We start from the raw sequence: 56,073 nt of genomic DNA on the forward strand, positions 1-56,073 counted from the left end.
CGCTCAGCAGGAGGACCGGACCGGACCACAGGACGGCCGTGAGGAACCCGAAGGTGTCATACAGTCCGGCCAACGCCCACACGGTCAGCAGGGCCAGCCAGGCCGTGATCACCGCCGGCAGGATCCTGCAGGCTTCAACTGCGCTTCGGGCAACCAGCAGGCGTCGGGGAGGATCGTAGGTCCGTGCGGTGTCCCCCACCTGCACCGGCCGCGGAAGCTCAACCGCCGGACGCCCGAACCAGGACGTACCCGCCGGCATATTCCCGGGAGCCGAAGAAAGTACCGCGATCAGGGAGTTCCCCGGCACATGTGTGTCCGGCCCCACGATCGCCGAGTTCCCGACGAAGGATTGTTCCGCGACACTCGCGGGACCGAGGTGCAGCCATCCCTGCCGCACCCGCCGCGCCGACATCATGGAATGGTCCGCCAGGAAGGTCCGGTCCTCCAGCCGCGTCAGGTGCGGCACGGTTTCCATAGTGGAGATTTCCACGTGCCGGCCGACCTTCGCGCCCAGGAGCCGCATCCACACCGGCGTGAGCACGCTGGCATAGATCGGATACATCGTAATCAGCGACCGGCTAAGCATCAGGTTGCTCAACCAGGACGCCCAGCCTGTCATGCCGTCCGCCGGGTGCATGCCCGGCGGCATCAGGTGGGCGGTACCGCGGACCACGGCGGCGGTGAGCGCGAGGAACATCAGCATGGAAATCACCACGAAGACCGGTGCCCAGACGGCCAGGATCCACAACGCATCGGTGAAAGAGGAAACACCGTTCAGCAACCACAGCATCAGGGCGGATCCGGGTGCTATGGAAAGGAGATTCAACAACGCGATGCCGGCCAGGGACGCCGGGTAGAGCAGCCGCACGCTTCGGGATTCAGCGGCAGGCGCTGCTTCCTCGGGCCATCCCGCCCCGGCGCTGCCGGTCTTCCGCATCTGGGATCCTGCCCAGAGCTCATAGGCGGGGATTTCGCCGGAGACCAGGGTGCCCGGTTCCGTTTCGGCTCCGCGGCCCACTTTCGCCCCGCCCATCAGCGTGGACCGTGCACCGATCCGTACGTCTTCACCGATCTGGATCCTGCCGATGTGGAGCTGCCCGCCTTCGATCCAGTGGCCCGCCAGGTCTACTTCGTATTCGATCGAAGTCCGGTCGCCGATCGACGCAAAACCGGTAACGGGCGGCATGGCGTCAAGGTGCACGCCTTCGCCGATGTTGCAGCCCAGCTGGCGGGCATACCATGTGCCGAGCGGGGATCCCATGATGGGTTCGAGCTTGCAGTACGTCACTATCCGCTCCGCTGCCCACAGCCTCAGGTGGGTGCTGCCGCCGCGCCGATAAATGCCGGGGCCGATCCCCAGGAGCAGCAACCTGGACGACACCACCGCGGCGATCATCCGTGCCGGCAGGCTGTACAAGGCCAGCCAGGCCGCAAGGGTGGGAACCACGGGTGGATCCGGGGTCCAGGGGCTGCCCACGACATGGAACATCACCATGCATACGACGGCGATGCCGGTGACGTACCGCAGGCCCGTAATCCCGTAGAGCGCCACGATCAGCGGCGCCTGGACCAGCCCCAGCCACCAGGGCGATTCGGGGGTTTCGCGGACGTCCAGGGTTGAATCGCGCAGCGACGCCAAGTGCTCGGACATCGTGATCAGCGTCGGGTGCTCGTAGATATCGGCGACCGAGACCTTCGGGTAACGTTCCCGCAGTGCAGAGACCAATTGGGCGGCGGCCAGGCTGGCTCCGCCCAGGGCAAAGAAATCGCTTTCCTCGGTCAGCGGCAGCGGGCCCAGCAGATCGGTCCACCGCTGGCCCAGCCAACGCAGATCGGCGTTGAGCTCCACCCGGACGTCGGTGGGGGTTTCCATCACAGGCAGGGGCCAGGGCAGGGCCTTGCGGTCGACTTTCCCCGAGGCCTTCATCGGCAGCTCATCGACGATCCCCAGCGACGGGACGATGGATGCCGGCAGGTTCTGTGCCAGTTGGGCCCGCGCGGCGCCAAGGTCCAGGGTGGCGCCGGCCGCCGGGACCAGGTATCCAGCCAGCACCTGGTTTCCGGACTGGGTGGAATGGACGGCGGCTGAAGCCGCGGCCACGCCCGGCAGCCGGCTTAGGGCATCGTCAATCTCGCCGAGTTCAACCCGCCGGCCGCCCAGTTTGATCTGCTCATCCACTCGCCCCACGAAGACGAGGCCCTCTTGGTCTGCACGGACATGGTCTCCGCTGTAGTAGGCCCGCTCCCATCCGAGGGCGGGAAGCGGGGTGAATTTCTCGGCGTCCTTTTTCGGATCGAGGTACCGCGAAACCCCTACACCGCCGATGACCAGTTCGCCCACTTCCCCCCAGCGCACGGGGTTCCCGTCTTCGCCGATGACGGCGAGGCTCCAGCCGTTCAGCGGCAGGCCAATCCGGACGGTGGACTGTCCGTCTAAAAGCGCGCCGCAGGCTATCACCGTGGTTTCAGTGGGGCCGTAGGTGTTCCAGACCTCCCGCCCGGGGGCTGCCAGACGCCGGACCAGGTCCTCCGGGCAGGCTTCTCCGCCGAAAATCAGCAGCCGCACGCGGTCAAGGGTCTCGGTGGACCAGTGCGCGGCAAGGGTGGGCACTGTTGAAACGGCAGTGATCCTCCGTTCAACGAGCCAGGGGCCGAGGTCGGCTCCGGACCGCACCACGGATCGAGGCGCCGGAACCAGGCACGCACCGTGGGCCCACGCCAGCCACATCTCCTCGCATGAGGCGTCAAAGCTGACGGACAGCCCGGCCAGGACCCGGTCCCCTGGGGAAAGCGGCGCACCGGCGCAGTAGAGCGAAGATTCGGCATCCACCAGGGCAGCCGCGGAGCGGTGGGTGACGGCCACGCCCTTGGGCTTACCCGTGGAACCGGAAGTGAAGATGATCCACGCATCGTCTTCGGGGTGCGGTTGGGGGCTGTGTCCGCCGCTGGGGACGCCCTGGAGAAGGTTCAGCTCCAACCCTGCTTCAATTACCGCGCAGACTCCGCCTTCGGCCCACACCGTTTCGGCACGGCCGGCCGGTTCGTCCGTATCCACCGGGACGTAGGCGGCCCCGGAGTACAGCACCCCGAGAATAGCTATGTACAGGTCCACGGAACCGGAGGGGACATAGATTCCCACCCGGTCTCCTGCACCGATGCCGCCGGCCCACAGCCGTTTCGCGAGGTCCTGCACACGGAGCTCAAGTTCGGCGTAGGTCAAGGAGACGGTTCCGTCATCGATGGCGGGTGCGCCCGGATAGGCGGAGACCGTTTCGGTGATGATATCGACCAGTGTCCGCTGCTCCGGTGTGCGGCCCCCGTGAAGTACCGCCAATCCTGCGGGAACGTGACCGGGGCTTGCTACTGATGGTTCCCTTTGCGGAAGGGGTGGTGCGGTCTTGCTGCCGGAGGCGGCCGGGTGCCGGATGGCTAATGGTCCTGTCGCCACGGCTTGCGGGTTTTCGGGCGTGTTCATAGAAAGCAGTTCTCCCTGCTGGTACATCTCATATCCGTGGTCGAGGGACCACAACCTGAGCCCGGCGACGGCCGGGGCGATGCAGGGAAGACTAGGAAAATGACGGCGGGTTCACATGAGTACCGCGGGCACGCAGGAGTCCATTCGGTACGGGGTTAATTACTTCCCCACCTCCGCGGCTACTCGGACCACTACCCGAACTGAATTTCGTTCCATGGGCGTCCCGCGTCAGGACGGGCAACCAGGGCACAGGTAAAAACCGCTTCCGGTGCTTCACAGCCTGCGCTTAGGTTTCCGATAGGTTACGGACAGATGCCGTTGGTTGTGTGGTCCACCCCGGCACTCGACAGGGGCGCTGGACAACACCTGCCGATGGGATCCAAAGCATGTCTTCCGTAGCTACATCGAGGCCCAGGCTGTCAGGAGTGGACGCTGCGCGCGGGCTGGCGCTTTTCGGGATGATGGCGATCCATGTCCTGCCTGCCGCGGACGAAGACGTCGAGCCGACGCTGACGTGGCTGCTGTTCGCCGGCAAGGCGGCCGCGCTCTTTGCCCTTCTGGCCGGGGTGACCTTGGCCTTCACCACCCGAAAAGCCCGGACGGAAGGGGGACACTTCCTGGCTGCGGCCCGGTGGAGCCTGGCGGCAAGAGCGGGACTGGTCACCGCCCTTGGCCTGGCCATCGCCTATGTGGACATGGACGCCTTCATCATCCTGGCGTACTACGGCGCCATGTTCCTGCTGGCAGTTCCGCTGCTGGGGGTATCCACCCGGACGCTGTTCATCGCCGCGGCGGGGTTCGCGCTGCTGGGGCCGGCCCTGATGCAGGGCCTGCGGGATTACCTCCCTGCGCCCGGGTACGACCCCACGTTCTCCACTGTGGTCACTGAACCCGGCGTCTTGGCGAGCCAGCTTTTGCTGACAGGAACCTACCCTGCCATTCCATGGCTGGCCTACATTGCCGCCGGGCTCGCTATCGGCAGGATGAGCCTGGACCGGACCAGAGTGCAGCTGGTGCTGCTGGGGTCAGGCGCGGCACTTGCCGCGGCTGCCTGGTTCGGCTCCCGGCTCTTGCTCGCCGGTCCCGGGTTTGACCGGTTGCTGGCATCGGAACCGTATCTAGGTTCCGACGATCTCCAGGGCATCCTGGTGTGGGGCACCGACGGGTACCTTCCCACCAGCTCCTGGTGGTGGCTGTCCATCGCCGCACCGCACAGCACCACACCATTCGACCTGCTGCACACCATGGGAGTTGCCACGGGCGTGCTCGGCGCCATGCTGCTGGTCGCACGCTTTGCGGGCAAGGCGTTGCTTCTCCTGTCCGCGCCCGGCCGGATGACGCTTACCCTGTACTGCACCCATCTGCTTTTCCTCGGCACCGGGGCACTGGCCGACCTCCCGGAATTCTCTCTCTGGCTTCAGATCATCGCATTCGTAATCTTCGCGGTGATCTGGCAGCGTGCGGGGAAACAGGGGCCGTTGGAGAAACTCGTCTCCCGTGGCGCCGCTTCCGCGCGGGACTCCGTCCTTCGGCGGCACCCGGACACCCGTTCCGCCAAGCGGGGCCGCTAAGCCAACCCGTCCGCCTTACCCGCGTCCACGGCGTAGGACAGCGCAAAGGAGGCGGGCAGCCCCAACTCCTCCGGCTCGACGTCGTACGCGCGCAGCCCGGTGAACCCGACGCCGTTTCCGCGCCCCCGTTCGCCGAAATCCGTTTCCACACTGCGGGGATCAACTCGCAGCCCGTGCCCGGAGGCCTTCAGCAGGGCTTCCTTGCGTACCCAGATCTGCGCCCGCAGGCGGGGGCGGTTCGGAACCGGGACGGCGGCGATGGCCGCCTTTTCCGTATCGGTGGCCATGACGTCCTCGACCGCCGTATCCGCGAAAGCCCGTGCGGCTGCGTCTTCCAAATCCACTCCCACACGCGTCTCGGCGAGCGCCGCCGCGAGCCAGTTCCCGGAACGGCTGAAACTGACCTTGAACGGGATTGGCCCGCCCGCAATGAAATAGCGCGGCTCCCCGTGGCTTCCGTCATTGCCGTGCAGGCAGTCGGGACAGTGCGCCGCTGCGCTCACCGCATCCTCGGGTGCGTGCAGGTACGCTGCCACGAAGGACCGGGCGGCCAGCCGTCCGGCCAGGAAACGACGGCGGTCCTCCTCGTGATGGAACCCCTCCGCCCGTGCGCGTACGGCGGCGCCCAAGCTGTCCGCTGCCCGAAGGTCCACCGTGTCCAGCGGCCGTACGGCCAGCCGCAGCACTCCCGGTTCCTGCCGGGGTGGAAACGTGTGTGTTTCACTGTGCGGCAGGCCCACCGCGGTTACTGTCCGTCCGGCGTCGAAGTGCCTGGACAGCTCAGGGCACCCGGGCCCGCTGCCACGGCCTGTTCCGCCGGGAGAAGTTCCTGGAATCCGGAGCCGATCACCACGTCCACCGATGCGTCCGTCCGCTCGTCCATAACGTAGTCCGTGCCGGGAATGTGCTGCTGCAGCGTGTAGGCAGCGGCGGCCCCGGAGGGGCCGGAAAGCACCAGCGCGGTCATGCCGGAACGGTTCACGCTGCTGTTGCCTACCCGGTCCACCCGGAAGCCGCGCTCATTCAGGGCGTCTCCGACGGTTCCGCCCAGGCCCGGCGACGCCGTCGCGTTGTAGACATTGACCGTCACGGTGGCGGGGTCCAGATACGGAAAAGGCCCGGCCGGACATTCGTCCACCGGACCCGCAGAGGTACTGGGTGCTGCCACGGGCAGCCGTACCCACCCCGAAATCAATCCCTGCGCCAGGATCACCGCGGCCACCAGGAACAACGCCAGGATCCCGACCACTGAATTATGCAGCCGGCGGCGCCGTCTCGCGCGCCGGACCAGCTCCGGTTCGTCGGTCGGTGCAAATACCGCGCCGAGGTCGCCGCCGGTGATGATCCGGTGCCCGTGCCATTCCCTTGGATCGTTCCTCGCCGGGTTGCCGCGGTGCCGCCCCTCAAGGGGCTCCTTAGTCATCGAGGACCAGCACGCGTGCGTGCAGTATGGTCCGCTGGTGCAATGCCGTCCTTACGGCCCGGTGCAATCCGTCTTCAAGGTACATGGTGCCCTTCCATTGGACGACGTGCGGGAACAGGTCTCCGAAAAAGGTGGAATCCTCGGCCAGCAGCGCGCCAAGGTCCAGTGTGGCCTTCGTGGTCACCAGTTCATCCAGGCGAACCTGCCGGGGAGGTACCGCTGCCCAGTCCTTCGGTGTTACGTATCCATGGTCAGGGTAGGGGCGTACGTCGCCAACAGCTTTGAAGATCACTAGTACAGAGTAGATAACATCCGCACCCAAAGAAACAGCGGTGCTCGGGCGCGCCGTCCCCAAAAGCCCCGATTAGGCCGCTGTTTACCCCCCAGACACGAAAATGCGGTCCGGACAGTAGACACGGGATACTGGGAAGGTGAACACCTCTGCTCCCCGAATCGGTCTCCTGCTCGACGTCGACGGCCCCGTGGCCAGCCCTGTCTCCCGGAGCGTCCGTCCCGCCATCATCCGGGACCTGGTTACCCTGGCATCCGCAGGCTGGCCGGTCATCTTCAATACGGGCCGGTCCGACGCCTTCATCCGCGAGCAGGTCATGCAGCCGATGATGGCCGCCGGGCTGCCGGAAGGGGTGCGGCTGCACGCCGTGTGTGAAAAGGGCGCCGTCTGGTTCTCCTTCGACGGGACCGGATCAGACCAGCCCCAGGTGGACCCGGAATTGAAGGTCCCCGGCGACTACGCCGAGGCCATCCGCGACCTGGTGGCCGCCAAGTACTCCGAGACCATGTTCTTCGACGAAACCAAGCTGGCCATGGTCTCCGTGGAGCAGCACGTACAGGTGGACAACTCGGATTACCTCACGGACCAGCGCCGCTTCGACGCCGACGCCCTGGAACAGATGTCCCTGGCCGGACTGGGCGGCCGGCGATTGGAACATGCCATTCCGGACGCCCGCGGAGCCGTCGCTTTCCGGATTGATCCCACCATCATCTCCACCGACATTGAAGCCATGGGGGTGGGCAAGGACCTGGGTGCACGGCGCGCACTGTCCCTGCTCGAAGCGGACGGCACGCCGGTTCCGCACGTCTGGCGGACAGTCGGGGATTCCCGCACCGATTACGCCATGGCTGACGAACTGCACGCGCTGGGGTACGACGTCGCGCACGTGGACGTGCGGCCGGCGGACGGTGTCCCGTCCACGCCCTATCCGGTGCTGACGGCCGGGTCCCTGATTCACGACGACGCCGGCGCGGCCTACTTTGAACGCTGGGTGGCAATGGCTGCCGGGGAAGCGGGGGACGACGCCGTCGTCGCCTAGCACTCCCCCGGCGCCGAAGCCCTACTCCAGGCGCAGTACCGCTTCGACGGATTGCTGGATTTCGGGTGCCCCGGGGGCGACGGCGGACGCGAAGCGGCCCACAATCTCGCCGCTGTCTGTGATGAGGAACTTCTCGAAGTTCCAGCCGATGTCGTCGCCCAGCTCGCCGTCATGGAACCGGGTCAGGGCTGCGTAGAGCGGGTGCCGGTTCGGTCCGTTGACATCGGCCTTGGCGGTCAGCGGGAAGGTGACGCCGAAGTTCCGCGAGCAGAACTCGGCGATTTCTTCGTTGGTGCCCGGTTCCTGCCCGGCGAAGGAGTTGCTGGGCACGCCGAGGATGCTGAAGTTCCGGTGCTCATACGTTTCGTAGAGGGCCTGCAGTCCCTCGTACTGGGCGGTGAACCCGCAGCGCGAGGCAACGTTCACCACCAGCACGGCCTTACCGCGGAACAGTTCTCCGAAGGTGGTTTCGGTGCCGTCCAGCATGGTGAGGGGAATGTCGTACAAGTTGTCGTTCACGGCGTTGGTCTCCACGGAGCTCCCTTTCGATTGGCCTGCTTCCATTGCATCCCATTCCCGCCGCAATACCGAATTCCCGCCTCCGGTGCCTGCCGAACGAAACACCGGGACGTGATTCATAGCACTTCGTAATATTCGGTTCGAACTTGACATACCCGGTGATAGCTTGCCGCTATGAGTGTGATTCCCGAGTCAATTCCCGTCCTGGACCTGAGCACGGCACGCAATGCCGACGGCTCCTTCAATCCCCAATTCATCGATCAGCTGCGCGATGCCACGCACCGGATCGGGTTCTTCCAGCTGGTCGGCTACGGTGCCGCCCAGGCCCGGGTCGAGGAACTGTTCGATGTCACGAAGCGGTTCTTCAACCTGCCGCTTGAGGACCGGTTGGCCCTGGACAACCGTAATTCCCCGCACTTCCGCGGCTACACCCGGCTCGGCACCGAAATCACCAAGGGCCGCCCGGACGCCCGCGAGCAGGTGGACTTCGGCCCGGAACGCGCACCCGTGACGGACTATCCTGCGGACCAGCCGTACTGGCTGGTCCAGGGCCCCAACCAGTTCCCGGACGAGGTGCTGCCCGAACTGCGCTCCACCGCCATGGACTGGGCCGAGGCGATGAGCTGGGTGGGTGCGGAGCTGCTCAGCGCTATCGCGGTGTCCCTGGAACTGCCCGAGGACCACTTCACCGAACCCTTCGAGGACACTCCCGCCTGGATGGCCAAGCTCATCCACTACGTGGGCGGCGTCGTGAAGGAAGCCGGCACCCAGGGCGTCGGCGCGCATGCCGACTACGGCTTCATCACGCTGCTGCTGCAGGATTCGGTGGGCGGCCTGGAAGTAAAGCCGCACGAGTCCGACACCTGGCTTCCGGTGGAGCCCATCCCCGGCGCGCTGGTGGTGAACCTGGGCGAAATGCTCGAGGTGGCCACCCAGGGCTACCTCTCCGCGACCATCCACCGTGTCCTGGCGCCCGCTCCCGGCGTGGACCGGTACGCCATTCCGTTCTTCTGGTCGCCGCGGCTGGACACGGTGATCAACCCGGTGCAGCTTCCCGCCGAGCTGGCTGCGCAGTCCCGCGGCATTTCCGATGATCCGGACAACCCCATGCTGGCTTCCTACGGCGCGAACGTCCTGAAGGGCTGGCTGCGGGCGCACCCGCAGGTGGCCAAGCTGCACCATCCGGAGCTTGCGGGGAAGTAAGGGGCGGCTCAGCCCGACGGCAGCGGACGCGGGAACCATGTGGTTCCCGCGTCCGCTTTCAGTTCGGCAGGAGCGCTAGTCGACGGCGCCGGCCTTCACCTTGCCCGAAGGCTCCTCCTCCGGGCCCTCCACGACGTCCGGGTCCTGCACGTTGTCCGTGTACCACTCGGTGAGGGCGGGGTCGTCGCTCTCGAAGTCGGCGCCGGCGCCTTCGGCTTCCGGCACGTGCGCGGTGCCGAAGACGAAGTCGTCTCCGTGCTCGTCGATGCCGCGGCGCACGCCGCCGCTGATGGCCTCCAGCGCATACCGGCGCCGGATCATCAGCGGGTCGTTGCGCAGGTCCTTGGCCCAGGAGACCATCACGCCGACGAGGATGACGGTGAACGGCAGGGCGCAGGTCACCATGATGGCCTGGAGTCCCGAAAGGGCGTTCTGGCCCCCGGCCAGCAGCAGGAACAGGGCGATCAGCCCGAGTGCCGCCGACCAGATGATGGTCACCGATTTCGAGGGTACGGGCCGGCCCGACTGGGACATCGAGCCCATGACGTTGGCGGCCGAGTCCGCAGCGGTGACGAAGAAGACCACAATCGCGAGCATGCACACGATGGCCGTCACGGAACTGAACGGCAGGTTGGCCAGCAGATCGAACATAACGTTCTCTCCGGAGCCCTTCATGGTCAGCTCAAGCCCGTTCTGGTTCATCCAGATGGCGGTGCCGCCGAAGACCGTGTACCAGCAGACGGAGATGGTCATGGGAACGAAAACGACGACGGTGACGAACTGGCGCAGGGTGCGGCCCTTGGAGATCTTGGCGATGAACATTCCCACGAACGGCGACCAGGAGATCCACCAGGCCCAGTACAGGGTGGTCCAGCCGGTCAGGAAGGCCTCCTGCTCGGCGCCCTGGCCGGCGAAGACGGTCAGCATGTCCGGCATGTTGCCGACAAACGCGATGAGCGAGGCCGGCAGCAGATCGAGCAGGAAGAACGTCGGCCCGGCCAGCAGGACAAAGAGCGTCAGCAGAATGACCAGGGTCATGTTGAGGTTGGAGAGCAGCCGGATGCCCTTCTTGATGCCGGCGACCGCGGAGATGGTGAAGACAACCGTCAGGAGGCTGATCGCGACGACGACGAAGCCGTTGCCCAGCTCCTGGCCCGTGATGATCGAGACTCCGGTGCGGATCTGGAGCGCGCCGATGCCCAGCGAGGTCGCGGTGCCGAACAGTGTCACCAGCACGGCGGAAACGTCGATGATCTTTCCCAGCACCCGGTTGTTGCCGTCGGGGAAGACCGGTTCGAACAGCGACGAAATCAGCGGCAGCCGGCCGCGCCGGAACGAGGCGTAGGCCAGGGCGCCGCCCACCAGGGCGTAGATGACCCAGGCGAGACTGGCCTGGTGCAGGAAGGTGGTCGACATGGCCGGCAGGATGGCGGCGGAGGTGCCGGCCTCGGCATCAGTCGAGGGCGGTGGGGAGAGGAAATGGCTGAGCGGTTCCATCGGCCCGTAGAAGATCAGCGCGATGCCCAGACCAGCGGCGAACAGCATGGAGATCCAGGACGTCGTGGAGTACTCCGGCGTGCTGTCGTCGGCCCCCAGCCGGATCTTGCCGGTCGGCCCGAAGCCGACCACCAGCATGAAGATCGCGGCGGCAACCATGGTGGCGTTAAACAGCCAGCCGAAATGCACAACCACCCAGCCCTGTATGCCGGTGCCCACGGAACTGAGGTTGCTGGGCGCAAAAATCGCCCACGCCAGAACGGCGAGAGAGATGGCCATGGCAAGAATGAACACGCTTCGCCGGGTCGGATAGCTGACCCCGGTGTCCTCAACGCTGATGCCCGGAACCAGCCCGGGATGGAGGCTAAGCGCCGGGGCGGAAGCAGCAGTACGCAGCGCCTTTTTCACACGTTCAACTGGGCGGCCGGCGGGTTTGCGCATCGGCGACCCGGCCACGCTTGAACCGTCGGTGGTGCCTGCGACGTGCGCTGGGGGTGAAGATTCGGAATTCATAACGCTAAACTTTAGGGTATAAAACGCCAATTACAGTAAATCTTGGATTCCACCAGCGCCCTCCCAGTCGGTCGCAGAACCGCCCGCATAGCACTAATACCGCGGCAGGACCAATCGAGCGAAAGCGCTCGAACCATGCTCCGCGGAGAGCCCTGCGCCCCGGAAGTATTGCATTTTACTCACCGATGCAATTGATAGAAATAGCAAAAGTCCCGATAATTATATCCCTTTATAGTTTCTTCCGATAATTTGCGGAAAACAATTCCAACCGACCGAATATCGCCATCACTCACCTACCGTTGACTCGCTCCCGCCCCGTCCCTAGGCTGTCGGGCAAGCCGGAGCGGCACTGCCATTTCCATTCCAGGACGCTCCCTCGGTGATCGAAAGGCTTTCGACATGCCGCTCTACGCCTATCGCTGCGTTGCCGGCGGTTCAGCCGGGTTAATCTGCGCCGATTTCGAGGTCCAGCTCGCCATGGGCTCCGCCCCTTCTTCCCTCCCCTGCCCCGCCTGCGGGGCTCCCGCCCGGCGTCGCTTCACCGCGCCCAATCTCTCCCGCGCTTCCTCCACCGCTTACCGCCTGATCGAGTCCACGCAGCGCTCGGCGTCGGAGCCCGCCGTCGTCCGCTCCCCCGTCCCCGGCACCCGTCCGGCCGGCAATATGACCACCAATCCGCTCCACCGAAAGCTGCCCCGCCCCGACTAAAACTCCGCGCAAGAGACCGCCCCAGTTAGAGGAGAAGCCATGCCCAAGACCGTCTTTCCCCTTGATTCGTCCCGGAAGTTCGAGGACCAGGAAAAGCTGGGGCACAACCGGTGGCATCCCGAAATACCGCCCGTCGCGGTACTCAAGCCCGGTGAGGCCTTTCGGGTGGACTGCCGCGAGTGGTTCGACGGCGCCATCGTCAACGACGATTCCGCCGAGGACATCCTCAACGCTCCCCTGCTGACCGTGCATAAACTCAGCGGCCCGTTTGCCGTGGAAGGGGCGCGTCCCGGCGACCTGCTCGTGGTGGACATCCTCGACGTCGGCCCCATTCCGCAGGAAGATACCGGCCCGCTGGCGGGACAGGGCTGGGGTTACACCGGGATTTTCGCCCGCGAGAACGGCGGCGGGTTCCTCACCGAGCAGTTCCCCGACGCCTACAAGGCCGTCTGGGATTTCACGGGCCAGACCGCCACGTCGCGGCACGTTCCCGGCGTCTCCTTTACCGGCCTGATCCATCCCGGACTGATGGGGACCGCGCCGTCGTCGGACCTGCTCGCCAAGTGGAACCGGCGGGAAGGCGACCTGATTGCCACCGACCCGCACCGGGTGCCGCCGCTCGCGCTGCCGCCGGAGGCCGAACACGCCGTGCTCGGGGGCCTGCCCCGGGACCAGTGGGAGCGGGTGGGCGCGGAAGCTGCCCGCACGGCGCCGCCGCGGGAGAACGGTGGAAACCAGGACATCAAGAACCTGTCCAAGGGGAGCCGGATTTTCTATCCCGTGTTTGTGGACGGCGCGAACCTCTCGGTGGGTGACCTGCACTTCTCCCAGGGCGACGGCGAAATCACCTTCTGCGGCGCGATTGAAATGGGCGGGTTCATCGATCTGAAGGTGGACCTAATTAAGGGCGGCATGGAGACCTACGGCGTCTCCGAAAACGCGGTCTTTATGCCGGGCAACGTGGATCCTCAGTTCAGCGAGTGGATCGCGTTCTCCGGCACCTCGGTGACGCTCGACGGCGAGCAGCGTTACCTCGACTCGCACCTGTCCTACCAGCGGGCCTGCCTGCACGCGATCGACTACCTGACGAAGTTCGGTTACAGCCCGGAACAGGCCTACCTGCTGCTGGGCGCCGCACCGATCGAGGGCCGGCTGTCCGGAGTGGTGGACATCCCCAATTCGTGTTCCACCGTGTACATTCCGACGTCCATTTTCGACTTCGATGTCCGCCCGTCGGCGGCCGGACCGTTCCGGATTGACCCGGGGATCGGAGCGCCGCGGGCAAGCCGCACTTGAGCCGCGGGGCCGTGCGTTTACGGTGTACACAACCGGGCTAAAATACCCCTGTGAATACCAAAAACTTCCCGCACCTCATGGCCCCGGGGCGCATGGGCCCCATGGAAACGCACAACCGCATCGTCCTGCCGGCGATGGACATGAACGTCTCCGAGCACGGCGAGATTGAACAGCCTGAAATCGACCACTACGTGGCCCGTGCCGCGGGAGGCGCCGGACTGATCATCACCGGTGCCTGCGCCATCGCGTTCCCGCACGGAGCGGCGTCCATGAAGGAGCCGGGACTGTCGGATGACAAGTACATTCCCGGTCTCAAGGCGCTGGCCGATGCCGTCCACGCCGCCGGCAGCAAGCTCTGCATCCAGTCCACGCACCACGGCAAGGTTGCCCGCGTGGACGTCGCCAATGACCGTCCGGTGCTCGCGCCCAACCAACCGGACTACTCCTATGACATGTCCGCCCTGGCGGACAGCACCCGTGAAGAGCTCGGCAAGATGGGCGCCGCCACCGCCGGCAAGAAGACCGCCTACCGCGAGATGACCGCCGAGGACATTTCCTGGCTGGTCTCCACCTGGGCCGACGCCGCCGAACGCGTCGCCAAAGCCGACGCCGACGCCATCGAGATCCACGTGGCGCACGGCTACATCCTCGGCGTCTTCCTTAACCAGCGGGACAACCTGCGCACGGATGAATACGGCGGCTCCCTGGAAAACCGGGCCCGGCTGGCCTGCGAGGTCATCGGTGCGGTCAAGGAACGGGTGGGCGATCGCCTGGCCGTCCTGGTCCGTGTGGCCGGTGAAGAATACGGGCAGGAGGGTGGCCTGACCCTCGACGAGGCGATCGAGGCCTCCAAGCTGTTCGAAAAGGCCGGCGCTGACGCCATCCACGTCACCGGCTGGGGGCGTAACCCGTTCGACAACTTCACCGACGGCCCGCTGCCCAACAAGGTGGGTGCCTACCTGAAGAACGCCGCGGAGATCAAGAACCACGTCAGTGTTCCGGTGATCGCCGTCGGCCGGATGCTGCCGGAGGTGTCCGAGAAGGCGCTGGCCGCCGGACAGATCGACTTCGCCGCCATGGGACGCCAGCTGCTGGCCGACCCGGAACTGCCGAACAAGCTGCGCGACGGCAAGTTCGACCAGGTCCGCCCCTGCATCAACTGCTACCTCTGCGTCGCGGAGAACTTCTTCGACGACACCCCGTTCTGCGCGGTCAACCCCGCACTGGGCAACGAGGCGCTGCTGCCGCTGAAGCCTGCGTCCGCGACCAAGCACGTAGTGGTTGTCGGCGCCGGCCCCGCGGGCCTGGAAAGCGCCCGCGTCCTGACCGAGCGCGGCCACCGGGTCACCGTGGTGGACAAGTCGGACCGCCTCGGCGGGACCATGTGGTTCTCCACCATGACCACCCCGGACAACGAACGGCTGCTGAAGTGGTTCAAGTCCGAGATTCGGCGCCTGAACATTGCGGTGAAGCTGAACACCAAGGCCACGGTGGAATCCATCCGGGCCCTGCACCCCGACCACGTGATCGTGGCCACCGGCGCCGTCCGGCCCAAGCCGGACTTCCCCGGCGGCGACCTGCCGATCGTGCAGACCGGCGACACGCTGCGGGCCATGATGCTCGGCACCGCCACCGCTGAGGAAGCCGGCGCCGTGCTGAGCACCCTGGGCAAGCTCGGCCGCCTCTCCGGCGTGACCAAGAGCCCGGAGTTTGTCCGCCAGTTCACCAAGGTCTGGCTGCCGATGGGCAAGGACGTCGTGGTGATCGGCGGCTCCCTCGTGGGCCTGGAGCTGTCCGAGTTCCTTGCCGAGCGCGGCCGCCGCGTCACGCTGCTGCATGAAAAGCAGCAGCTCGGCCTGCCGCTGGCCATGCCGCGCCGCTGGACCGCCGTGAAGGAATCCGAAAAGCACGGCGTGAAGATCCACCGCAACGCCTCGATCACCCGCATCACCGAGAAGAGTGTCGAGTGGACCGTGGGCGGGGAGAGCTTCTCCGCCCCTGCGGACATGGTGGTCTACGCGGACGGCACGACGTCGGCCTCACCGCTGGCGGACGAACTGCGGGCCGCGGACATCAGCTGCGACGTCGTCGGCGACGCCGGGGAGGTCAACTACATCCACGGCGCCATCCACTCATCCTGGAAGGTGAGCACCGAACTCTAGGCCGGTATTGCCTTCTCCTTCGGAGGCGCGAGAAGCCGGCAGGCCGCTGTGATGGCGGCCTGCCGGCGTCGTTCGCGGGCGGCGTCGGAATCCTCGGCCCTGCCGGTGTAGAGCAGTTCCGGGGACTGCGCCCATGCGGTGGCCATCGAAAAAAGCAGGGTCATCAGGTCATCCGGATTCCAGGCAGGATCTATGATCCCCTGCGCCTGGGCGGCGGAAATATCGGCTGATGTCGGCCCCGGGCGGCTGCTGGGGGCCAGCACTTCCGGCGCCCCCTCGAGCCGGGCCCAGTCCAGCATGCGCAGATGCTCGGGGTGCTCCACCGAGTGGTCGTAAAGGGCGCCGACGAACCCGGGAAGATCCAGCGCATCCCGCGGAACCTGGTCCGTGGTCTCCTGCAGGTTCGTCGCCAGCACTGCGGCGAACAACGCATTCTTCCCGCCGAAATACGCATAAAGGCGTTCCTTGCTGGCGCGTGCCTCTTCCGCAATACGGTCAACACGGGCACCGGCCAGCCCATACTGTGCAAACTCTTTTCGTGCTGCAGCCAGGATCCTGGCCCGCGTGGCTTCGCCGTCGGTTCTCATACCTGTAGTCTAGCTAAGCCAACCAACCAGTTCGTTTGATTAGGATTTCCCCTTCATGGACCGCACCACCCCTTCCGGCCTGCCCCGGGCCGCCGCCGTCGACCACTCGGCACATCCGCACCGCTGGCTGCTGCTGGCCGTCCTGGCGCTGGCCCAGCTGATGGTGGTCCTGGACGGCACCATCGTGAACATCGCCCTGCCGGACGCGCAGCGCGAACTGGGCATGTCCGACGGCGACCGCACCTGGGTGGTCACGATCTACGCACTGGCCTTCGGCTCGCTGCTGCTGCTCGGCGGACGCATCGCCGATTACTGGGGCCGCAAGCGCACGTTCATGGTGGGAATGGCCGGCTTTGCCGTGGCCTCCGCTATCGGCGGTTTTGCGGAAAGCACCGAAATGCTCCTGGCTGCCCGCGGCCTGCAGGGCGCCTTCGCCGCACTGCTGGCACCGGCGTCGCTCGCCATCCTGACCATCACCTTCCCCTCGGGCAAGGACCGCATCAAGGCCTTCGCCGTGTACGGTGCCATCGGCGGCGGCGGCGCGGCCATCGGCCTGCTGCTTGGCGGCGTCCTGACGCAGTACGCCAGCTGGAACTGGTGCCTGCTGGTCAACGTGCCGATTGCGATTGTCGCCATGGCCGCCGCCCTGCCGCTGATCCGGGAGAGCAAGGCCCACGGCAACACCCGCTACGACCTGCCGGGCGCCGTTCTCGTGGTGGCCGGACTGGCTTCGCTCGTGTACGGATTCTCCCAGGCCGAAAACGGCTGGGCACGTGTTGAAACCATTGCCTTCCTTGCCGCCGGCGTGCTGATCCTGGCGCTGTTCGTGTTCGTGGAAAGCCGCGTTTCCAACCCGCTGCTGCCCCTGCGCGTGCTGACCAACAAGGTCCGCGGCGGCGCGTTCCTGACCTCCACGCTGACCGGCGCTGCCCTGCTGGGCGGCATCCTGTTCCTGATCTTCTACTTCCAGATTGTCCTGGGCTACTCGCCGCTGAAGTCCGGCCTTGCGTCGCTGCCCATGACCATCGCCATCACCGTCGGCGCCGGCGTCCTGTCCAAGTTCCTGCCGCGCACCGGCGTCCGCCTGCCCATGACCGTGGGGCCGATCGTCGGCGCTGCCGGCCTGATCTGGCTCTCCTTCATCACGGTCGAGGGGAACTACGCCCTGGAGGTCCTCCCCGGACTGGCGCTGCTGGGCTTCGGCCTCGCGATGATCTTCGTGCCGCTGCAGAACGTGGCCCTGGCCGGCATTGACGAGCACGACGCCGGCGTGGCCAGCGCCGCTGTATCGGCCACCCAGCAGATCGGCGGGTCCATCGGCACCGCACTGTTCACGGCCGTCTACACGGCCGGCATCACTTCCTACCTGAGCAGCAACGGCGGCCAGCCTGCCGCAGAACTCGAAGCGCTGGTGAACGGTTACTCCACCGCGTTCGTCTGGGCCGGCGTCGCACTCTTCCTTGCCGCCCCGATCGGCTACTTCATGATCCGCCCGTCCAAGGAGGACCTGCTGAAGGTTCCCGAGGTAGCCCCCGTCGGCTAAGGCGGTCCCACCTCTGATGACCGGAACCGGTCCCGCGAAAGCGGGACCGGTTCTTTTTTATACGCCCGGAGCACGTGCCGGGCAGGAAACCTCCGGAATTATTCGGCACCCCACCCAGTTAGCTTCCCCATGACTACTATCGCGATCATTGGTGCAGGACGCGGCCTGGGTGCCGCCGTGGCACGACGTTTCGGCGCAGAGGGATTCTCCGTTGCGCTGATCTCCCGAAGCCAGGCCAAGGTGGACGCCCTTGCCGAAGACCTCGGCAAGGCCGGAATTCCGGCCCGGGGCTTCGCCGCCGACGTCCGCAATCCGGAATCGATCGCCGCTGCCCTCGAGGCTGCGGCCGAAACCCTCGGCCCGGTCGAGGTGCTGCAGTACAGCCCCCTTCCGCAGAAAGACTTCATGCGGCCCGTCCTTGAGACGACCGTAGCGGACCTCCGGGGTCCTGTTGAGTTCTCCATCTACGGGCCGGTGGCCGCAGTCCACCAGGTGCTGCCCGGAATGCGGTTCCTTGGTGAAAACCGAGGCACCATCCTCTTCGTCAACGGCGGATCAGCAGTGAAGCCCGGACGCGGTGTCACCGGAACCTCGGTGGCGTTCGCCGGCCAGGCCGCTTACGCGCAGCTCCTCAACGAGGTCCTCGGCGAGGAGGGCATCCACGTATCGCAGCTCATCATCGGCGGCCGCATCATCGAGGGTGATCCGGAAAAGGATCCCGACGTTCTCGCCGGTGTCCTTTGGGACCTCCACACCCGTCGGGACACCTTCCGCCGCCAGATCAGCGCGGACTGATCAGCGTGAGTGATCAATCGAGTGAGCCGCCCCGCCGGCGAACTTGATCACGGCACTTCAGAAAGAGGCCCGGGCAACCGGGCCTCTTTCTCTGTCCGGAGCAGCGTTTTCGGTGTATTCAGTGTTGCCTGTACCGCGCAGGTGCGACAGTCTCGCGGAAACTCGAACCCTCACATCGCAGAACGGACCGGCTGCCATGAAATACGCGATCCTCGTTTATTCGAACCCTCAGCCATGGGGCCACCCAACGGGGAACTACTTGCCTGCGTTCCAATCCTTACCGAAGTCCGAGCGGCAGCGGATGGACACCGAATTCGATTCGTTCCTCACCGAGCTGCAGGAGAGCGGGGAGCTTCTCGGCGGTGAGGCACTGGGGGATCCGGCTGGCGCGCAACTGGTCCGCCGGGAAGAGGGGCCGGTCATCAGCAGCGGACCGTATGCTGCACCCGGGGAACATCTCGCCGGGATGTTCTTCATCCAGGCCGGTACCCCGCAGCGTGCGGAGGAAATCCTGGCCCGGTTCGCCTCCCCCGGCGAAACCGTCGAACTGCGCCCGATCGCGAATATGTGATTATTCCTTTATGGAGAACTTCGAGCGCCCAGTTGCCTTTCGCGCAACGGCATTCATCCGCCCGTCGAAGTGGCTGCACCGGCCGGTGCGCGCAATCCGCTACGACGCCTATTGGCGGGACGGACGCCTGGAGTTCGGTGTAGACCTGTTCAAGTTGCTCCGTGGCATGCACACCACGGACTCCTCGACCCTACAAACGAACCTGCGCGCCACCTGCCCGGAAGTCGGCCGCGGCAGGTGGGTGCACGAGTCCGGCAGCGTCATGACGGGACCCGTTCCACCGGAGCCAATGCAGGGCACGGAGCGTTAGCAGCCCCTACAGCCCGGTCCGCCGTAGATCTCGACAATTCGTCAACTCCTATTGACACGGACACTCCGTCAATCTAGGTTGACGCTTATGGAAGACCATTCCCCCTTGGCCGCCGCGGCGGCGAGTCCCGATCCGGCTACCGGGCTGCGCGCCGTCGTCGCCCTCGGTAGGCTGCGCGACCAGCTCGAGGCCGTGCAGGTTGCCAATGCCCGGGCGCAGGGCTGGTCCTGGCAGGCCATCGCCGACCAGCTCGGCATCAGCAAGCAGGCAGTGCACCAGAAGTACAACCGGAAAGCGAAGTAGCGCCATGTTTGAACGGTTCACTCAGCAAGCCCGCCAAAGTGTCGTCTCCACCCAGGAAGAAGCCCGCACCTTGGAGGCGACCCAGATCCTCCCGGTGCACGTGCTGATCGGCGCGGTGTCCACCGTGGAAACATCCACCCCTCGGCTGGCGTCCGTGCTGGCCGAGTGCGGCCTCACGTCAGCACAGCTGCGTGCGGACCTACGCGCCATGGGCCCGGACTCCGGGTACGACGACGCCGCCGCCTTGGAATCCGTCGGTATTGACCTGGACGAGGTGCGCCGCGCCGTCGATGCACAATTCGGGGAAGGCACCCTGGACGCCGCCGCCGGTCCCGCCCCGCGGCGTCGTCGCCTGTTCGACTCCCTCAAAGGCGGGCACCTGCCCTTCAGCAGCGGTGCGAAAGCCGTACTGACGAACAGCCTGCGCGAATCAACGGCCCGGAAGGACGGCTACATCGGGACGGAACATCTACTGCTGGGAGTCCTCCGCGGCGCCGATCCCGCAGCCATGTCCCTGATCAGCCGACACGTGGGGCCGGAAGACCTGAGGGTTCGAATTCTCGGCACCATGGACGCCGCGGCCTAGGTCCCGGCGCCCGCGCCGAGCCCGGTTCACCAGTCCGCCAGCTTCGTGTCCGGAGCCAGCGGCCCCCGGCCCGCCAGCCAGGCCATGAAGCTGCGCTGCTGGTTCGGGGGCCCGAGCCGTTCCGGAACCGTGGCGAGCAGGACAGGAAGGTCCCACGCGACGTACTCCTCGGGCCAGTCCGCGGGTGTATAGCCGAGCCCCAGGTCCACGTGGTGCATCTCGACTTCGCGGAGCCGATGCGCCGGGCAGGCAGCCACGCCGTAGGAATCGTCGCCCATGAGGTGGCCGTTGGGCCATCCTGCCGCCTCGGACAGGTTCAGGACCTCCTCGAGGTGCAGCATGCTGGAGCTGAGGTCGGCGATGATTTCTGCGGCGGCCCGGCTGGCACCCTCCTCGATCTCCCGGGTGCGCTGTTCGGATCCGCCGGGATATCTCGGAACATCGTGGCCTTCGAGGGCGCCGGACAGCCGGCGGGCGTGGGCATCGGCGTTCCGCGCCAGATGGGTCAGGACGTGCCCCACGGTCCAGCCAGGCAAGCGGCTTGGCGCCAGGACGTCCCTATCGGTTAGGTCTGCGACACGACGCATCAGACGCGCCTGGGCCGCAAAGCATAGTTGCGCCGCCCGCTGAGGATCCTCTTCCAGATTCACAATGCCCCGCCTTCCCGCCGGCTCCCGTTTGGACGTTATTGTCCATCGCCGGGGTCGGAACGGGTCTCAGGCGCGGCCCAGCACCGCCACCAGGAAGTCCGACTCGGGCGTAAACGGCCGCAGGTCCCACGTGGAGAACCGCTGCTGGACCTCAAGGCCGGCCGCGGCGGCGTCGTCGAAGAAGGCCTCGAAGGCATACCCGCGGTTTCCGCCGAACCCGATAACCACCCGGCCGTCGGCTGCAAGGTGCTCGCGCATCCGGGTCAGGACGTCGACGGCGGTTCCCGGTGCCAGGAAGGTCATCACGTTGCCGGCGCAGACAATCAGGTCGAACGGTTCGGGAACGCCTTCGGCGGGCAGGTCCAGTTCCGAGAGGTCCCCGACGAACCACTGCAGGTCCGGGAAGTCCTGCCGGGCGGCGTCGATAAGTTCCGGATCGACGTCGACGCCGACGACGGCGTGGCCGCGCCGCGCCAGTTCCCCGCCCACCCGGCCGGGACCGCAGCCGGCGTCGAGGATCCGGGCTCCCCGCGGCAGCATCGCGTCAATCAGCCGGGCTTCGCCGTCGAGGTCCTGGCCCTGCTCCCGCATGGCCTCGAACCGCGAGATGTACCAGGCGGAATGCCCGGGATTCTGCCGCTTTTTCGCTTCCCAGAGGGTTTCGTTTCGCATCTTCCAAGCCTACGTCGCGAAACCGGCGGCCGGTCAGCCAACAGGGCTGCCGGCCGCCGGGCGGAGACGCCTCGGCTAGGCCTGAACGGCCTTCTTGCCCTTGCGGTACTGCCCCATCGACTTGAAGTAGTGATTCGACGGGGTCAGGAACAGCAGCACCGTTGCGGCCAGCGTCAGGAGGACGGATATCAGCGTCACCCAGGCTGTTTCGTAGACCGGGATGACGCTTGCGAAGAACTGCACGCGCGCATTCAAGGCTGTAAGCACCGCAACAACAATGAGGACGATCCGGGGCCAGCCGAGGCCCATCCGGGACAGCAGGGCAATCGCTGCGAGGATGACGGCGGTGATGACTCCTGCCCAGACATAGTCGGAGATTTCGTTGCGGATCCAGATGGGGACGTTGTCCGGGCCCAGGAAGCTCTCAATTTCGGACTTATGGTCATCCTTATTCACGGCCATGATTCCCACCGGAATCCGGATCAGCACCAGGGCCGCTGCGGCCAGCAGCAGCCAGAAGGCCATCTCCACCGTCTTCGGACGTGCAGGTGCGTTTCCGGGTGCTACCGGCTGGGCTCCTGCGTAAGGATTCTGGTTGGCGTCCTGCGCTATTTTCTCGGTCATGCTTCCCCCATAAAACTGGCTGATTCCGCGGCAGATTTGCCGGGCCGGTAGGTAGCCTATCCGACCTCCGGAACGCTGTGCGCCCGGCGCTTAGCGGTGCAACGCCACCACCCCGCAATAAAAAACACCTGCACCCGGGGTTCCATCCCGCCATTGTGGGGCAGGATGGGTGTACCCAGCCGGGGCCGCATGAGCCCCGGACCGCACAGAGGGAAGGCATTATCCAATGGCAGATCTAGGCGGCATGGCAGACAAGGCGAAGGACGCAGCCAAGGACAACCCGGAGAAGGTTGACCAGGCTAAAGACAAGGCGAAGGACGCCGTCGACGGAAACAAGGACGACAAGAAGTAAGTAACCGTCGTCCAACAGAGCCGGACCGTCCCCGCGGGGGCGGTCCGGCTCTTCACGGGCGTCAAGGGAAATGGGGGGGGGAAGAGTGTCGCTGAGCACGTCGCGGGTGAGCATCGTTGCGGATCTGCGCTCATATGGTGAAGACGCCGCTGCGCAGTGGGCGTGGGAAGCGCCCCGGGAGGTGCTGGAGGAGGTTCTGACCGTCGCAAGCTGGGTGCTTTATAACGGTCCTGGCCTGGCCGATGGTTCCAGCATGCTGATCAGCAAGGCGGTCGCCCTGGCGGGGGTCTACGTTCACGAGTCACGTCCCCGGGACCTGCACCGCAAGCGGAGGGACTTGAGGGTCCACTCTGCCACCGTCGCCAATGACACCCCTTACGCACGGGAGCGCTTCCTCGGCAGCGATGACTACGATGCCGTCGGTCCGGATGCACGCAGTTATTGGGGCCAACAGCAGCTGCCGCAGGCGAGCACCTGACCCGGTTATTGTCCGCACCGGGGAATAGAACGCAGCCCGGGTTTCTTGTACCGCCCATGAAAGCAATCGTGTACTCCGCCACCGGTCCCTCATCCGTCCTCTCCCTCGTTGACCGCGACGCCGCCGCCCCCGGCCCCGGCGAAGTGCGGGTTCGGGTTACCGTTTCGGGCGTGAATCCCACCGACTGGAAGGCCCGCGCCGGCAGCAGCCTGGCGTTCCCCGAGGTGGTGCCGAACCAGGACGGCGCCGGGATTATCGACGCCGTCGGCGAGGGCGTGACCGACCTTCAGGTGGGCGACCGGGTGTGGATCTACCTCGCAGCCCACGGCCGTCCGACCGGGACCGCCCAGGAATTCACCGTCCTCCCCGCCGACCGGGCGGTGCGGCTTCCGGACGGCATCGGCTTCGACGTCGCCGGCAGCCTCGGTATCCCCGCGATGACCGCACACCGCGCCCTCACCGTCCACGAACAGGGTCCGTCCCGGCTCGCCCCCGGAGCCCTCGCAGGCCGCACCGTCCTGGTTCAGGGCGGCGCCGGAGCCGTAGGCCACGCCGCCATCCAGTTCGCCGCCTGGGCCGGCGCCACCGTGATCGCGACGGTCAGCAGCGACGCGAAGGCGGAGCTGGCCACCGCTGCCGGCGCCCACCACATCGTCCGCTACCCCGACGACGCCGAAGCCGACCGGATCCGCGAACTCGCCCCGGACGGCGTCGACCACATTGTCGAAGTGTCCCCCGCCCAGAACGCGGCCCTTGATGTGGACGTAATCGCCAACCACGGCAGCATCGCCTACTACGCGAACAACAACGGCGAGGAATTCACGGCGCCGATCGTTGCGAGCTTCGCGAAAAATGTCCGTTGGCAGGGCGTCCTTATATATACGGTGGGGACCCAGGCCCAGCACGCCGCGGCAGAGGACATTACCGCAGCACTGCAGGACGGCGCGCTGTCTGTCGGTGAGTCCGCGGGACTGCCCCTCACCTGGTTCCCCCTCGAGGAAACCGCCGCTGCGCACGACGCCGTCGAGAACGGAACCACCGGCAAGATCCTCATCCGCGTTGGTGACGAGAACGCCTAGACCCCGGATCTTTCGCGGAGGTGTACAACCCGTTCCTGAGGGATGAACCAAGGTTGAACAGGTAGCATGACGGTACTATTCTTCTTTGACCCCGAGATCGGGTTGGATGTCAAGGGTGCCCGGCGAAAACGCGGGCACCTGGAACGCGAGGTATCTTCATGTCTGGCCAGATTCTTGACGTGACCCGACGGGTCGGCGTCGTTATGGGACGTGTCTTGGTCTACGTCCTGATCTGGCTCGGGTTGGCGATGCTCATTGCGGCTGCGGGTATCCGGTTCTTCTGGGGGGAAATCTCCGTGGGCCAGATGCTCCTGAACCTCGTCTCGGTGGAGACCGACGGCGGCGGCGGGGGCATTGTCTGGCTCGGCATCCTGGGCGTCGGTGTCCTGCCCCTGCTCATCACCGGCGGGATCGCCCTGTGGCAGTACTTCCGCCGCCGCAAGCGCCGCGACGGGGAGGACACACCTAACCGCTCACCGTGGATGATGCGCACCGTCTCCACCCTCCTGGTGGTCGCAGTGGTCATTGGCGGCACCACGGCCTTCGCCAGCACGGTGGGCATGGCCGACTACATCAAGGCGGCGAACTCCAAATACAACATCGGCGACTACTACGTGGAGCCGACCGTCACCGGGGCGGAGCAGAAGCGCAACCTGGTGCTGGTTTACCTCGAGTCCGGGGAAGCCACCCTCGCGGATGACCAGCTGTTCGAAAAGGACGCCTTCGTTCCACTCAAGGACACCACGCAGCCTTCCAAGGGGTGGCAGAGCGTGGAGAATTTCCAGCAGTACGAGGGCGGCGGCTGGACCATGGCCGGCCTAGTCTCCACGCAGTGCGGCGTCCCCCTGAAGGGCGTGGGCTCCTCCGACCAGAGCAGCGACGCCAGCAAGCTAGACGACGACGGCGACACTTACCTGGGTGGGTCAACCTGTCTTGGGGACGTCCTGGAAGAGCAGGGGTACACCAACGTTTTCCTGGGCGGCGCCAACGCCTCCTTCGCCGCGAAGGACACGTTCCTGGGCACCCATGGCTACTCCGAAGTGAAGGACCTCTCCGACTGGCGCGACGCCGGCGAACCGGAAGAGAACTTCCGCAAGGACTGGGGCCTGAGCGACGAACGCCTCATGGCACATGCCAAGGAGGAGGTCGACAGGCTGCATGCCGAGGCGGAGGAAACCGGGAAGCCGTTCAACCTCTCCATGCTGACGCTGGACACCCACGAACCGGTGCACGTCTACGACTACTGCAACGTGGATACCGAGAACAATGTGACCTCCGTGTTCTCCTGCTCCATGACCGAGGTGGCCGGATTCGTGGAATACATGGAACAGCAGGGGTACCTCGAGGACACCGCCGTGGTAATCATGGGCGACCACCTCAAGCACATGAGTGCCGGCGACGCTTTCCACGAGCAGCTGGACCATCACACCAACCGCACTATCTTCAACCGGGTCTGGGTTCCGGGCCAGGCAGCAGGCACCACGCTGCGCCCCGGTGCGGACCAGCTGAGCATGTACCCGACCATCCTCGAAGCCGCAGGCCTGACCCTCAAGGACCGTCAGGCCGGGCTGGGTGTATCCGCCTTCACCTCGGAGATTCCGGTCGAATCGGCGCAGGCCATGGAGCGGGATGCCTACGTCGAACTGCTGGAATCGCTTTCCCCGCAGTTCTACGCGGAGGCCTGGGCCGGGCGGTAGGCACCAACAGGCCCTGTTCGCTCCGCCTCCAAGCGCCCGGCTGCGGTGCATGTATGGTTCAGAGTCAGGAACCGCCTCGGTTCCGCTACAGGAGCGAACATGTCTGACAAGTCCCCGCGCCAAGCAGCATCGAAAAAGTCCGGCAAGTCCATCAAGGAAAAGCGTGCCGAGAAGAAGGCCGCCGCGGCTCCGCCCGCCCTCGACAAGGCCTCCGGCACCAAACCCGCACCGCCCAAAAAGAAGTGAACCGCCCCGTGGAGCGTCTCACCCTCGGCGTCCTGTCCAGCACACGCAAGCCCGATGAGCGGCGTCTGGCCATCCACCCGCTTCACCTGGAACGCATCGCCCCGGAGGTCCGGCGGCAGCTGCTCCTGGAAGAAGGCTACGGAGACAAGTTCGGCGTTCCGGACATGGAGCTGAAGCCGCTCGTTGGTGCTGTGCTCCCGCGGGCGCAGATCCTGGCGGAGGCCGACGTCGTCCTCCTGCCCAAGCCGCAGCCCGAGGACCTCGCCGAGCTGCGGGACGGGCAGACCCTCTGGGGCTGGCCGCACTGCGTCCAGGACCGCGCCGTCACCCAGCTCGCCATCGACAAAAAGCTCACGCTGATCGCCTTCGAAGCGATGAACCATTGGGCTGCCGACGGCGGTTTCGGCCTGCACGTCTTCCACAAGAACAACGAGCTCGCCGGGTACTGCTCCGTCCTGCACGCCCTCAGCCTGACCGGGTCAACCGGCGACTACGGGCGCCGGCTCAGCGCCGTCGTCATCGGCTTCGGCGCAACGGCACGCGGCGCGGTCACTGCCCTGAATGCGCACGGCATCCATGACGTCCAGGTCCTGACCAACCGCGGCGTCGCGGCGGTCGGGTCGCCGATCCACTCCGCGCGGATTGTTCAGTTCGACCGTGACGACAACTCGCCGTTCCTCAGCGAGGTCATCACCGAAGACGGCCGGGTGCCGCTGGCCCCGTTCCTTGCCGAGAGCGACATCGTGGTCAACTGCACGTTGCAGGATCCCAACGCCCCGCTGACCTACCTGCGCACCGATGACCTGGAGGCGTTCCGGCCCGGCAGCCTGATCGTGGACGTGTCCTGCGACGAAGGCATGGGCTTCGAGTGGGCGAAAACCACCACGTTCACCGACCCGATGTTCGAGGTGGGCGAGCACATCAACTACTACGCCGTCGATCACAGTCCGTCCTACCTTTGGAACTCCGCCAGCTGGGAAATCAGCGAGGCGCTCCTGCCCTTCCTGGAAACGGTCATTGCCGGTCCTGCGGCGTGGACGGAGAACGAAACCATCCGGCGGGCAATTGAAATCCGCGACGGTGTGATCCTCAACGAGGACGTGCTGCAGTTCCAGCAGCGGGAGCCCGCCTACCCGCATCCGGCGCTGGGTTCCTAGCCCGGGCCAGGGGTCAGGCGCCGCGGGAGTCGTAGGCGGCGCGCTCGGCGAAGACGTCATCCATGTGCTGTTCCGCCCAGGCCTTGATGCCGCGGGTTAATCCGTGCAGGGAGCGCCCAAGATCGGTGAGCTCATAGCTGACGGTCACCGGCACCGTGGGGGTGACGGTGCGGGTGAGGAGACCGTCCCGCTCCAGTGAGCGAAGTGTCTGGGTGAGCATCTTCTGGCTTACGCCGGCCAGCACCCGGGACAGCTCGGAGAAACGCAGCGGGCGGGGATCGCCGTCGCAGTCCGGCCCGCTGCCGAGGGCGGCCAGGGCCAGCGTGACCCATTTATTGGAGATCCGGTCCAGCAGTTGCCGGCTGGGACAGGCATCCAGGAACGCGTTATACGCATCTTTCTCCTGCGCTCGTTTCTCTGCCGCTGTCATCGTGGCCATTGCTGCCCTGCCTTCCGGGTTACTTGGGCACTTTCAGGTGCCTACTTCCTGCGGGGAAGTTGCGTCTCCATAGTGGACTGCGGAAGTAAGGATCACCACCCCTGAAAGGCAGAACATGAGCACATTTACCACATCGCTTCCCGGCGGCACCTGGACCTTGGGCGACCTCGAGGTGTCCCGCTTTGGATACGGGGCCATGCAGCTCGCCGGACCGGGGGTGATGGGACCTCCGCCGGATTACGACGGCGCCCTCTCGGTCCTGCGCGAGGCCGTCACTCTCGGCATCACCCACGTCGACACCGCAGAGGCCTACGGGCCGCACATCACCAACTCGCTCATCCGCGAGGCGCTGCACCCCTACCCCCGGACCCTGCATGTGGTGACCAAGGTGGGGGCCGACCGCGACGACCAGGGCGGATGGACCCCGGCACGGAAGCCTGACCAGCTGCGCCGTGCCGTCGAGGAGAACCTGGAGACACTCGGTCTGGATGTTCTGGACCTGGTGAACCTCCGCATGGGAGACGCCCACGGAACCGTGGCCGGATCCCTTGCCGAAGCGCTGGAGACACTCGCGGAGCTCCAGCAGCAGGGGCTCATCCGGCACCTCGGCGTGAGCAACGTGCTGCCCGAGCAGGTAGCCGAAGCACGCAGCGTTGCCCCCATCGTCTCGGTGCAGAACATGTACAACCTTGCCTTCCGCCAGGACGACGGCCTGATCGATTCCCTCGCGCAGGACGGTATCGCCTACGTGCCGTTCTTCCCGCTGGGAGGTTTCAGTCCGCTCCAATCCGAGGAACTCTCCGCCATCGCCGCACGCCTGGGTTCAACCCCCATGTCCGTGGCCCTGGCGTGGCTGCTGCAGCGTTCCCCGAACATCCTGCTTATCCCCGGCACCTCCTCCGTAGCGCATCTGCGGGAAAACGTGACCGGCGCTGCGCTGATGCTGTCCACGGAGGATGTCGCGGAGCTGGACACCATCGGCGGGTAGCGCGGGTTCCTGCCGCGCATCTGGAACGATGGCCTCCATGAGTTCAACCGCGGCGCCCTCGAATGCCGATCAGGCAGACCGGGAGGCCCGCGTGGCCCCGAACAGCGGTTCGGCCGCGCGGGCCAGCGCTGTTATGGCAGCCGGCACCGTCGTGTCCCGGGTGCTCGGCCTGGTCCGGACGGCGCTCCTCGCCGCTGCTATCGGCGCCTCGGGTGGGGTGTCGGACCTGTTTTCCTACGCGAACGCCCTGCCGAACTTCATCTACCTGATGGTCGCCGGCGGGGTGTTCAACGCCGTTTTGGTGCCCCAGATTGTCCGGGCCAGCCGGCAGCCGGACCGGGGCGCAGATTACGTCAGCAGGATCCTGACCCTCGCCGTAGCGGCGCTGCTGGTCCTCACGGTGCTGGTGACGCTGGCGGCTCCGGTGATTATCGATGCGGCGACGCGTTTCACGGACGGCAACCTCGCCCTGGCCACGGCGTTCGCCTACTGGTGCCTGCCGCAGATCTTTTTCTACGGGTTGTACGCCGTGCTGGGCCAGATCCTGAACGCCAACGGCTCCTTCGGTCCGTACATGTGGGCTCCCGTGGTGAACAACCTGGTGTCCATCGGCGCACTGGTGGTGTTCCTGTCGCTGATGGGCGCCGAACAGGCAGAAGCGTATAAACCCGAAACGTGGACGCCGGAGCATACGTTCCTGCTGGCGGGAGGCATGACGCTCGGCGTCGCCCTTCAGGCGCTTCTGCTGTTTCTCCCGCTTCGACGCCTGAAACTGGGACTGAAGCCGAAGTTCGGCCTGCACGGCACGGGGCTTAGACGCACGGGCCGGCTGGCATCCGTCACGATCGTCACGATGCTGGTCGGCAACGGCCTGTACATCGTCAATCTCTACGTTGCCACCATCGCCTCCGACGCCCGGCACACACTCACCGACTCGGGCCGGCCGGACCGGATCGCGGGCCTGGCGAACCTGGACATCGGGGCCATGGTCTACCAACTGCCGCACGCCGTGATCGCCCTGTCCCTGGCCACGGTTATGTTCAACCAGCTTTCCGCTGCCTATGCCGGCGGGAACCTTCCGGAGGTACGCGCGGTGCTGTCCCGGGGGCTGCGCATCACCGGTGTTGCCACGGTGTTCGGCGCGGCGGCCCTGCTGGCATTCGCCGGGCCGCTCGGAATGCTCTTCAGCGAATCGCCCGAGGTGGCCACCCTCAACGGAATCATCATCGCCATCCTTGCCGTGGGAGCCCCGTTCCTGAGTGCCAACTTCCTTCTCGGCCGGGTGTTCTATGCCGGTGAGGATGTGAAGACGCCGTTGAAAATCCAGCTGATCCTGTCCGGAGTTGGAGTGGTTCTCGCCGTTATTGCGGGCGTACTTGATCCCCGGTTAATTGTGCCGACGCTCGCCGCCGCCTATTCCCTCGGCAACGTGATCGCCGTCGTCGTCAGTCACCTCTTCCTCACGCGGGCGATTGGTCCTTACGGTGCCGGACAGGTCTTTGACGCGCACGTCCGGTTCACGGTTGCCGGCATTGTCGCTGCCCTCGCCGGGACGGCCGTGTCCTGGGCGTTCGGAGGGTACGACGCCGGCGGGTACCTTTGGCAGTCGAAGTTCCATGCCCTTGTGGTGCTCTCCGTGGGTGGGGGCCTTATGGGCGCTGTGTACTTGGGCATGCTGAAACTGCTTCGGGTGGCCGAGTTGGGCCAGCTTGCCGGGTCGCTGCAGGCGTTGGTCCGGCGGGGCCGCAACTGACCGTCCACCGCATCCAGTTGTCAGCTGCCGAGCGAGCTGACTGGTAGGGTCATCCTCGACCTGCACAAGCACCATCGAATGGACCCTCATTGAGCACTAACGTGGACCCGCTCCTCCCCGACGCTGTAACCAAGATGAGCGCATACGACCAACAGGTGTGGGACAGTCTCAATGGCCATTGGGAGCGCCGCAGCAACCGCCGAGGGCTGCCGAACTGGGCAAACTCTGCAATCAGTCGGACGGGCGAGGTAGCGGGAACTGCCGGGCGACGGGTAGCGGATGCCGTGCCCGACAAGGTCATGGAACCCATCCAGCGCGCTGGCGGAGCGGTGGCCGATAAGGCCATGCGACCGGCCATTGAAAGTGCAATAGCGATGCTGGAGCTATTCAACGATTGGGCCCTTGAGCTCAATGACCCAAAGAGCGTCGAGAAGCTTGCTCGCAAACGTGGCCTTGATATCAACAACTTCGCTGACCTGCAGAAGCAGGATCTGAAGTCCTGCGATCGTTTGCTGACTCTGAACACCCTCAAATGGCGAAGCGCTGGTGCGCTCGAAGGCGGTGCCATGGGTGTGCTGGCCCTGGTTCCGGTCGCGGGGATTCCAGTCGCGATGACGGCGGACATGCTTGTCATTCAGGTTCTCAGCACCTCGATCGCAACGCGGATTGCATACTCCTACGGTTATGACGCGAAGGACCCCGAGGAGCAGCTGTTTATCCAGCGTCTGGTAAGCAGATCCTTCATGAAACAGGCAGCCAAGGCTAAGCCGATACGCGACGTCGCGCACGCTGCCGATGCCCTTAAGGGACGCGTAAAGTGGTCTGAAAAGCTCCGTGCGGATCATCGACTCGTGGCCGTACTTGAGAAATTAATGCAGCAGCTAGGGCCTGCCGGTTCCAGGGTACCCGTTCAAAACGTTGCCAAGGTTGTGCCATTCATTGGTGTCGTAATCGGCGCCGGCACCAATGCGGCGATACTCGGCGCTGTCGCAACGGACGCCCAAAGGTACTGCCAAACACGGTTCCTGTGCGAGAAGTATGACCTGCCGCTGCCGGCTGCGCTTGCCACCGATCCTGTTGACGAGGGCGCAGCTGCTGACCTCTGACTACTTGCCACACGGTCAGAACCTACTCGGTCTTGGCGACTAGGAACCCGGTCAAGGTTAGGTCGACCCGGGTCCACCTTTTAGAGATCCAGCGGTGCGGCCCTGGAGGAGACTACATGGCGCCGTTCTTTGCCCGAAACCGATGATTGTCCGGGCCCGTTAGGGCACACTGGTCGCGTGAACGCTATCCCCTGGGTGCTGCACGTCGACCTCGACCAGTTCATTGCCGCCGTCGAAGTGCTCCGGCGCCCGGAACTTGCCGGCAAGCCGATCATCGTCGGCGGCCGGGGCGACCCGACCGAACGTGCCGTGGTGTCCACGGCTTCCTACGAGGCCAGGGCGTTCGGCGTCGGGTCCGGCATGCCGCTGCGGATCGCGGCCCGGAAGGTGCCCGACGCCGTGATCCTGCCGGTCGATGCCGAGGCCTACCTCGAGGTTTCGGACACGGTGATGGCCACGCTGCGCGCCCAGCCCGGCGCCGTCGTGCAGGTTTTGGGCTGGGATGAGGCCTTTGTGGGTGTGGAGACTGAGGATCCGGAGGCCTACGCCCGCCAGCTTCAGGCCGACGTCCTGGACCGCACGCAGCTGCACTGCAGCGTGGGCATCGGCGACACCCTGATCCGCGCCAAGAACGCCACGGATTTCGGCAAGCCCGCCGGCGTTTTCCGCCTCACCACCGCAAACTGGCTCGACTTCATGGGCCAGCGGCCCACCAAGGAGCTGTGGGGCGTCGGGAACAAGATCTCGGGCCGGCTGGCGAAGCTGGGAATCAATACTGTTGCCGAGCTCGCCGCGGCCGATCCGCAGGCGCTGGTTCCGGAGTTCGGGCCGAAGATGGGCCCCTGGTACAACGAGCTGGGCCGCGGGGACGGCACCAGCGTTGTGGACGACACCCCGTGGGTCGCCCGGGGACACAGCCGGGAGACCACCTTCCAGCAGGACCTCATCGAGCCGGCCCAGGTGGACGACGCCGTGCGGGAGCTGACCGCGCAGGTCCTGGCCGATGTGGCAGCGGAAGGGCGGCCGGTGATCGGGCTGACCCTCAAGGTCCGGTACGCGCCGTTCACCACCAAGACGCATGCGCGGAAGATCCCCGAGACCTTCGACCGGGAGGACGTCCTCACCCGAGCCCTGGATCTCGCCGGCGCGATCGAACCCGGCCGACCGATCCGGCTGTTGGGCCTGCGGGCCGAAATGGCAATGCCCGACGACGCCCGGAAGGGTCACACGCCTACGCGCGGCGGGTGGTGAAGGGCCTGCACCCGTTTTGACGCTCCGGTGTGACTACTGCCATAGTCTTCGGGTGAACTTGTCAGGGATCCGAACAATCGGACAGCATGAGTTAGCTCCTGCGAGCGCCCCTCAACGCACTCTGCGGCGGTTTAGAGGCTGAGCAGGCGCCTGACAGAACACATCGAAGAACCCCGCCTTTCCCTGCCCTAGGGGCGCACGCCCTGATCCGGCGCAGGGAACCCGTACCCCGGACCGGGCCGCCCGCCGGCGAGCAGCCCACCGAACTCTTCAGCCCGCAGCACCCCGCGAGGCTGAGCAAGCAAAGGACCCCCATGACACAGCCATCACCGGTCACGCAGAGGCCGGCGATCCCGGACTCCGCGCGTGCGGCGAACGCCTCTGAACCCACCTTCCACCACGAGGAAGAGGGCTATCACAAGGGACTCAAGCCCCGCCAGGTCCAGATGATCGCCATCGGCGGCGCCATCGGCACCGGGCTGTTTATGGGTGCCGGCGGCCGCCTGGCCACGGCAGGGCCGTCGCTGGTCATCAGCTACGCCGTCTGCGGTTTCTTTGCTTTCATGATTCTGCGGGCCCTCGGCGAGCTGGTTATGCACCGGCCCTCCTCCGGCTCGTTCGTCTCCTACGCCCGCGAGTTCTTCGGCGAGAAGGCCGCCTTCGTCACCGGCTGGCTGTACTGGCTCAACTGGGCGATGACCGCGATCGTGGACATCACCGCCGTCGCGCTCTATATGAACTTCTTCCGGAAGTACTGGCCGCCCATCGCGGATGTACCGCAGTGGACCTGGGCCTTGGCCGCCCTGATCCTGGTGCTGGGCCTGAACCTGGTCAGCGTCAAGGTGTTCGGCGAACTCGAGTTCTGGTTCGCGCTGATCAAGGTGGTGGCCCTGGTTTCCTTCCTGATCGTGGGCATCTGCTTCGTCATCTTCGGCACCCCCGTGGACGGCCAGCAGGTCGGCTTCAGCCTGATCTCGGACAACGGCGGCATGTTCCCCAACGGCCTGCTGCCCGCCGTCGTCGTAATGCAGGGCGTGGTGTTCGCCTACGCCTCGATCGAGCTCATCGGCACCGCCGCGGGCGAGACCGAGCACCCGGAAAAGATCATGCCCAAGGCCATCAACACGGTGATCGTGCGCATCGCGGTGTTCTACGTCGGCACCCTGGTGCTGCTCTCGCTGCTGCTGCCCTACAGCTCCTACAAGGCCGGCGAAAGCCCGTTCGTCACGTTCTTCGGCTCCATCGGGGTGGACGGTGTGGACGCGATTATGAACCTGGTGGTCCTGACTGCCGCACTGTCTTCGCTCAATGCGGGCCTATATTCCACCGGCCGCATCATGCGCTCCATGTCTGTTGCCGGCTCCGCCCCGAAGTTCGCCGGGCGGATGAACAAGGCGGGCGTCCCCTACGGCGGTATCGCCCTGACCGCGGTCGTTGCCCTGCTCGGCGTCGTCCTCAACGCCGTTGTTCCCGCCCAGGCCTTCGAGATCGTCCTGAACGTCGCGTCCCTGGGCATCATCAGCACCTGGGCCATGATCGTCCTGTGCCAGATGGAGCTGACGAAGCGGGCGCGGCGCGGCCAACTGTCCCGCCCGTCCTTCCGGATGCCCGGCGCACCCGTGAGCGGCTGGATCACGCTCGCGTTCCTTCTCGCCGTGCTGATCCTGATGGCCTTCGACTCGCCCGTCGGCACCTGGACCATAGCCTCCCTGGCGGTCATCATCCCCGCGCTGATGCTCGGCTGGCGGCTCTGCCGCGACCGCGTCCTCGAACTGGCCGCGGTCCGCGACGGCGACGCCGGGTTGTAGCGCCCGTAGTTCCGGCGGCCCCTCCATTTCCGGGTCCAATCAGGTAATCTCACTGCATCCTCAATCCATCTCCCGGCTCCGCGTTTCCCCGGATGAGCATCATCCCTGCGGAAGGATCACCATGACGGATATCAGTGAGCACCCCGCCCAGCGCACCGGTGCCGTGCCGCGTCTTTCCGACTCGCAATGGGCAAGGCTCCTCGGCATGGCCGCACCCGCCGACGTGAACGCCGGCGACTATGTCTTTCGTGCAGGGGATTTGAACTATCCAATGATCCTCGTCGAATCGGGGTCCATTGAAATGGTTCGCGACCCGTTGTGGTGGGACGACGAAACAGTTCTCAGCACCCTGGGGCCACGCTCGTTCGGCGGTGAACTCGGGCTGCTCAACGGACAGTCCGCGCTCCTGTCGGCGCGGGTGAAGGATTCCGGGCGTATCCGGCGCCTGGCCCGCGAGGATCTGCGGCTGGTCATGAACCAGGACGACGACCTCGGCGGGATCGTTCTCCATACCCTGTGGGAACGCCGCGAAGCACTTCGTCGGGGCCCCGCCGCCATGACACTCAAGTTCATCGGGACGGAAGCGTCGAGTGAACTGCTGGCTCTTCGCCGCTTCGCTGAACGCCTGGATTTGATCCATACCGTCTTCGTCGTCCCGGTGGACGGCATGGGTGCCCTCGATGGCCACGGCATCGCACCCGATGACCTGCCGGCAGCGCTCATCCAGGGCAAGCTGATAAAGCGTGCGACGCCGGGGACTATCGCCGAGCGCCTCGGGTTGAGTTACCAGCCCCATCAGGAGGGCTCGACGGACCTGCTGGTCGTTGGCGGCGGACCTGCCGGGCTCGCGGCGGCCATCTATGCAGCCTCCGAAGGGCTGAGCACGGTGGTGCTCGACGCCGTCGCGCCCGGCGGCCAGGCGGCGTCGACATCCCGAATCGAAAACTTCCTTGGTTTTCCCTTCGGAGTGGCCGGTGGAGACCTCATCCGCCAAGCAACACTGCAGGCGATCAAGTTCGGGGTGAGGATCTGGGCGCCCTGCGATGCGGTGTCGCTCGAGACGATGAATGACGGTCTCAAGCTCACGCTGGGTGACGGCGCTATCCTCCATACCCGCACCGCATTGATTACATCCGGGGCCTCCTATCGAAGTCTCGGAGTTCAGGGGTGGGAGGACTTCGAGGGACACGGAATCTACTACGCCGCTACCAGCCTCGAGGCGCGCCAGGTCGCAGGGCACCCTGTGGTTGTGGTGGGCGGGGCAAACTCAGCCGGCCAGGCCGCGCTCTATCTCGCCTCCCATGGATGCCCGGTCCATCTGGTGGTGCGGGGAACAGAGGTTGGGGCGCGGATGTCCTCCTACCTCGTGGACCGCCTGCGGGAGAATTCCCGGATCTCTATCCATACCGAGTCGAACATCATCGGTCTGGTAGGTGGCTCCGCCCTGGATTCGGTCCGGATCGATACCGCCGGTGCGGTGGATGCGCGCGGATTGTTCTGCTTCATCGGAGCCGACCCGGCCAGCGCCTGGCTGCCCACCCTGGACAGGGACACTGCGGGCTTCATCCGCACCGGAACAGACATCGCCATCCAGTCCTTGGAACAGTGGCAGCCGCTGGGCCGCGAACCGATGCCCTTCGAAACCTCCACCCCACGCGTTTTTGCAGCGGGGGATGTCCGTCACGGGTCCATGAAGCGCGTCGCGGCAGCGGTCGGGGAAGGGTCAAGCGCCGTCGCGTCCGTGCACCGGGCCCTTAGCGACCCTGCCAGCCCGCTCGCCCGTCCACCGCGTTCTCCCGCCGGGCGAAGCACCTGACCGCGTCTCGGAACTCGCGGGCTGCACGCTACAGCCGGACGGTCCCCTCGATGCAGCTCATGACCTGTCCGCCGACCCAGATTTTCCCGTCGCGGAGACTGATGTGCACCCGGCCCCGGCGTCCGAGAACTGTTCCCTGCGATGCCGTGAAGGGCGGGGTGGCCAGCCCTGTGTCGATCAGCCAGCGTGCCAGACCCGCGTTCAGGCTGCCGGTCACGGGGTCTTCCCAGACGGGGTCGCCTCCGACGAAGGCACGCACCTCGAACTGGGTTTCCTCCGTAGGCTCGTGCGGTCCTACCACACCGATTTCCAAGTCGCCGGCCTTGGCCGGGTCGGGCTGCAGGCTCAAGACTTCCTGTGCCGAGGAAAGCCGAACGCCAATCCATCGAGGACCATTAATCAGCCACGACGCATCAAGGATGTTCTCCCGCGGGATCCCCAGGATTGCCGCTATCCGTTGGACGAGCGGCTCGTCCACGGGTTCGTAGCGGGTCAGGGGCGGCGCCTCGAAGGCCAGTTGATCCTCCGCTACACGGATCGGGATCAGCCCTGCCGCACATTCCTGGATGACAGTTCCGTCGAGCCGTGGCGATCCCCCGGCGTCCAGCCAGGCCTTGGCGGATCCAAGCGTTGGATGACCCGCGAAAGGCAGTTCTGCCATGGCGGTGAAAATCCTCACCCGGTAGTCGGCCTTCGGGCTGCTCGGTGGCAGGAGGAACGTCGTCTCCGAGAGGTTTGTCCAGGTGGCGAACCGCTGCATCTCTTCGGTACTCAGGCCGTCGGCATCGTGAACAACAGCCAAGGCATTGCCCCGATACGGCTCAGAGGAGAACACATCGACTTCGCTGTAGGGACGGACTTTCATGGCGCCACTGTAACAAGGTGCCTCCGGCGGGCCTGGCGCTGAGGCCCGCGCCAATCCACCCTGGGGTTCAACCTCCGGGAATTCAAAGTCTGCCGAGACGGTTATATAGGGGTAGAACATCTGCTTTTGGCGGCAGCCTAAACCCGGGACCGGAGTCCACAGCCGATGACCGGGGTGTAGTTGTAATCTGGCCGTAGGTGGCCTGCGGCTCCGCCACTATCCATTCACGAGAGGATCATGATGTCTCGCCTTACCGTGGGGAACATCTTCAAAGTCACCGTCGCGCTCCTCTTCTTTCCTTTTATGCCACTCCTGGTGCTGATGATCGGGGTGCGCAGGAGTAACTGGAAAGTGATCCTTGAGGGTGGCCTGTACGTTGCGCTCGTCCTGGCGGCCGTTGCCCTGCCCGGGACCGCAGCGCAGTTCATCCTCTCGTTCTTCGTGGTTCTCGGGCTCATAGCCGTAGCGGGCATGCGGTCCTACATGCTCCGGGACCTGTGGCTGCACCCCAGGACCCGGGGACCGCAGGTTATGACCCAGTCCCAGCCAGGGGCAGGAACCACGCCGCCGGAGGACTTGTCCTCCGCTTTGGCCTGGTCTGCCGCCCTCGCGAAACGAAACAGGAGCCGTCTTCCGTCCGAGGCGTACGCCAGCATTCTGGAAACCTGCCAGACGCTGGACGCGGTGATCGACGCCGAAACTCGCCAGCCGCTGGGCGATCCCCAATTTGAGTACGAACTGTCCGCCACGGTGCGCGACTACCTGCCGAGTGTCCTCCAGAATTACGTAGCCATCCCGCCGAAGATGCTGGAGACCAAACAGGCGAGCGGAAGGACCCCCAACGAGGAACTGGCCGAGCAGTTGCAGCTCCTTGCCGGACAGGCCGAGACGCTGCACTCAAGCCGTCACCGCCGCACCTCTGCGGAGCTGACCAATACGGGCAACTTCCTTCGGGAGCGGTTCGGGCACCGTCAGGGCGGCTTCGACTTCGGGATTAAGTAGCCAGGACGACGCCGCCTGCCGGGGTGTTGCTAACGCTGGGCGCGGCCGGGTGAGTCTACAGTGACGTAGGTCACATGATCCCCGGTCCCAGATCCATCTGCTTGGAGCGCCAATGACGACAGTCCACAGCACCCCGCCCACCCACGAGCTCGGCAGCAGCGAGCGCGACCGCGTATGCGTCATCGGCGCGGGCTGCTCCGGAATCACGGCGGCCAAAGTTCTCCATGAACGGGGACTTGCCTTCGATTGCTTTGAACTCTCGGACCGGGTCGGCGGCAACTGGGTATGGGGCAACAGCAACGGGGTGTCCGCGGCCTACAAGTCCCTGCACATCAACACCTCGCGCAGCCGGATGGAATTCAGCGACTTTCCCATGCCCGCGAACCTGCCCAATTTCGCACGCCACGACCAGGTCGCGGCGTACTTCGACGCCTACGTCGACCACTTTGGGTTCCGGGACAAGATCACCTTCAACACCGGTGTGGAGCACGTGCGTCCCCTGCCCGGCGGCGGCTTCGAGGTTCGGCTGAGCACCGCCGAGACCCGGCGCTACGGCTCGGTCATAGTGGCCAACGGCCACCACTGGGACCCCCGCATGCCGGAGCCGGCCTTCCCCGGCGCCGAAGGCTTCACCGGCGAGCAGATGCACTCCCACGACTACACGGACGAGCAACAGCTCACCGGCAAGCGGATCGTGGTGCTCGGCATGGGCAACTCGGCCATGGATATCTGTACCGATGCCAGCTACCACGCGGCCGAGACCTACCTCTCCCACCGACGGGGCGTGCACATCATTCCCAAGTACGTCTTCGGCAAGCCCTTCGACGAGATCGGAGCGCACGAGAAGATCCCGTCCCGGGTCCGCTGGGCCGTCGCCCGCGTGGTCATGCGCGCCGCCACCGGCCCGATGTCGCGTTACGGCCTTCAGGAACCCGACCACAAGTTCGCCCAGGCCCACCCGACCGTCTCCAGCCGGATACTCGACCGGCTGGCCCACGGCGACGTGGTCCCGAAGCCCAACATCCAGCGCTTCGACGGCGACAGCGTCGTCTTCACCGACGGCACCCGCGTCGCGGCCGACCTGGTGATCTACTGCACCGGCTACAAGATCTCGTTCCCGTTCTTTGACGCCGGCTTCCTCGACCCCTCCGGGGATAACGAGATCCGGCTCTACCAGCGGATGTTCCACCCGACGGTGCCGGGGTTGTACTTCATCGGACTGGTCCAGCCGCTCGGCGCGGTCATGCCGATCGCCGAGCGGCAGTCCGAGCTCGCCGCCGACCATCTCCAGGGCCGCTACGCCCTGCCCGAGCGGGCCGCGATGGACGCCGAGATCGACCGCCACCGCAAGGCGATCACCAAAAGGTACGTCGCCAGCAAGCGGCACACCATTCAGGTGGATTTCGTCGATTACATGCGTGCCCTGCGCAGCGAGCGCGATGCCGGAGCGCGGCGCGGAACCGCTGCGCAGGCCGCAACCGACCGCGTGGGGGCCTGACATGGCCGGGAACACTGAGCAGCACTCACGCCGCATCGCCGTCGTCACCGGCGCCGCCCGCGGCATCGGACATGCCACCGCGGCCCGGCTGCTGCGCAATGGTTGGAAAGTCGGCGCGTTCGACATCGAAAGTGAGGGCCTCGCCGAACTCAAGGACATTGCTGCCGCGCACGGCACGACGGTCGTCACGGGAGCCCTCGATGTCCGGGACGCCCAGCAGTGGCGCGAAGCCCTGGCCTCCGTTTGCGAGGACCGCTTGGACCTTCTGGTCAACAACGCCGGGCTGCTGGCCGCCGGGCCGTTCGTTGATACCGATCTTGAACGGCACCGCGCGCTCGTGGACGTCAACGTTCTCGGCACCATCAACGGTGCGCATACCGCGTTCCCGTACCTGAAAAATGCTGACAGGCCGGTGCTGCTCAACCTGGGATCAGCCTCAGCCATTTACGGGCAGCCTGACCTTGCCACCTACGGCGCCACGAAGTTCGCGGTCCGCGGCCTGACCGAGGCACTGGAACTGGAATGGGCGGAGCATGGCATTGCCGTGCTCGATCTGTGGCCGCTGTTCGTCAACACCGGGATGGTCAAGGGCGTCAGTATCGGGGCTATCCAGTCGCTCGGCGTGCGGCTGAATGAAACCGACGTTGCCGCAGCTGCTGTCGCCGCCGTGGAACGCATCATCAGGTCCCGTCGCGATCGGAAGTGGCCCCGCAACGTCCATCACGCCGTCGGACCGCAGGCACGCTTCCTGGTCATGCTCTCCCAGGTGACTCCGAACTGGGCCAACCGGCTCATCACCGACCGTCTCACCCGGCGGCCGGCTGCCTGACCCCCCAGTGTTCTGCGGAGTTACATGGCCATGCCACCCCGGATGCTGGAGAATAAAACAGGCAAGCGGAAGTGCCCAAAATGAGGGATTGCTCGGGCAGCTGCAGGTTCTCTCCGGGCAGGCCGACCTAACACCCAGCCCCGCCTAGCTGAGGAGAACCCGCATGTACCGAAGCCGCATCTCCGCGCCCGTGCTTACCGCCGTCGCCGGCCTGGCACTCATCACCGGATGCTCCGCTGATCCGGCGCCTACACCCGAGGAAACCGGAACCCCATCATCAACCAGCGTCGGAACACCGGAAAGCACCGCCACGGCCTCCGCGACAGACCCAAGCGCATCAACGGCATCAGGCTCCTCCGGTGCGACGATCACCCTTAGCCGCGGGCAAGAACATAAAATTACGGAAGCGAACACCAGCGTCAGCATTACCTGCTCCGACGGCGGGGACATCGACGTCGAGACAAATGGCTCAACCGTCCGGACCACTGGTCAATGTGAAGACATCGACATCCGGGGCAATAACAACACCGTCAGTGGCGAGGACGCGGAAAGCCTCGACATTGAGGGCAACAATAATGAAGCCACCCTCAGCAATGTGCCGGACATCGATGCGGACGGAACCGCGAACACCGTCGACGTCGAGGTGACCCGTGACATCGACGTCGAAGGAGAGAACAACACCGTTACCTACACCTCCGGGGACCCCTTGATCGAAACCGAGGGTACGAACTCCGTCTCGGCCCGATGAACACGAGCGTGGGCGGACGAGACGGCGGCGAGTCGAGCCGCGGGCTGAACCTTTAGCACTCTGGGCGCCTACCCCAGGCTCTCGAACACCATCGTCGCCTGGATGCGGTCGCCGCCGCCGAATCCCTTGCTCCCGCTGCTCGCGGTGGTGATGGTGTGGAGCCGGTAGCCCTTCGCCGCCTGGTCGTTGATGGCCTTTTCCAATGAGGTCAGGTTTCCCGAACCGGTTCCCAGCAGTTTCTCTTTGAGGATTTCCTGTAAGACGACGTAGTGCGGCATTTGCGTTGATCCTTCCGTTCCTGACCGATTAGGCGCAATTTTACTCGATACAGGCCGCTGGTCCTTCGGCCGAATTCCGCCGTTTTCAGACGCGAGCAACGATTTTTCACCTGCCCTTAAAGACGTTTCTGAATCCTGGTGGCCTGAGTTGTGGATATCGGCGGATAGACTGCAATTCAGCTTGATTCCAAGGAGTACTACATGTCGCGTCTCACCGTGGGGAACGTCCTCAAGGTCATATTTGCCGTCCTTTTCTTTATGTTTATGCCTCTGATTGTGCTCATGCTCGGCATACTCAAAAAGAACTTGAAGGTGATTCTCGAGGGCGCCCTTTACGTCGTCCTCTTTGTGGGCGCCTTCTCCGTCCCCGCGGAAAGCCCCTTCTACACCGCGGCGTCCTTTGTAGGTCTCGGCTCCATAGGTGTATCGTCCCTGCGGTTCTACATGCTTCGCGATCTTTGGTTGAGTAGGAGGGTTAAGAGCCCCGGGCGTAACGTCACCGGCCAGCCGAATGCACCGTGGCCGTCTGCCCCCACCCCCTCTCCGGCAGGGGCACCAACCGCTCCGTCTGCACAGGACCTGTCGCAGTCTTTGGCATGGGTTGCCGCGCACGCCAAGCAGAACAAGAACCGGCTTCCCGCAGACGCGTATGTCAGCATTCTGGAAACCTGCCAGACGTTGGACACAGTTATCGACGCGGAAGCACAGCAGCCGATGGGTGATCCCCAGTTTGAGTACGAGCTGACCGCCACCGTGCGGGAGTACCTGCCGGCCGTCATACGTGGATACTTGGCCGTTCCTCCCAGCGTGGTGGACAACCGCCAGGCGAACGGGAGGACCGCCAACGAGGAACTGGTGGAGCAACTTCAGCTCCTCGCCCGGCAAGCCGACACGCTGCACTCCAGCCGTCACCGCCAGACGTCGATGGACCTGGCCAACACCGGAAACTTCCTGCGTGAACGGTTTGGGCACCAGCAGGGCGGCGGGTTCGACTTCGGCATTAAGTAAAGGTTGAAGGCGGTTAGGTGCCGGCGGTACCGGAGCTAAACCACGCTCGTCAGCACACCCCCGTCCACCCGCACCGCGGCACCGTTCGTCGCGGACGCCACGGGGCTGGCTACACTCCCCCGTTAGCGTCCGCGAGCGGCTCTTGCCCGTGCCTTGATCGCCAGGATGACGTCGGTCTTGGCGTCGGCGTAGTCGTTCATGTCCTCCCACTGCCTGCTGAGCAGCGCTCTCTTGGTGCTCTCATAGAGGGCGCGGTCGTCCGCATTTGCCCGCAGGTGGTCACGCAGGATGAGGTATTCGTCCACGGCAGGATCGTCCCTCCCGTACAGGTGCACGTGCACGTCACGGGCCGGTGTGCGTACGAGGCGATGTCCCGGTTCGCGTACCCGCAGTTCGTATCCGGCGGCGATTAGCGGATCGAGGTAGTCCTCTTCTGCGGTGATGTCCTCTACCGCAACCACGATGTCGATGATCGGCTTTGCTGCCAGTCCCGGAACCGCCGTCGAACCGATGTGCTCGATCCCGGCGTGCGCTGTCCCGAGGGCAGCCTCAATGCGGTGACGGTGAGTGAGATAAATTGCCGGCCACCGGTCGTCGTAGCTGTGGAGGTGAAGTTCGAGTCTCTCCGGCCCCCCGATCAGCTCCAGCGTCGTCACGTCCGGTCGTCGCGGTTTTTGGCTTTTCATCACCAGAGCAGTCTTGCAGGGCGTCCGCTGACCCCGCGATCCGCCGTTACACGCGGTGCGTGCTGGCCAGCGGGCATGCCCACGTATCGACCCCGCCGCGGCCCACCCTGTTGATATAGGCGGTGACGTCCTTCAAGGATTGGCCAAACCCGGTTTCGGTGTACCGCACGCCCAGCTGATCACAGTACTGGCGGACCAGCGGGGCAACTTTCCGCAGATTCGGGCGGGACATGGAGGGAAACAGGTGGTGCTCCACCTGGAAGTTCAGTCCGCCCATAAAGGTATCCACCCACCGGCCGCCGGTGATGTTACGGCTCATCAATACCTGGCGGCGCAGGAAATCGATGCCCGCTTCCCGGGGCGCAATCGGCATGCCGATGTGGTTCGGGGCGAAGGAAATACCCATGTACAGCCCGAAAACGGCGAGCTGGACGCCGATGAACGCTGCACCCTTGCCCGGTGAAAGCACGAGGAAAACCAGCGCCACGTAACTGACCAGGCGCACAGTGATGAAGCTGAGCTCCACCCACCGCCGCTTGATCCGGCCCTTTCCCAGTACCCGCTTGATGCCCTGCACATGCAGGTTGACGCCCTCGAGCAGGAGCAGCGGGAAGAAAAAGTAACCCTGTTTGGTGGCAAGCCAGCGCGTGAAGCGGTTCTTGCGCGCTTCGGCTGCCTCGGGGGTGAAGGCCAGGACGCCGGGAGCGATGTCCGGATCCGTGCCGACCTTGTTCGGTGCAGCATGATGCTTGCTGTGTTTTGCATTCCACCAGCCAAGGCCCATGCCGGCGAAGAGATTAACCACGATCAGCGAGACCCACTCATTCCACTTCGGCGACACGAAGATCTGCCGGTGCGCGGCGTCGTGCCCCAGGAACGCGATCTGCGTCATCAGCAACGCCAGCACCACCGCGGTCACCATCTGCCACCAGGTGTCCCCCAGCAGGATGAACGCCAGGGCCAGCACCAGGCCAATCAGGGTTACCCCAATCAGCTTGGCCCAGTAGTAGCCGTAGTTCCGGCGCATATAGCCGGCTTCCTGGATCTGCCGGGTCAACGCCGTGAAGTCGCTGGTGTGCCGCTGGCGGGCCGGGCCAGCCGGCCGGCGTTTGCCTTCTCCACTCGCATCCACACTGGTACCCGTCATAACGGCGTCGTCCATAATTCACTTTCATATCGGCGGACAAAGTCCATGTCATATTAGCGAACAGCACCCGATTCGCTCCTCGGCCTTCGCCTGGGGTGCAGATCTGGTGCTGTGTGCATTTCCGGCTGGGGGCCGGTCGATCCTAAGTGTGCTTATCGTATATGCAAGACGTCTTTTTCGTTTCATTTCCGTGGCGGAACGCTGAGCCGTGTTGGTGCATAAGCCGATCCGTCTCCGGATACTCGACACCCGCTTTCAGGAGGCTCTCAGCAACCAGGAAGCGAACGGCAAGCGGCGTTTTCTACCGTGTTGACTATGAGATCTTCCGGAACCACCGTTACCCTGCCCGCGGCGTCGTTGGTACGACGGCGCGCCCTGCGGGTCGTCTCACTCCTCCTGGCAGGCGGCCTCGCCCTCACCAGCTGCGCGGCCGACGTCGCTTCCACCGCCGGCACCGCGTCCCCTTCGGCTGCGAGTGATTCGAGCAGCAGCACGGCCGCGGAAACAGGCACGGAAACGACGTCGCCGACGACAACCGAAGAGACGATTTCCTCGACGGCAGCTGCCGCTGAGGCATTCCTGGCGACGCTGAGCGATGAGCAACGCGAGACAGTCCTGTATGACTACGGCGACGCGACGAAGACAACCTCCTGGTCAAACTTTCCCGTGACGTTCGTCCAGCGTGCCGGCCTGAATCTGGCCGACCTGAGCGATGAGCAGGAGACCGCAGCATTGGCGGTGCTGCAGGCGCTGCTTAGCGACGAAGCGTACGACACGGTGTCCGGCATTATGGGTGGCGACGAGTACCTGCAGCAGAACAGCAGCAGCACCGAGCAGTCCCTCGGCCAGTACTACATCGCCTTCTTCGGCGAGCCGTCTGACACCGGCGCCTTCGAAGTGCAGTTCGGCGGCCACCACCTCGGTATCAACGCGACCCTCGACGGCGCGAGTGACGCGATCACGTTCGCTCCCACCCACCTCGGTGTGCAGCCTGCCGTTTACACCGACGCCGACGGCAACGAAGTGCAGCCGTTCGACGGCATCTACACCGACGCGTTCGCATTCTTTGACAGCTTGACGGGGGAACAGCAGGCTGCGCTCACGTCGGGCGACGTCAGCATGTGTGCCCCTGGCGATACCTGTGATTTCGACGCCGGAGCCGGCTTCACCGGCGCCGATCTGACCGACGCTCAGAAGCAGTTGCTCCTCGATCTCATCGCGAACTGGTCCGGCATGGCTGACGAGCAGACCACTGCCGATTCCCGGGCGAAGATCGAGGCCACCCTCGATGACACCGTCATCGCGTGGTCCGGGGAGACCACGTACGACATGAGCACTGGGGACGGTATCTCGTTCTCCATCTCGGGGCCGAACGTTTATGTCGCCTTCCAGGCGCAGCAGGGCTCGGCAGGCGCGGATGTCGACGGAGTGTCCACCTCCGGCTGGGGACACGTCCACACCATTTACCGCGACCCTACAAACGACTATGCCAACAGTGTGGTGCAGGAAGCGGCCTCCGGCATGGGCGGCGGCAACGGTCCCGTCGGCGGACCACCCGGGGACGACGTTCCCGGCGGCGGTACCCCGCCCAACGGTGGCCCGCCTCGTTAGCTACTAGCGTTCACGCGTTCCTGGCGTTTGCGTCCGGCCCTGGCAGCGAGGAACAACAAGGATCCGACCACTGCGTAGGCGGCGGCGCCGAGCCAGACGATCCCGGTTTGTTGTGTGAGGAGTGCGATGCTCGCAATGATCGCGAGGATCGGCAGAATTCGGGGGGCTGAGAAGTGGTCGTGGTCCACTTTGTCCTTTTTGAGGACGAGGACGCTGACGTTGGCAGAAAGGAACACCAGGAGTAGGAGCAGCACGGTGGTTTCGGCCAATGTGGCGACATTCCCGAGGAGGGTAAGGACGATCGTCAATCCGGCAACCACAATAATGGAGACCCAGGGAGTGCGACGGCCTGGCAGCACGCGGGCGAAGGCGTGAGGGAGCAGTTCTGCTTCTGCCAATCCGTAGCCGACACGACTGGCCATGACCATGAACAGCAGTGCTCCGTTGGCAATGGCGATCAGGGCGATGATGCTGAATAGTCCGGGCGGGATTCCTACGCCGCTGGCGGCGACGACGTCGAGCAGAGGACCGGTGGAGTCGGCCAGTTCGGCCGGGGGCATGACAATGACCGCACCGAGAGCGATGAGGAGGTAGACCACTCCAGCGGTGCAGATGGCACCGAAAAGTGCGCGGGGGTAGGCCTTGGATGGGTTACGTACTTCCTCGGCCATGTTTGCTGCGGCCTCGAAGCCCAGGAAAGAGAAAAACGCGACGATCGATGCGGCGAAGGCACCTTGGAAGGGCGGTACGTCCGGCGCGAACTCGAGGAGCCGGGAGGGGTCCCCGTTGCCGGAGGCGAGGACGATGGCGGCGACGACGATGACGATGACGAGGCCGGTTACCTCGATGACAGAAGCTACGAGGTTCGCGGCGAGGGACTCCTTGACGCCGCGAAGGTTGATCAGCGTCAGCAAGATAATAAATACGATCGCCGCGGGGGCAGCTGGCACGTCGATGAGCGCGGTGAGGTAATCGCCCGCGAAGGCGTTCGCGAGGGCAGCGGCTGTGGTGATTCCTGAGGCCATCATCAGGAAGCCGACGATGAATGACACGTAGGGGATACCAAAAGCCCGGTCTGCGTAGCGCGCGGCTCCTCCAGCGTGCGGGTACTTGGTGATCAGTTCCGCGTAGGTCGCGGCAGTAAGTAGCGCGACGACCAGTGCGATCAGCAGGGGTATCCAGATCGCGCCGCCGACGTCGGCGGCCATGGTACCCACGAGGGTGTAGATGCCGGCCCCGAGGGTGTCGCCCACGATAAATGCGAACAGCAGCGGCACACCGATTGCCCGCTTCAGCCCGGGCTGTGCGTTTGATGTGGTCGTGCCGGGATCCTTCGTCATGGGGCTATTGGATTCTGTTTGTCGTCCCTGCGCAACTACTTTGGCGAAATCCAGTGCACCAAAAGCGTTGAGGCAGGTAGTCGAGCATTATTTTCCGGCTCGCAGGCCTATCGTCATTCACCCAGCGCCATAAGCTTCGCTCATGAGAGACGACGAGGCGCCGCGATCCAAGAAGTCCTGGGCCTTGATCTGTGGGCTGATCGTCCTGTTGAATACCCTGAACTTCGGGCTTCAATCCGGGCAATGTGTCGACTACATATCCGAATCCGGAGCGGTTTCCACTTGCTCCTTGGAGCCAGCGGTTGGCTGGCCAGGAAGTGTCCTCTTAGGAATCGTCAGCCTCGTTACGCTCGGGTACTGCATCAACCACTTACTCCGAGCGTCCCGCTGACCCATCCCTCAGCGGACGTCAGCGGCTGGCCTCGGGGGTTGCGCAGAAGACGTATTCCGTCGAAGAGCGGTGACAACCTGTTGGACTGCGGTCCGGTGGAGGGCTTCTGGACGGCAGAGGACGTCAACGCGCCTGGCCAGCGGCAGATCGCGGATTGGCTTAAGAACAATTCCGCTGCCAGACGGCGGGGAAGCGGTGTGGCGGGGCATCAGTGCGATGGCGGGTCCGGCGGATACGATCGCGGCCGCGATGAAGAACTCGTTGATCCGGTGCGTGACGTTGAGGGGTTGGCCGGCGTGAACGGCAATCGCCTGCAGAGCAGGCATGAGCGGAAATCCGTCCTGAACAGACACCCATTCTTCATCGATCAGGTCGGCGATGCTGACGCTTGGCGCGTTGGCGAGCCGGTGCCGGTCTGACATGGCGACGTCCAGGGGCTCGCGCACCAGCGGCAGGACGGTGATTGATTCGGGCCACGGCGTGCTGTGCTCGAGGCGGTGCGCAATGACTAGGTCGTAATCCGCGGTCAGGGATGGGAACTCATCCTGCCCCACATCCCGGTCGGAGCAGATCAGCCGCGGGCCGCCCTCACCGGATAGGGCCTGGAGCAGGGGGCCGAAGTAGGTCAGGCCCGCGCTGTTGAACGCGCAGAGGCTCACCGTCGCGCAGGGGTCTTGGAGATAGTGGCTGACGGCCTGCTCGGCGGAGCGCATCGCAACGCTGATATCGACAGCAGCTCGGGCCAAGGCCTGACCGGCACCGGTCAGGACAAGATTCCGTCCCCGTCGTTCCGTCAGAGGAACCTCGACTCGACGCTGCAACGCCGAGAGTTGCTGCGACACAGCTGACGCAGAGACATGGAGCGCGCGGGCGACGGCGGCAAGGCTTCCCCGCTCGCCCAACTCCCTAAGCAACCGCAACTGGTGGAGATCCATAAGGGAAATCTAAACCATTAGTTCACCAAATGCCCTCTCGTCTTACGGGTACACTGCCATAAGACTTGTCGGGTGCCCTCCCCGTACCTCACTCCCGCCCCTCGCATACGCGATGCGCGACGTCGCCCGCAATCCTCACGTGTCGCTGCGCGCAGGGTGGACCTGTTCCTGCTCCTGGTCGCTATCGCGTGGGGCAGCAGCTACCTTGCAGCCAAAACCCTCACCGACACGGTCGGCGTCACCGTCATCCTCTCGCTGCGTTTTCTCATCACCGCGCTGGCGCTGGCACTGATCTGGCTGATCTGGAGCCGCCGCCGGGCCGTGCGCCGCGAACTCATAGTCGGCGTCGTCCTGGGTCTCACCCAGGCCGCGGTGCTCATCCTCGAAACCCACGGGATCGCCGGCACCAGCGCCACGAACGCAGGGCTGATCATCAGTCTCGTCGTTGTTTTCACCCCTCTCACCGAAAGCGTTGCCTTCCGGGTACGGGTGCCGCGTACGGTATTCATCGCGGGCGTCATCTCTGTCGTGGGCGTGTGCCTTCTTGTCTCCGGCGACGGATTCGGTGCACCGACTCTTGGGGACATGCTCGTGCTGGCCGCAGCGGTCGTACGTTCCATCCACATCACCGCGGTCTCCGCCCTTACCCGGGGCCGCGGTTACAGCGCGCTGAATTTGACCCTGACCCAAAGCGTGGTCTGCGCCCTCGTCTACACCTGCGCCGATTACCAAGGTGTGCTTCAAGCAGTGCACAGCTTCGATGCGGGCGAATGGATGGGGGTGCTCTACCTTGGGCTGGCGTGCAGCGTGTTCGCTTTCCTCATCCAGACCTGGGCCATTCAACAAACGTCCGCATCCCGGGTTAGCCTCCTGATGGGAACCGAACCCATCTGGGCCGTTCTCATCGGAATCACTATTGGCCGGGAAACCCTCACGCTTCTGGGCATCGGCGGCGCCGCACTCATCATCACCGGCACCTACCTGGGACTACGATCCGAAACACGCCACCGGGCAACACCGATGCCGGCGGCTTGATGCGGTGTGGCGAAAGGCTGGCTAGGGAACCTTGATGATCGTTAGTCTCGACCCATGAGCGTATTCCCTCAGGTGCTTCACACGGTTCTCGACACTACTGACGTGCGAGGACTGGCGGAGTTCTACCGTCATCTGCTCGGACTCCAGTACCGGCCAGGAGATGAGCCTGTAGGTGAGGGCCTGCCTGACGACGTCGATTGGCTCGTTCTCACTGATGGACATGGCGACCGCAAGCTTGCTTTTCAGCACGTTGATCATTTGAAGAGAACAACATGGCCGCTGCCTGATGTGCCGATGCAGATGCACCTCGACCTAACAGTTCCGGACCGAGAGACACTCGAGCATCACCACTCCAGGGCGTTGGCGTTGGGGGCAGAGCTCCGCTTCGATCGTACGGACGACCCGAACGAGCCGTTGTACGTTTACGCCGATCCGGCCGGTCATCCGTTCTGCATCTTCGTAGCCTGAAGCGAGCACGACGTCTGCTGTCCGCTGTCCGCTGTCCGTAGAAGGGTCCCTCACGGCGACAGAAACGAGTCAGGCCGAGGCAACGGACGCTTCCCGGCCGACGATCATGTTCAGGAGGTCGTCCAGAGTTCCGTGGCACTTCTCCACCTCGGGCAGGTGGTAGAACGTGCTGGTGGTCTCGGGGTTATTGATGTCCTCGTCCGCCGCATGCAGGATTATTCGTCTGCCTTGAGCGATGGCGATGCCAAGCTCAACATGCGTGCCCTTCCCGCCCGGAAGCACGATAACGACGACGTCGGCCCGCATCACTGCATCTCTCTCCTGCTGCCCGATAGAGCGCAGATCATCGAGGGTGACTGTGCCCGCATCGCGTGCTGTCGCGTTCTGGGTCCAGTCGTACGCGTTGACGTAGCCCTTGCTTTCCAGGGTTTGCGCGACGTAATGGACGTTGACGATGTTTCTGAAGCTCGACGCAACATAGAACGTTTTCAAAGCTTCTTCCTCCTGATTGGAACTGTGGCCATTGTTCCTTACTGAGCTGGCCCGGTGCTCCTAGGGAGCACAACCCCACGCCGTTCACCTTTGCGCCCGGACGTCGCCGACGTGACTACTCTGGGGAGATGGCAACAGTAATCCTCGTGCGGCACGGCCGCACCACAGCGAACGCCACAGGTGTGCTGGCCGGCCGGACCCCCGGCGTCGAACTCGACCAGGCGGGCCGCGACCAGGCCGCAGCGACCGGCGACCGGCTCGCCGTCGTGCCCGTCGTCGGCGTGGTGTCGAGCCCGCTTGAGCGCTGCCGGCAGACCTCCCAGTTCATCCTGGACCGCCAGCCCGGCACCCCGCACACGCCGGTCGACGACGGCCTCACCGAGTGTGATTACGGCTCCTGGCAGGGCCGCACGCTCGAGGAGCTCGCGAAGGAGAAGCTGTGGGCGGCGGTGCAGTCGCAGCCCTCCGCCGTCACCTTTCCCGGCGGCGAGTCGATGGCTGCGATGCAGGCCCGCTCGGTGGCCGCCATCCGGCGCCACGATGCAGCCTTCGAGGCCGAGCACGGGCCGGGGGCCGTGTGGGTGGCGGTGAGCCACGGGGACATCATCAAGTCGGTCCTCGCCGACGCGCTCGGCATGCACCTGGACATGTTCCAGCGCCTCAATGTGGGTCCGGCCTCCGTGTCGATCGTGCACTACGGCACGGGGCGCCCCACCGTTCTCGCCACCAACACCGACGCCGGGGACCTGTCCTGGCTGGCGGCCCGGCCGACGTCGGACGACGCCCCGGTGGGCGGTGGTGCAGGTCACGCGGCACCGCCGGCCCGATGAGCCTAGAGTAGTTCTATGCCTACAACCGTTCACGATTTCGACTGGCCGGACCGCGTCGTCGTCGGCACTGTCGGCGTTCCGGGCAAGCGCACGTTCTACCTGCAGGTCCGCACCGGGAAGCAGATTGTCAGTATCGCCCTGGAGAAGCTGCAGTCGGCCCAGCTCGCCGAGAAGATCGACGAGATCCTCGACCAGCTCATGACCGTCGACGGCAACCCCTTCCACGTTCCCGCGAGCACTCCCCTGGAGCTCGTGGACAATGACGATCTCGACGAGGTCCAGGAACAGTTCCGCGCCGGCGTCATGAGCCTCGGCTGGGACCCGACGACGGCGCAGGTCGTCATCGAGGCCTACCCCCTTGAAGAGGTGGATGAGGACGACGACGGCTTCCTCGAGGATGACGACGACGAGACGGACGACGCCGAAGAGGTGCTGCGGGTACGGATGCCGGTCGGCACGGCCCGGGCCTTCGCGAAGCGAACGCGGGAAGTGGTGGGCGCCGGGCGTCCGATCTGCGTGATCTGCGGCCAGCCGATCGACGCCGACGGGCACACCTGCACCTTCCCCGAGGCCTGATGCCCGCGCCTGACCTGGTGACCGCCGAGCTGACGCTCACCGGACGGTTGACGACGGCGTCCAACGCCACCTTCCTGGGCAGCATCGGCGACGCCGCCGTCGTCTACAAACCGATAGCCGGCGAGAAGCCGCTGTGGGATTTCCCCGACGGGTGCCTGGCGCACCGGGAGGTGGCCGCGTATCTGGTGTCGGAGGTGCTGGGCTGGAATATCGTGCCGCGCACCTGGCTGCGGGACGGTCGGTTCGGCGAGGGCATGGTCCAGCTCTGGCAGGATACCGACCCGGAGCAGACCGCGGTTGATCTGGTGCCGGAAGAGGACGTTCCGGAGACCGGATGGAAAGAGGTCCTTCAGGGGCAGGATGAAAACGGGCGGATCGTTTCCCTCATTCATGAGGACACTCCGGCGCTGCGGCGGATGGCCGTGTTCGATGTCCTGGTGAACAATGCAGACCGTAAGGGCGACCACATCCTCGCCATGGCCGGCGGGCACCGGTACGGGGTGGACCACGGGCTCACCTTCCACAGCGAGCACAAGCTGCGGACCGTGCTGTGGGGCTGGATCGGCGACGAGTTGAATGCCGAGGAACTGGCGGGCATTGACCGGGTGCTCTTGGGGCTCGAGGGTGAGTTGGGCTCGCAGCTGGCGAAGCTGCTCACTGCCGAGGAGATTGCTGCGTTTGCCGCGCGCTGCGTCCGGTTGCACTCGACGACGCGGTTCCCGGAGCCGAGCGGCGACATGCCCGCGGTGCCCTGGCCGCTGTTTTAAGGATTCAAAGTCATCTCACGTTGAGGCCCCGGTTCATTAGGTAAGCCCATGCCTCATGCTGGATCCAGCTCTTCCACGATGCGATTCCCACCGGAATATTCGGGCGGCAGGCCGAGTTACTCCCGAGGTTGCCCAACAGCCACTATGCGCTGCGCTAACGTAGCCGCAGCTGTAAGTAGCGGCTACGCGGGTGTACCTACAACTACTTATGAGAGTCATCCAAAGACGCCAAAATCTCGTGCACAATGTTATCTCTCACGATCTTGTTGAATTCCTCCTCATCGTTGCGGACTTGTCGTGAAACGATTGAGTGTATATCGCTAGCAAGTATCCATGCTCGGTGAGCCTGCTTGTTGGTAGGTTTTATATCCACGTTGACTATGAAATTTGGATCATGCTGCATCTCAAAGTTATATGCAGCCTTGCGGGCGGTTTTGGATTCACTTGAAATAACCTTGAATGACAAATATAGGCAGCAAGATCCATCCTCGGTGGAGTCCCCAACGAACGCAGAAAAGAACTCCTCGGCGTCGTCGTCAGGCTCGGAAAAAGTCCAAGCGATTGATCCAGCGGCAGTCAGGTCCCTTACACGAGCGAGGATCTTCTCATCTTCCGAATAGGTGAACCAGCCGAAATCCATAACGTTTAAATGTTCGGACCGTTCCAGATAATTTTCCGGAAAGACTACTTCTTCAGTCTCGGGATTCAACACCGTGGGGTTGTCAAGAAAATCTATTACTGCATCAAAAGCGCGCTCACGTACAATAGACATAGACTGAGCCTGAGCGGCTTGGAATAGGCCTCTGAAGTCGATTTCCTCCGCAGTGCTCTTTGCTGTGACCCTTTTACGTTCTTCGAAGGGTTCGCCCGCGGTTGACCTGGTCAGGTGTAGCTCGTATGAATAGTTCTTTTCGTAGCCCCAAATATTGAGCGTTGTGTTGTCATCGATTGATGCTCTGAAACTTCGGGTTCCAATCGGTCCCATGTTGCTCTTTGACCACAAAAGATCACGAGATGTCGTGTTACGAATAGCCTTATCAACAATTTGCTTCCAGAGAGTTGCGTCCACGCGGAGATCCTTTTGACGGTAGAAATAAGAGCCATCATAGTGGCTGGCTGGCACTGATCGCGGCTGGCGTTCAGCGAGTTCAGGAACATACTCGCCCATTCGTTGCTTGTTCGTGGGCCAGAGCCTATTAACCTCATCCAGTGGCTCCTCACGAGGAACGGACAGGTATGTGCGCATGCATCCCCTGGACAGCCGCAAATGCGCCACAGACACAACTTATTGCGTGCTACTCGTCTACGGAAAGAATGGCGTTGGGGTGGACGTGCCGGAAAGCGGCCAGAAAGCGGTCCTGCAGGGCCAGAAGAAAACTGGCGCTTTGTCTCCGCAGCAATAAAGACACCCCGGCGCTGCACGTCCTCATCAACAATCCCGGCCACGAGGGCGACTATGTCTTGTCCATGGCCGGCGGGCGCCGGCACGGCGTGGACCATGGGCCCACCTTCCACAGCGAGCACACCTGCCCCAACCTATCCCCACTTGCTGTGGTCTCCGTCCAATGAAGGCCCCTCAGCAATCTAACTCCGTGGGGACCTCAGAGCAGCTGGCGCGCGTTGGCCTTGGCGAGGTCGATGAGCTCGCGGCCGTTCCCGGCGAGCACCGTGCGCATCGCGTAGACCGCAAAGCCGGTGGCCTGCTTCGCGTCGATCTTCGGCGGCATGGAAAGTTCCTGCCGCTCCACCGCGACGGAAACGAGCGCGGGGCCGTCGTACGCGAACGCCCGGCGCAGGGCACCCTCGAGGTCTTCCGGGCGCTTCACGCTCTCGCCGTGCATCCCCACCGCCTGCGCGACAGCGCCGAAGTCCGGGTTCTCGAGTCCGGTGCCGAAGTTGACGATGCCCGCCGCCTTCATCTCCACCTCGACGAAGCTGAGCGCCGCGTTGTCGAACACCACGATCTTGATCGGCAGCCGATGCTGCACCGCCGTCAGCAGTTCACCGAGCATCATCGCGAGGCCGCCGTCGCCGGCGAGGACCACGATCTGCCGGTTCCGGTCCACAGCCTGGGCGCCGAGGCCCAGCGGGGTGGCCGCCGCCATGGTGCCGTGCCAGAAGGAGCCGATCAGCCGCCGTCGCGCGCCGATGTGCAGGTGCCGGGACGCCCAGATGACCGGAGTGCCGACGTCGGGCAGGAAGACCGCGTTGTCGGCGGCGAGCTGGTCGATCAGGTGGGCGAGGTGTTGCGGATGGATGGTGCCCGGGCCCTGCTTCTCGAGGTCGTCGAGCTGCGCGCGGGTGCGGCGGTAGTGGTCAAGCGACTTCTCGAGGTGGGTGCGGTTCGTCTTGCGCTCGAGCAGCGGTAGCAGCGCCGACGCCGTCTCCCGCACCCCGCCGACCATGCCCTGGGTGAGCGGCACGCGGCGGCCGAGCTGCTCGCCCCGGATGTCGACCTGCAGGATCTTTGCCTTCTTCGGGTAGAACTGCTGGTACGGGAAGTCGGTGCCGAGCATCAGCAGCGCGTCGCAGTCCTCCATCGCCCGGTATCCCGACGCGAAGCCCAGGAGCCCGGTCATGCCGACGTCGAACGGGTTGTCGTGTTCGATGATCTCCTTGCCGCGGAGGGCATGCACGATCGGTGCTCCCAGTGCGTCGGCGAGGGCGAGGACCTCCTCGCGCGCCCCCTCCACGCCGGCGCCCGCGAGGATCGTCACGTTCCCGCAGGAGTTCAGCGTGGCGGCTGCCTCCTGCAGCTCCGCCGGGGAGGGCACGATGACCGGGTCGGTGCGGCGGACCGTGAAGACGCGCTCGTCCGCGGCGTCTTCAAGCGCGGTGTCGCCCGCCATCACGAGTACGGCGACGCCCCTTTTTTCGATGGCCGTCCGCATGGCGATCTCCAGCAGCCGCGGCATCTGCTCGGGGCTCAGGACCATCTCGCAGAAGACCGTGCAGTCACGGAAAAGCTCGGTGGCCCGGGTCTCCTGGAAGTACTGGCTGCCGATCTCGTCGCTCGGGATGTGCGATGCGATCGCGAGCACGGGAACCCGGCTTCGGT

55 protein-coding genes (2 of these 55 running past the window's edge) are annotated in these 56,073 nt (G+C 64.9%); 35 read left to right on the forward strand and 20 right to left on the reverse strand.

Annotated elements, in window-relative coordinates; translation table 11 throughout:
* On the reverse strand, window positions 1-3,334 hold the 5' portion of the coding sequence (locus tag NNX35_RS15585; RefSeq protein WP_255868264.1) for a Pls/PosA family non-ribosomal peptide synthetase. 581 nt of this gene lie to the left of the window's left edge; the window shows 3,334 of its 3,915 coding nt (coding positions 1-3,334); its start codon is at window positions 3,332-3,334; its stop codon lies off the left edge, out of view.
* A gap of 566 nt (window positions 3,335-3,900) precedes the next feature.
* On the opposite strand from NNX35_RS15585, the gene NNX35_RS15590 reads away from it, so the two are divergent.
* Window positions 3,901-5,046, forward strand: coding sequence for a heparan-alpha-glucosaminide N-acetyltransferase domain-containing protein (locus NNX35_RS15590; RefSeq protein ID WP_255868265.1), 1,146 nt, complete (start codon window positions 3,901-3,903; stop codon window positions 5,044-5,046).
* On the opposite strand, the gene NNX35_RS15595 is transcribed toward NNX35_RS15590, so the two are convergent.
* The 3 genes from NNX35_RS15595 to NNX35_RS15605 are packed head-to-tail and all read right to left on the reverse strand — an operon-like array spanning window position 5,043 to window position 6,761.
* A complete protein-coding gene (locus NNX35_RS15595; RefSeq protein ID WP_255868266.1) occupies window positions 5,043-5,732 on the reverse strand; it encodes a 4'-phosphopantetheinyl transferase superfamily protein in 690 nt (229 codons plus the stop codon). The two genes, NNX35_RS15590 and NNX35_RS15595, sit on opposite strands and share 4 nt — an antisense overlap.
* 59 nt (window positions 5,733-5,791) lie before the next feature.
* Window positions 5,792-6,469: a LytR C-terminal domain-containing protein gene (locus tag NNX35_RS15600; RefSeq protein ID WP_255767359.1), complete on the reverse strand. Its 678-nt coding sequence runs from the start codon at window positions 6,467-6,469 to the stop codon at window positions 5,792-5,794.
* Window positions 6,462-6,761, reverse strand: coding sequence for a type II toxin-antitoxin system VapB family antitoxin (locus NNX35_RS15605; RefSeq protein ID WP_227904874.1), 300 nt, complete (start codon window positions 6,759-6,761; stop codon window positions 6,462-6,464). Before NNX35_RS15605 ends, NNX35_RS15600 begins: the two co-directional genes overlap by 8 nt.
* Window positions 6,762-6,900: 139 nt before the next feature.
* Here NNX35_RS15605 and NNX35_RS15610 point away from each other — a divergent pair, with 139 nt between their 5' ends.
* The gene (locus tag NNX35_RS15610) at window positions 6,901-7,800 is read left to right on the forward strand and encodes a hypothetical protein (protein ID WP_255767358.1); all 900 of its coding nucleotides are present in this window, start codon (window positions 6,901-6,903) and stop codon (window positions 7,798-7,800) included.
* Between the two features lie 21 nt (window positions 7,801-7,821).
* On the opposite strand, the gene NNX35_RS15615 is transcribed toward NNX35_RS15610, so the two are convergent.
* On the reverse strand, window positions 7,822-8,334 hold the full coding sequence (locus NNX35_RS15615; RefSeq protein WP_308219754.1) for a glutathione peroxidase: 513 nt from the start codon (window positions 8,332-8,334) through the stop codon (window positions 7,822-7,824).
* A gap of 159 nt (window positions 8,335-8,493) precedes the next feature.
* Between NNX35_RS15615 and NNX35_RS15620 the strand changes: the two genes are divergently transcribed.
* Window positions 8,494-9,522, forward strand: coding sequence for an isopenicillin N synthase family oxygenase (locus tag NNX35_RS15620; protein WP_255868267.1), 1,029 nt, complete (start codon window positions 8,494-8,496; stop codon window positions 9,520-9,522).
* A gap of 75 nt (window positions 9,523-9,597) precedes the next feature.
* Here NNX35_RS15620 and NNX35_RS15625 read toward each other — a convergent pair whose 3' ends face one another.
* Complete coding sequence (locus tag NNX35_RS15625) at window positions 9,598-11,532, reverse strand: BCCT family transporter (RefSeq protein ID WP_255868268.1); 1,935 nt, start codon at window positions 11,530-11,532, stop codon at window positions 9,598-9,600.
* 399 nt (window positions 11,533-11,931) lie between these two features.
* Between NNX35_RS15625 and NNX35_RS15630 the strand changes: the two genes are divergently transcribed.
* The 3 genes from NNX35_RS15630 to NNX35_RS15640 are packed head-to-tail and all read left to right on the forward strand — an operon-like array spanning window position 11,932 to window position 15,698.
* Window positions 11,932-12,240, forward strand: coding sequence for a zinc ribbon domain-containing protein (locus tag NNX35_RS15630; RefSeq protein ID WP_255868269.1), 309 nt, complete (start codon window positions 11,932-11,934; stop codon window positions 12,238-12,240).
* A 39-nt stretch (window positions 12,241-12,279) separates the two neighbouring features.
* Window positions 12,280-13,536 carry a formamidase gene (gene fmdA, locus NNX35_RS15635; protein WP_255868270.1) on the forward strand — a complete coding sequence of 419 codons (1,257 nt, stop codon included), beginning with the start codon at window positions 12,280-12,282 and terminating at the stop codon, window positions 13,534-13,536.
* A 50-nt stretch (window positions 13,537-13,586) separates the two neighbouring features.
* Window positions 13,587-15,698, forward strand: a complete 2,112-nt coding sequence (locus NNX35_RS15640) for an NAD(P)/FAD-dependent oxidoreductase (protein WP_255868271.1) — start codon at window positions 13,587-13,589, stop codon at window positions 15,696-15,698.
* Here the strand turns inward: NNX35_RS15640 and NNX35_RS15645 are convergent.
* Window positions 15,695-16,285 (reverse strand): TetR/AcrR family transcriptional regulator, encoded by a 591-nt coding sequence (locus NNX35_RS15645; protein WP_255868272.1) that lies wholly within the window; start codon window positions 16,283-16,285, stop codon window positions 15,695-15,697. The genes NNX35_RS15640 and NNX35_RS15645 overlap by 4 nt on opposite strands.
* Before the next feature lie 55 nt (window positions 16,286-16,340).
* Between NNX35_RS15645 and NNX35_RS15650 the strand changes: the two genes are divergently transcribed.
* From NNX35_RS15650 to NNX35_RS15675, 6 genes are all read left to right on the forward strand, one after another.
* Entirely contained in the window at window positions 16,341-17,828 is a 1,488-nt protein-coding gene (locus NNX35_RS15650; RefSeq protein WP_255863639.1) for an MFS transporter, read from the forward strand.
* Between the two features lie 129 nt (window positions 17,829-17,957).
* Window positions 17,958-18,623 carry an SDR family NAD(P)-dependent oxidoreductase gene (locus NNX35_RS15655; protein ID WP_255863638.1) on the forward strand — a complete coding sequence of 222 codons (666 nt, stop codon included), beginning with the start codon at window positions 17,958-17,960 and terminating at the stop codon, window positions 18,621-18,623.
* 301 nt (window positions 18,624-18,924) lie between these two features.
* Window positions 18,925-19,194: a YciI family protein gene (locus tag NNX35_RS15660; protein WP_255868273.1), complete on the forward strand. Its 270-nt coding sequence runs from the start codon at window positions 18,925-18,927 to the stop codon at window positions 19,192-19,194.
* Between the two features lie 10 nt (window positions 19,195-19,204).
* Complete coding sequence (locus NNX35_RS15665) at window positions 19,205-19,504, forward strand: hypothetical protein (RefSeq protein WP_255767348.1); 300 nt, start codon at window positions 19,205-19,207, stop codon at window positions 19,502-19,504.
* 87 nt (window positions 19,505-19,591) lie between these two features.
* Window positions 19,592-19,807 carry a helix-turn-helix domain-containing protein gene (locus tag NNX35_RS15670; RefSeq protein WP_146363983.1) on the forward strand — a complete coding sequence of 72 codons (216 nt, stop codon included), beginning with the start codon at window positions 19,592-19,594 and terminating at the stop codon, window positions 19,805-19,807.
* Window positions 19,808-19,811: 4 nt separating this feature from the next.
* Window positions 19,812-20,393 (forward strand): Clp protease N-terminal domain-containing protein, encoded by a 582-nt coding sequence (locus NNX35_RS15675; RefSeq protein WP_255863634.1) that lies wholly within the window; start codon window positions 19,812-19,814, stop codon window positions 20,391-20,393.
* Between the two features lie 26 nt (window positions 20,394-20,419).
* Here the strand turns inward: NNX35_RS15675 and NNX35_RS15680 are convergent, their stop codons facing one another.
* The 3 genes from NNX35_RS15680 to NNX35_RS15690 all read right to left on the reverse strand — a co-directional run bounded on the left by NNX35_RS15680 (window position 20,420) and on the right by NNX35_RS15690 (window position 22,339).
* Window positions 20,420-21,043: a maleylpyruvate isomerase family mycothiol-dependent enzyme gene (locus tag NNX35_RS15680; RefSeq protein WP_255868274.1), complete on the reverse strand. Its 624-nt coding sequence runs from the start codon at window positions 21,041-21,043 to the stop codon at window positions 20,420-20,422.
* A gap of 66 nt (window positions 21,044-21,109) precedes the next feature.
* Window positions 21,110-21,715, reverse strand: a complete 606-nt coding sequence (locus NNX35_RS15685; protein ID WP_255868276.1) for a bifunctional 2-polyprenyl-6-hydroxyphenol methylase/3-demethylubiquinol 3-O-methyltransferase UbiG — start codon at window positions 21,713-21,715, stop codon at window positions 21,110-21,112.
* 75 nt (window positions 21,716-21,790) lie between these two features.
* Window positions 21,791-22,339 carry a hypothetical protein gene (locus NNX35_RS15690; RefSeq protein WP_255868277.1) on the reverse strand — a complete coding sequence of 183 codons (549 nt, stop codon included), beginning with the start codon at window positions 22,337-22,339 and terminating at the stop codon, window positions 21,791-21,793.
* Window positions 22,340-22,565: 226 nt separating this feature from the next.
* On the opposite strand from NNX35_RS15690, the gene NNX35_RS15695 reads away from it, so the two are divergent.
* The 6 genes from NNX35_RS15695 (at window position 22,566) to NNX35_RS15720 (ending at window position 27,348) form a co-directional block, all read left to right on the forward strand.
* On the forward strand, window positions 22,566-22,691 hold the full coding sequence (locus NNX35_RS15695; protein WP_255767342.1) for a hypothetical protein: 126 nt from the start codon (window positions 22,566-22,568) through the stop codon (window positions 22,689-22,691).
* An 85-nt stretch (window positions 22,692-22,776) separates the two neighbouring features.
* A complete protein-coding gene (locus tag NNX35_RS15700; protein WP_255863630.1) occupies window positions 22,777-23,169 on the forward strand; it encodes a hypothetical protein in 393 nt (130 codons plus the stop codon).
* Between the two features lie 56 nt (window positions 23,170-23,225).
* Window positions 23,226-24,248, forward strand: coding sequence for an NADPH:quinone reductase (locus NNX35_RS15705; RefSeq protein WP_255868278.1), 1,023 nt, complete (start codon window positions 23,226-23,228; stop codon window positions 24,246-24,248).
* Between the two features lie 158 nt (window positions 24,249-24,406).
* Window positions 24,407-25,945, forward strand: coding sequence for a sulfatase-like hydrolase/transferase (locus NNX35_RS15710; RefSeq protein ID WP_255868279.1), 1,539 nt, complete (start codon window positions 24,407-24,409; stop codon window positions 25,943-25,945).
* Window positions 25,946-26,044: 99 nt separating this feature from the next.
* Complete coding sequence (locus NNX35_RS15715; RefSeq protein WP_255868280.1) at window positions 26,045-26,191, forward strand: hypothetical protein; 147 nt, start codon at window positions 26,045-26,047, stop codon at window positions 26,189-26,191.
* A gap of 8 nt (window positions 26,192-26,199) precedes the next feature.
* Window positions 26,200-27,348: a N(5)-(carboxyethyl)ornithine synthase gene (locus NNX35_RS15720; protein ID WP_255868281.1), complete on the forward strand. Its 1,149-nt coding sequence runs from the start codon at window positions 26,200-26,202 to the stop codon at window positions 27,346-27,348.
* A 13-nt stretch (window positions 27,349-27,361) separates the two neighbouring features.
* On the opposite strand, the gene NNX35_RS15725 is transcribed toward NNX35_RS15720, so the two are convergent.
* On the reverse strand, window positions 27,362-27,787 hold the full coding sequence (locus NNX35_RS15725; RefSeq protein ID WP_255868282.1) for a helix-turn-helix domain-containing protein: 426 nt from the start codon (window positions 27,785-27,787) through the stop codon (window positions 27,362-27,364).
* A gap of 115 nt (window positions 27,788-27,902) precedes the next feature.
* Between NNX35_RS15725 and NNX35_RS15730 the strand changes: the two genes are divergently transcribed.
* The 6 genes from NNX35_RS15730 (at window position 27,903) to NNX35_RS15755 (ending at window position 36,509) form a co-directional block, all read left to right on the forward strand.
* Window positions 27,903-28,775: an aldo/keto reductase family oxidoreductase gene (locus tag NNX35_RS15730; RefSeq protein ID WP_255868283.1), complete on the forward strand. Its 873-nt coding sequence runs from the start codon at window positions 27,903-27,905 to the stop codon at window positions 28,773-28,775.
* Window positions 28,776-28,812: 37 nt separating this feature from the next.
* Window positions 28,813-30,528, forward strand: a complete 1,716-nt coding sequence (murJ, locus tag NNX35_RS15735; protein WP_255868284.1) for a murein biosynthesis integral membrane protein MurJ — start codon at window positions 28,813-28,815, stop codon at window positions 30,526-30,528.
* A gap of 89 nt (window positions 30,529-30,617) precedes the next feature.
* Window positions 30,618-31,634: an EcsC family protein gene (locus NNX35_RS15740; RefSeq protein WP_255868285.1), complete on the forward strand. Its 1,017-nt coding sequence runs from the start codon at window positions 30,618-30,620 to the stop codon at window positions 31,632-31,634.
* A 195-nt stretch (window positions 31,635-31,829) separates the two neighbouring features.
* Window positions 31,830-32,885, forward strand: a complete 1,056-nt coding sequence (locus NNX35_RS15745; RefSeq protein ID WP_255868329.1) for a DNA polymerase IV — start codon at window positions 31,830-31,832, stop codon at window positions 32,883-32,885.
* Window positions 32,886-33,199: 314 nt separating this feature from the next.
* Window positions 33,200-34,693, forward strand: coding sequence for an amino acid permease (locus NNX35_RS15750; protein WP_255868286.1), 1,494 nt, complete (start codon window positions 33,200-33,202; stop codon window positions 34,691-34,693).
* A 121-nt stretch (window positions 34,694-34,814) separates the two neighbouring features.
* Window positions 34,815-36,509: a cyclic nucleotide-binding domain-containing thioredoxin-disulfide reductase gene (locus tag NNX35_RS15755; RefSeq protein ID WP_255868287.1), complete on the forward strand. Its 1,695-nt coding sequence runs from the start codon at window positions 34,815-34,817 to the stop codon at window positions 36,507-36,509.
* Between the two features lie 28 nt (window positions 36,510-36,537).
* Here the strand turns inward: NNX35_RS15755 and NNX35_RS15760 are convergent, their stop codons facing one another.
* Window positions 36,538-37,374, reverse strand: a complete 837-nt coding sequence (locus NNX35_RS15760) for a PhzF family phenazine biosynthesis protein (RefSeq protein ID WP_255868289.1) — start codon at window positions 37,372-37,374, stop codon at window positions 36,538-36,540.
* Window positions 37,375-37,611: 237 nt separating this feature from the next.
* Here NNX35_RS15760 and NNX35_RS15765 point away from each other — a divergent pair, with 237 nt between their 5' ends.
* The 4 genes from NNX35_RS15765 to NNX35_RS15780 all read left to right on the forward strand — a co-directional run bounded on the left by NNX35_RS15765 (window position 37,612) and on the right by NNX35_RS15780 (window position 41,451).
* Window positions 37,612-38,376: a hypothetical protein gene (locus tag NNX35_RS15765; protein ID WP_255868290.1), complete on the forward strand. Its 765-nt coding sequence runs from the start codon at window positions 37,612-37,614 to the stop codon at window positions 38,374-38,376.
* Window positions 38,377-38,488: 112 nt separating this feature from the next.
* The gene (locus tag NNX35_RS15770; RefSeq protein ID WP_255868291.1) at window positions 38,489-39,874 is read left to right on the forward strand and encodes an NAD(P)/FAD-dependent oxidoreductase; all 1,386 of its coding nucleotides are present in this window, start codon (window positions 38,489-38,491) and stop codon (window positions 39,872-39,874) included.
* 1 nt (window position 39,875) lies between these two features.
* Window positions 39,876-40,703 (forward strand): SDR family oxidoreductase, encoded by an 828-nt coding sequence (locus tag NNX35_RS15775; protein ID WP_255868292.1) that lies wholly within the window; start codon window positions 39,876-39,878, stop codon window positions 40,701-40,703.
* A gap of 163 nt (window positions 40,704-40,866) precedes the next feature.
* Window positions 40,867-41,451, forward strand: a complete 585-nt coding sequence (locus tag NNX35_RS15780; protein ID WP_255868293.1) for a DUF3060 domain-containing protein — start codon at window positions 40,867-40,869, stop codon at window positions 41,449-41,451.
* A 68-nt stretch (window positions 41,452-41,519) separates the two neighbouring features.
* On the opposite strand, the gene NNX35_RS15785 is transcribed toward NNX35_RS15780, so the two are convergent.
* Complete coding sequence (locus NNX35_RS15785) at window positions 41,520-41,729, reverse strand: DUF4177 domain-containing protein (protein WP_255868294.1); 210 nt, start codon at window positions 41,727-41,729, stop codon at window positions 41,520-41,522.
* A 201-nt stretch (window positions 41,730-41,930) separates the two neighbouring features.
* Here NNX35_RS15785 and NNX35_RS15790 point away from each other — a divergent pair, with 201 nt between their 5' ends.
* Window positions 41,931-42,737, forward strand: a complete 807-nt coding sequence (locus NNX35_RS15790) for a hypothetical protein (protein ID WP_255868295.1) — start codon at window positions 41,931-41,933, stop codon at window positions 42,735-42,737.
* Between the two features lie 122 nt (window positions 42,738-42,859).
* Here NNX35_RS15790 and NNX35_RS15795 read toward each other — a convergent pair whose 3' ends face one another.
* Together NNX35_RS15795 and NNX35_RS15800 are read right to left on the reverse strand one after the other, a co-directional pair.
* The gene (locus tag NNX35_RS15795) at window positions 42,860-43,423 is read right to left on the reverse strand and encodes a GrpB family protein (protein ID WP_255767323.1); all 564 of its coding nucleotides are present in this window, start codon (window positions 43,421-43,423) and stop codon (window positions 42,860-42,862) included.
* 46 nt (window positions 43,424-43,469) lie between these two features.
* Window positions 43,470-44,570: an acyl-CoA desaturase gene (locus NNX35_RS15800; RefSeq protein ID WP_255868296.1), complete on the reverse strand. Its 1,101-nt coding sequence runs from the start codon at window positions 44,568-44,570 to the stop codon at window positions 43,470-43,472.
* Between the two features lie 315 nt (window positions 44,571-44,885).
* Between NNX35_RS15800 and NNX35_RS15805 the strand changes: the two genes are divergently transcribed.
* Window positions 44,886-46,181 carry a DUF3500 domain-containing protein gene (locus NNX35_RS15805; protein ID WP_255868297.1) on the forward strand — a complete coding sequence of 432 codons (1,296 nt, stop codon included), beginning with the start codon at window positions 44,886-44,888 and terminating at the stop codon, window positions 46,179-46,181.
* Here NNX35_RS15805 and NNX35_RS15810 read toward each other — a convergent pair.
* Window positions 46,178-47,521, reverse strand: a complete 1,344-nt coding sequence (locus tag NNX35_RS15810; protein ID WP_255868298.1) for an APC family permease — start codon at window positions 47,519-47,521, stop codon at window positions 46,178-46,180. The two genes, NNX35_RS15805 and NNX35_RS15810, sit on opposite strands and share 4 nt — an antisense overlap.
* A gap of 399 nt (window positions 47,522-47,920) precedes the next feature.
* Complete coding sequence (locus NNX35_RS15815) at window positions 47,921-48,847, reverse strand: LysR family transcriptional regulator (RefSeq protein WP_255868299.1); 927 nt, start codon at window positions 48,845-48,847, stop codon at window positions 47,921-47,923.
* A 156-nt stretch (window positions 48,848-49,003) separates the two neighbouring features.
* Here NNX35_RS15815 and NNX35_RS15820 point away from each other — a divergent pair, with 156 nt between their 5' ends.
* Window positions 49,004-49,882: a DMT family transporter gene (locus NNX35_RS15820; protein ID WP_255868300.1), complete on the forward strand. Its 879-nt coding sequence runs from the start codon at window positions 49,004-49,006 to the stop codon at window positions 49,880-49,882.
* Window positions 49,883-49,936: 54 nt separating this feature from the next.
* Complete coding sequence (locus NNX35_RS15825; RefSeq protein ID WP_255868301.1) at window positions 49,937-50,350, forward strand: VOC family protein; 414 nt, start codon at window positions 49,937-49,939, stop codon at window positions 50,348-50,350.
* A gap of 69 nt (window positions 50,351-50,419) precedes the next feature.
* On the opposite strand, the gene NNX35_RS15830 is transcribed toward NNX35_RS15825, so the two are convergent.
* The gene (locus NNX35_RS15830) at window positions 50,420-50,842 is read right to left on the reverse strand and encodes a nucleoside 2-deoxyribosyltransferase (RefSeq protein ID WP_255868302.1); all 423 of its coding nucleotides are present in this window, start codon (window positions 50,840-50,842) and stop codon (window positions 50,420-50,422) included.
* 128 nt (window positions 50,843-50,970) lie between these two features.
* On the opposite strand from NNX35_RS15830, the gene NNX35_RS15835 reads away from it, so the two are divergent.
* From NNX35_RS15835 to NNX35_RS15845, 3 genes are read left to right on the forward strand one after another with little or no spacing between them, the layout of a single operon-like run.
* Window positions 50,971-51,672 carry a histidine phosphatase family protein gene (locus NNX35_RS15835; protein ID WP_255868303.1) on the forward strand — a complete coding sequence of 234 codons (702 nt, stop codon included), beginning with the start codon at window positions 50,971-50,973 and terminating at the stop codon, window positions 51,670-51,672.
* Window positions 51,673-51,687: 15 nt separating this feature from the next.
* Window positions 51,688-52,248 (forward strand): DUF3090 family protein, encoded by a 561-nt coding sequence (locus NNX35_RS15840; RefSeq protein ID WP_255868304.1) that lies wholly within the window; start codon window positions 51,688-51,690, stop codon window positions 52,246-52,248.
* Window positions 52,248-53,015 (forward strand): SCO1664 family protein, encoded by a 768-nt coding sequence (locus tag NNX35_RS15845; protein ID WP_255868305.1) that lies wholly within the window; start codon window positions 52,248-52,250, stop codon window positions 53,013-53,015. Before NNX35_RS15840 ends, NNX35_RS15845 begins: the two co-directional genes overlap by 1 nt.
* Before the next feature lie 202 nt (window positions 53,016-53,217).
* On the opposite strand, the gene NNX35_RS15850 is transcribed toward NNX35_RS15845, so the two are convergent.
* Window positions 53,218-54,084: a hypothetical protein gene (locus tag NNX35_RS15850; RefSeq protein ID WP_255868306.1), complete on the reverse strand. Its 867-nt coding sequence runs from the start codon at window positions 54,082-54,084 to the stop codon at window positions 53,218-53,220.
* 532 nt (window positions 54,085-54,616) lie between these two features.
* Window positions 54,617-56,073: the 3' portion of a ubiquinone-dependent pyruvate dehydrogenase gene (gene poxB, locus NNX35_RS15855; protein WP_255868307.1), read on the reverse strand. It continues 262 nt past the right edge of the window; 1,457 of the gene's 1,719 nt are visible here — the last part of the coding sequence; its start codon lies off the right edge, out of view; the stop codon is at window positions 54,617-54,619.

The sequence above is a fragment of the Arthrobacter sp. zg-Y844 genome (genome assembly GCF_024385465.1).
Classification (GTDB): domain Bacteria; phylum Actinomycetota; class Actinomycetes; order Actinomycetales; family Micrococcaceae; genus Arthrobacter_B.

Excerpts from the sequence above, each read along its gene's own strand:
- NNX35_RS15600 (WP_255767359.1), bottom strand. The coding sequence starts at position 6,469 with ATGACTAAGGAGCCCCTTGAGGGGCGGCACCGCGGCAACCCGGCGAGG.
- NNX35_RS15620 (WP_255868267.1), top strand. The coding sequence starts at position 8,494 with ATGAGTGTGATTCCCGAGTCAATTCCCGTCCTGGACCTGAGCACGGCA.
- NNX35_RS15625 (WP_255868268.1), bottom strand. The coding sequence starts at position 11,532 with ATGAATTCCGAATCTTCACCCCCAGCGCACGTCGCAGGCACCACCGAC.
- NNX35_RS15630 (WP_255868269.1), top strand. The coding sequence starts at position 11,932 with ATGCCGCTCTACGCCTATCGCTGCGTTGCCGGCGGTTCAGCCGGGTTA.
- fmdA (WP_255868270.1), top strand. The coding sequence starts at position 12,280 with ATGCCCAAGACCGTCTTTCCCCTTGATTCGTCCCGGAAGTTCGAGGAC.
- NNX35_RS15645 (WP_255868272.1), bottom strand. The coding sequence starts at position 16,285 with ATGAGAACCGACGGCGAAGCCACGCGGGCCAGGATCCTGGCTGCAGCA.
- NNX35_RS15650 (WP_255863639.1), top strand. The coding sequence starts at position 16,341 with ATGGACCGCACCACCCCTTCCGGCCTGCCCCGGGCCGCCGCCGTCGAC.
- NNX35_RS15655 (WP_255863638.1), top strand. The coding sequence starts at position 17,958 with ATGACTACTATCGCGATCATTGGTGCAGGACGCGGCCTGGGTGCCGCC.
- NNX35_RS15660 (WP_255868273.1), top strand. The coding sequence starts at position 18,925 with ATGGACACCGAATTCGATTCGTTCCTCACCGAGCTGCAGGAGAGCGGG.
- NNX35_RS15665 (WP_255767348.1), top strand. The coding sequence starts at position 19,205 with ATGGAGAACTTCGAGCGCCCAGTTGCCTTTCGCGCAACGGCATTCATC.
- NNX35_RS15670 (WP_146363983.1), top strand. The coding sequence starts at position 19,592 with ATGGAAGACCATTCCCCCTTGGCCGCCGCGGCGGCGAGTCCCGATCCG.
- NNX35_RS15675 (WP_255863634.1), top strand. The coding sequence starts at position 19,812 with ATGTTTGAACGGTTCACTCAGCAAGCCCGCCAAAGTGTCGTCTCCACC.
- NNX35_RS15685 (WP_255868276.1), bottom strand. The coding sequence starts at position 21,715 with ATGCGAAACGAAACCCTCTGGGAAGCGAAAAAGCGGCAGAATCCCGGG.
- NNX35_RS15690 (WP_255868277.1), bottom strand. The coding sequence starts at position 22,339 with ATGACCGAGAAAATAGCGCAGGACGCCAACCAGAATCCTTACGCAGGA.
- NNX35_RS15695 (WP_255767342.1), top strand. The coding sequence starts at position 22,566 with ATGGCAGATCTAGGCGGCATGGCAGACAAGGCGAAGGACGCAGCCAAG.
- NNX35_RS15705 (WP_255868278.1), top strand. The coding sequence starts at position 23,226 with ATGAAAGCAATCGTGTACTCCGCCACCGGTCCCTCATCCGTCCTCTCC.
- NNX35_RS15710 (WP_255868279.1), top strand. The coding sequence starts at position 24,407 with ATGTCTGGCCAGATTCTTGACGTGACCCGACGGGTCGGCGTCGTTATG.
- NNX35_RS15715 (WP_255868280.1), top strand. The coding sequence starts at position 26,045 with ATGTCTGACAAGTCCCCGCGCCAAGCAGCATCGAAAAAGTCCGGCAAG.
- NNX35_RS15725 (WP_255868282.1), bottom strand. The coding sequence starts at position 27,787 with ATGGCCACGATGACAGCGGCAGAGAAACGAGCGCAGGAGAAAGATGCG.
- NNX35_RS15730 (WP_255868283.1), top strand. The coding sequence starts at position 27,903 with ATGAGCACATTTACCACATCGCTTCCCGGCGGCACCTGGACCTTGGGC.
- murJ (WP_255868284.1), top strand. The coding sequence starts at position 28,813 with ATGAGTTCAACCGCGGCGCCCTCGAATGCCGATCAGGCAGACCGGGAG.
- NNX35_RS15750 (WP_255868286.1), top strand. The coding sequence starts at position 33,200 with ATGACACAGCCATCACCGGTCACGCAGAGGCCGGCGATCCCGGACTCC.
- NNX35_RS15755 (WP_255868287.1), top strand. The coding sequence starts at position 34,815 with ATGACGGATATCAGTGAGCACCCCGCCCAGCGCACCGGTGCCGTGCCG.
- NNX35_RS15760 (WP_255868289.1), bottom strand. The coding sequence starts at position 37,374 with ATGAAAGTCCGTCCCTACAGCGAAGTCGATGTGTTCTCCTCTGAGCCG.
- NNX35_RS15765 (WP_255868290.1), top strand. The coding sequence starts at position 37,612 with ATGATGTCTCGCCTTACCGTGGGGAACATCTTCAAAGTCACCGTCGCG.
- NNX35_RS15770 (WP_255868291.1), top strand. The coding sequence starts at position 38,489 with ATGACGACAGTCCACAGCACCCCGCCCACCCACGAGCTCGGCAGCAGC.
- NNX35_RS15775 (WP_255868292.1), top strand. The coding sequence starts at position 39,876 with ATGGCCGGGAACACTGAGCAGCACTCACGCCGCATCGCCGTCGTCACC.
- NNX35_RS15780 (WP_255868293.1), top strand. The coding sequence starts at position 40,867 with ATGTACCGAAGCCGCATCTCCGCGCCCGTGCTTACCGCCGTCGCCGGC.
- NNX35_RS15785 (WP_255868294.1), bottom strand. The coding sequence starts at position 41,729 with ATGCCGCACTACGTCGTCTTACAGGAAATCCTCAAAGAGAAACTGCTG.
- NNX35_RS15790 (WP_255868295.1), top strand. The coding sequence starts at position 41,931 with ATGTCGCGTCTCACCGTGGGGAACGTCCTCAAGGTCATATTTGCCGTC.
- NNX35_RS15795 (WP_255767323.1), bottom strand. The coding sequence starts at position 43,423 with ATGAAAAGCCAAAAACCGCGACGACCGGACGTGACGACGCTGGAGCTG.
- NNX35_RS15800 (WP_255868296.1), bottom strand. The coding sequence starts at position 44,570 with ATGACGGGTACCAGTGTGGATGCGAGTGGAGAAGGCAAACGCCGGCCG.
- NNX35_RS15805 (WP_255868297.1), top strand. The coding sequence starts at position 44,886 with ATGAGATCTTCCGGAACCACCGTTACCCTGCCCGCGGCGTCGTTGGTA.
- NNX35_RS15810 (WP_255868298.1), bottom strand. The coding sequence starts at position 47,521 with ATGACGAAGGATCCCGGCACGACCACATCAAACGCACAGCCCGGGCTG.
- NNX35_RS15815 (WP_255868299.1), bottom strand. The coding sequence starts at position 48,847 with ATGGATCTCCACCAGTTGCGGTTGCTTAGGGAGTTGGGCGAGCGGGGA.
- NNX35_RS15825 (WP_255868301.1), top strand. The coding sequence starts at position 49,937 with ATGAGCGTATTCCCTCAGGTGCTTCACACGGTTCTCGACACTACTGAC.
- NNX35_RS15835 (WP_255868303.1), top strand. The coding sequence starts at position 50,971 with ATGGCAACAGTAATCCTCGTGCGGCACGGCCGCACCACAGCGAACGCC.
- NNX35_RS15840 (WP_255868304.1), top strand. The coding sequence starts at position 51,688 with ATGCCTACAACCGTTCACGATTTCGACTGGCCGGACCGCGTCGTCGTC.
- NNX35_RS15845 (WP_255868305.1), top strand. The coding sequence starts at position 52,248 with ATGCCCGCGCCTGACCTGGTGACCGCCGAGCTGACGCTCACCGGACGG.